The organism is Fusicatenibacter sp. (genome assembly GCF_977045365.1).
Window position 1 is genome coordinate 1 of sequence record NZ_CDRRUH010000006.1, and the last position, 57671, is coordinate 57671.

The 57671-nt window shown below is 50.0% G+C and carries 56 protein-coding genes, 1 other RNA gene and 1 riboswitch (1 of these 58 running past the window's edge); of the genes, 53 read left to right on the forward strand and 4 right to left on the reverse strand.

Annotated elements, in window-relative coordinates; genetic code table 11:
* The first annotated feature begins 200 nt into the window (after positions 1–200).
* Positions 201–1793, forward strand: coding sequence for a xylulokinase (locus tag ACY2VW_RS02500; RefSeq protein WP_461876920.1), 1593 nt, complete (start codon positions 201–203; stop codon positions 1791–1793).
* A gap of 34 nt (positions 1794–1827) precedes the next feature.
* Positions 1828–2523 (forward strand): L-ribulose-5-phosphate 4-epimerase, encoded by a 696-nt coding sequence (locus ACY2VW_RS02505; RefSeq protein WP_022461490.1) that lies wholly within the window; start codon positions 1828–1830, stop codon positions 2521–2523.
* Between the two features lie 81 nt (positions 2524–2604).
* On the opposite strand, the gene ACY2VW_RS02510 is transcribed toward ACY2VW_RS02505, so the two are convergent.
* On the reverse strand, positions 2605–3633 hold the full coding sequence (locus ACY2VW_RS02510; protein WP_461876877.1) for a LacI family DNA-binding transcriptional regulator: 1029 nt from the start codon (positions 3631–3633) through the stop codon (positions 2605–2607).
* Between the two features lie 313 nt (positions 3634–3946).
* Between ACY2VW_RS02510 and ACY2VW_RS02515 the strand changes: the two genes are divergently transcribed.
* The 25 genes from ACY2VW_RS02515 to pgeF all read left to right on the forward strand — a co-directional run bounded on the left by ACY2VW_RS02515 (position 3947) and on the right by pgeF (position 25407).
* The gene (locus ACY2VW_RS02515) at positions 3947–5320 is read left to right on the forward strand and encodes an ABC transporter substrate-binding protein (protein ID WP_461873167.1); all 1374 of its coding nucleotides are present in this window, start codon (positions 3947–3949) and stop codon (positions 5318–5320) included.
* Between the two features lie 27 nt (positions 5321–5347).
* Positions 5348–6220 (forward strand): carbohydrate ABC transporter permease, encoded by an 873-nt coding sequence (locus tag ACY2VW_RS02520; RefSeq protein WP_461873166.1) that lies wholly within the window; start codon positions 5348–5350, stop codon positions 6218–6220.
* On the forward strand, positions 6220–7080 hold the full coding sequence (locus tag ACY2VW_RS02525; RefSeq protein ID WP_461876878.1) for a carbohydrate ABC transporter permease: 861 nt from the start codon (positions 6220–6222) through the stop codon (positions 7078–7080). The genes ACY2VW_RS02520 and ACY2VW_RS02525 overlap by 1 nt, the downstream gene beginning before the upstream one ends.
* 117 nt (positions 7081–7197) lie before the next feature.
* Positions 7198–8517 carry a glycoside hydrolase family 32 protein gene (locus ACY2VW_RS02530; protein ID WP_461876879.1) on the forward strand — a complete coding sequence of 440 codons (1320 nt, stop codon included), beginning with the start codon at positions 7198–7200 and terminating at the stop codon, positions 8515–8517.
* 134 nt (positions 8518–8651) lie between these two features.
* Positions 8652–9971: an aspartate kinase gene (locus tag ACY2VW_RS02535; protein WP_461876880.1), complete on the forward strand. Its 1320-nt coding sequence runs from the start codon at positions 8652–8654 to the stop codon at positions 9969–9971.
* A gap of 54 nt (positions 9972–10025) precedes the next feature.
* Entirely contained in the window at positions 10026–10271 is a 246-nt protein-coding gene (locus tag ACY2VW_RS02540) for an AraC family transcriptional regulator (protein WP_461876881.1), read from the forward strand.
* 105 nt (positions 10272–10376) lie between these two features.
* Positions 10377–11075 carry a UMP kinase gene (gene pyrH / locus ACY2VW_RS02545; protein ID WP_022461497.1) on the forward strand — a complete coding sequence of 233 codons (699 nt, stop codon included), beginning with the start codon at positions 10377–10379 and terminating at the stop codon, positions 11073–11075.
* A gap of 70 nt (positions 11076–11145) precedes the next feature.
* Positions 11146–11664, forward strand: a complete 519-nt coding sequence (gene frr, locus ACY2VW_RS02550; RefSeq protein ID WP_373141022.1) for a ribosome recycling factor — start codon at positions 11146–11148, stop codon at positions 11662–11664.
* A 128-nt stretch (positions 11665–11792) separates the two neighbouring features.
* Positions 11793–12530: a polyprenyl diphosphate synthase gene (gene uppS / locus ACY2VW_RS02555; RefSeq protein ID WP_461876882.1), complete on the forward strand. Its 738-nt coding sequence runs from the start codon at positions 11793–11795 to the stop codon at positions 12528–12530.
* Positions 12531–12533: 3 nt separating this feature from the next.
* On the forward strand, positions 12534–13325 hold the full coding sequence (locus ACY2VW_RS02560; RefSeq protein WP_461876883.1) for a phosphatidate cytidylyltransferase: 792 nt from the start codon (positions 12534–12536) through the stop codon (positions 13323–13325).
* Between the two features lie 52 nt (positions 13326–13377).
* A complete protein-coding gene (locus ACY2VW_RS02565; protein ID WP_461876884.1) occupies positions 13378–14532 on the forward strand; it encodes a 1-deoxy-D-xylulose-5-phosphate reductoisomerase in 1155 nt (384 codons plus the stop codon).
* 6 nt (positions 14533–14538) lie between these two features.
* A complete protein-coding gene (rseP, locus tag ACY2VW_RS02570; RefSeq protein WP_461876885.1) occupies positions 14539–15831 on the forward strand; it encodes an RIP metalloprotease RseP in 1293 nt (430 codons plus the stop codon).
* 73 nt (positions 15832–15904) lie between these two features.
* On the forward strand, positions 15905–17158 hold the full coding sequence (locus ACY2VW_RS02575) for a peptidoglycan-binding protein (protein WP_461876886.1): 1254 nt from the start codon (positions 15905–15907) through the stop codon (positions 17156–17158).
* Positions 17159–17318: 160 nt separating this feature from the next.
* Entirely contained in the window at positions 17319–17663 is a 345-nt protein-coding gene (ylxM, locus tag ACY2VW_RS02580; RefSeq protein WP_330377042.1) for a YlxM family DNA-binding protein, read from the forward strand.
* 2 nt (positions 17664–17665) lie between these two features.
* On the forward strand, positions 17666–19015 hold the full coding sequence (gene ffh / locus ACY2VW_RS02585; RefSeq protein ID WP_461873156.1) for a signal recognition particle protein: 1350 nt from the start codon (positions 17666–17668) through the stop codon (positions 19013–19015).
* A 54-nt stretch (positions 19016–19069) separates the two neighbouring features.
* Entirely contained in the window at positions 19070–19315 is a 246-nt protein-coding gene (rpsP, locus tag ACY2VW_RS02590) for a 30S ribosomal protein S16 (RefSeq protein WP_022461506.1), read from the forward strand.
* A gap of 21 nt (positions 19316–19336) precedes the next feature.
* A complete protein-coding gene (locus ACY2VW_RS02595) occupies positions 19337–19567 on the forward strand; it encodes a KH domain-containing protein (protein WP_022461507.1) in 231 nt (76 codons plus the stop codon).
* Positions 19568–19743: 176 nt separating this feature from the next.
* Positions 19744–20250, forward strand: coding sequence for a ribosome maturation factor RimM (rimM, locus tag ACY2VW_RS02600; RefSeq protein WP_022461508.1), 507 nt, complete (start codon positions 19744–19746; stop codon positions 20248–20250).
* Positions 20251–20268: 18 nt separating this feature from the next.
* Positions 20269–21393 (forward strand): tRNA (guanosine(37)-N1)-methyltransferase TrmD, encoded by a 1125-nt coding sequence (gene trmD / locus ACY2VW_RS02605; RefSeq protein ID WP_461876887.1) that lies wholly within the window; start codon positions 20269–20271, stop codon positions 21391–21393.
* Between the two features lie 87 nt (positions 21394–21480).
* Positions 21481–21828: a 50S ribosomal protein L19 gene (gene rplS, locus ACY2VW_RS02610; RefSeq protein WP_022461510.1), complete on the forward strand. Its 348-nt coding sequence runs from the start codon at positions 21481–21483 to the stop codon at positions 21826–21828.
* 81 nt (positions 21829–21909) lie between these two features.
* Positions 21910–22470, forward strand: coding sequence for a signal peptidase I (gene lepB / locus ACY2VW_RS02615; RefSeq protein ID WP_461876888.1), 561 nt, complete (start codon positions 21910–21912; stop codon positions 22468–22470).
* Between the two features lie 24 nt (positions 22471–22494).
* Positions 22495–23337, forward strand: coding sequence for a ribosome biogenesis GTPase YlqF (gene ylqF, locus ACY2VW_RS02620; RefSeq protein WP_461873153.1), 843 nt, complete (start codon positions 22495–22497; stop codon positions 23335–23337).
* Between the two features lie 36 nt (positions 23338–23373).
* A complete protein-coding gene (locus ACY2VW_RS02625; RefSeq protein WP_461876889.1) occupies positions 23374–24141 on the forward strand; it encodes a ribonuclease HII in 768 nt (255 codons plus the stop codon).
* Positions 24142–24176: 35 nt separating this feature from the next.
* Positions 24177–24539 carry a YraN family protein gene (locus tag ACY2VW_RS02630; protein WP_461873151.1) on the forward strand — a complete coding sequence of 121 codons (363 nt, stop codon included), beginning with the start codon at positions 24177–24179 and terminating at the stop codon, positions 24537–24539.
* Positions 24540–24555: 16 nt separating this feature from the next.
* Positions 24556–25407, forward strand: coding sequence for a peptidoglycan editing factor PgeF (gene pgeF / locus ACY2VW_RS02635; RefSeq protein WP_461876921.1), 852 nt, complete (start codon positions 24556–24558; stop codon positions 25405–25407).
* Positions 25408–25503: 96 nt separating this feature from the next.
* On the opposite strand, the gene ACY2VW_RS02640 is transcribed toward pgeF, so the two are convergent.
* Entirely contained in the window at positions 25504–26667 is a 1164-nt protein-coding gene (locus tag ACY2VW_RS02640) for a ribose-phosphate pyrophosphokinase (RefSeq protein WP_117509055.1), read from the reverse strand.
* Between the two features lie 223 nt (positions 26668–26890).
* Between ACY2VW_RS02640 and ACY2VW_RS02645 the strand changes: the two genes are divergently transcribed.
* The 8 genes from ACY2VW_RS02645 to ACY2VW_RS02680 all read left to right on the forward strand — a co-directional run bounded on the left by ACY2VW_RS02645 (position 26891) and on the right by ACY2VW_RS02680 (position 35528).
* Entirely contained in the window at positions 26891–28285 is a 1395-nt protein-coding gene (locus ACY2VW_RS02645) for a DUF512 domain-containing protein (protein ID WP_461876890.1), read from the forward strand.
* Positions 28239–29567 (forward strand): ribosome biogenesis GTPase Der, encoded by a 1329-nt coding sequence (gene der, locus ACY2VW_RS02650; protein WP_022461518.1) that lies wholly within the window; start codon positions 28239–28241, stop codon positions 29565–29567. The genes ACY2VW_RS02645 and der overlap by 47 nt, the downstream gene beginning before the upstream one ends.
* Before the next feature lie 6 nt (positions 29568–29573).
* Complete coding sequence (gene plsY / locus ACY2VW_RS02655; protein WP_461876891.1) at positions 29574–30221, forward strand: glycerol-3-phosphate 1-O-acyltransferase PlsY; 648 nt, start codon at positions 29574–29576, stop codon at positions 30219–30221.
* 3 nt (positions 30222–30224) lie between these two features.
* Entirely contained in the window at positions 30225–31238 is a 1014-nt protein-coding gene (locus ACY2VW_RS02660; protein WP_461876892.1) for an NAD(P)H-dependent glycerol-3-phosphate dehydrogenase, read from the forward strand.
* A 232-nt stretch (positions 31239–31470) separates the two neighbouring features.
* Positions 31471–32994 carry a 4Fe-4S dicluster domain-containing protein gene (locus ACY2VW_RS02665; protein ID WP_461876893.1) on the forward strand — a complete coding sequence of 508 codons (1524 nt, stop codon included), beginning with the start codon at positions 31471–31473 and terminating at the stop codon, positions 32992–32994.
* 23 nt (positions 32995–33017) lie between these two features.
* Positions 33018–34115 (forward strand): ABC transporter substrate-binding protein, encoded by a 1098-nt coding sequence (locus ACY2VW_RS02670; protein ID WP_461876894.1) that lies wholly within the window; start codon positions 33018–33020, stop codon positions 34113–34115.
* Entirely contained in the window at positions 34093–34875 is a 783-nt protein-coding gene (locus tag ACY2VW_RS02675; RefSeq protein ID WP_461876895.1) for an ABC transporter permease, read from the forward strand. The genes ACY2VW_RS02670 and ACY2VW_RS02675 overlap by 23 nt, the downstream gene beginning before the upstream one ends.
* Positions 34872–35528, forward strand: coding sequence for an ATP-binding cassette domain-containing protein (locus ACY2VW_RS02680; protein WP_461876896.1), 657 nt, complete (start codon positions 34872–34874; stop codon positions 35526–35528). Before ACY2VW_RS02675 ends, ACY2VW_RS02680 begins: the two co-directional genes overlap by 4 nt.
* Positions 35529–35576: 48 nt before the next feature.
* On the opposite strand, the gene ACY2VW_RS02685 is transcribed toward ACY2VW_RS02680, so the two are convergent.
* Positions 35577–36398, reverse strand: a complete 822-nt coding sequence (locus ACY2VW_RS02685) for an aldo/keto reductase (protein WP_461876897.1) — start codon at positions 36396–36398, stop codon at positions 35577–35579.
* 364 nt (positions 36399–36762) lie between these two features.
* Here ACY2VW_RS02685 and ACY2VW_RS02690 point away from each other — a divergent pair, with 364 nt between their 5' ends.
* The 18 genes from ACY2VW_RS02690 to ACY2VW_RS02775 all read left to right on the forward strand — a co-directional run bounded on the left by ACY2VW_RS02690 (position 36763) and on the right by ACY2VW_RS02775 (position 57325).
* Positions 36763–37113: a hypothetical protein gene (locus ACY2VW_RS02690; RefSeq protein WP_055218122.1), complete on the forward strand. Its 351-nt coding sequence runs from the start codon at positions 36763–36765 to the stop codon at positions 37111–37113.
* A 14-nt stretch (positions 37114–37127) separates the two neighbouring features.
* A complete protein-coding gene (locus ACY2VW_RS02695) occupies positions 37128–37310 on the forward strand; it encodes a CooT family nickel-binding protein (protein ID WP_117509049.1) in 183 nt (60 codons plus the stop codon).
* A gap of 135 nt (positions 37311–37445) precedes the next feature.
* Entirely contained in the window at positions 37446–38378 is a 933-nt protein-coding gene (locus ACY2VW_RS02700; protein WP_022462431.1) for a methylenetetrahydrofolate reductase, read from the forward strand.
* 38 nt (positions 38379–38416) lie between these two features.
* A complete protein-coding gene (locus tag ACY2VW_RS02705) occupies positions 38417–39187 on the forward strand; it encodes an ATP-binding protein (protein WP_461873141.1) in 771 nt (256 codons plus the stop codon).
* Between the two features lie 126 nt (positions 39188–39313).
* Positions 39314–41206, forward strand: coding sequence for an anaerobic carbon-monoxide dehydrogenase catalytic subunit (cooS, locus tag ACY2VW_RS02710; RefSeq protein ID WP_461876898.1), 1893 nt, complete (start codon positions 39314–39316; stop codon positions 41204–41206).
* Between the two features lie 62 nt (positions 41207–41268).
* Positions 41269–42057: an ATP-binding protein gene (locus ACY2VW_RS02715; protein ID WP_022462428.1), complete on the forward strand. Its 789-nt coding sequence runs from the start codon at positions 41269–41271 to the stop codon at positions 42055–42057.
* 15 nt (positions 42058–42072) lie between these two features.
* Positions 42073–44202: an acetyl-CoA decarbonylase/synthase complex subunit alpha/beta gene (acsB, locus tag ACY2VW_RS02720; RefSeq protein WP_461873138.1), complete on the forward strand. Its 2130-nt coding sequence runs from the start codon at positions 42073–42075 to the stop codon at positions 44200–44202.
* A 297-nt stretch (positions 44203–44499) separates the two neighbouring features.
* Positions 44500–45441, forward strand: coding sequence for an acetyl-CoA decarbonylase/synthase complex subunit delta (gene acsD / locus ACY2VW_RS02725; RefSeq protein WP_461873137.1), 942 nt, complete (start codon positions 44500–44502; stop codon positions 45439–45441).
* Between the two features lie 37 nt (positions 45442–45478).
* Positions 45479–46834: an acetyl-CoA decarbonylase/synthase complex subunit gamma gene (gene acsC, locus ACY2VW_RS02730; RefSeq protein WP_461876899.1), complete on the forward strand. Its 1356-nt coding sequence runs from the start codon at positions 45479–45481 to the stop codon at positions 46832–46834.
* Between the two features lie 94 nt (positions 46835–46928).
* Complete coding sequence (acsE, locus tag ACY2VW_RS02735) at positions 46929–47714, forward strand: carbon monoxide dehydrogenase/acetyl-CoA synthase methytransferase subunit (protein ID WP_461873135.1); 786 nt, start codon at positions 46929–46931, stop codon at positions 47712–47714.
* Positions 47715–47843: 129 nt separating this feature from the next.
* Positions 47844–49769: a corrinoid activation/regeneration protein AcsV gene (acsV, locus tag ACY2VW_RS02740; protein WP_461876900.1), complete on the forward strand. Its 1926-nt coding sequence runs from the start codon at positions 47844–47846 to the stop codon at positions 49767–49769.
* Between the two features lie 42 nt (positions 49770–49811).
* A complete protein-coding gene (locus tag ACY2VW_RS02745) occupies positions 49812–50483 on the forward strand; it encodes a DUF3786 domain-containing protein (RefSeq protein ID WP_459919316.1) in 672 nt (223 codons plus the stop codon).
* Positions 50484–50517: 34 nt separating this feature from the next.
* Positions 50518–51150: a cyclodeaminase/cyclohydrolase family protein gene (locus tag ACY2VW_RS02750; protein ID WP_461876901.1), complete on the forward strand. Its 633-nt coding sequence runs from the start codon at positions 50518–50520 to the stop codon at positions 51148–51150.
* A gap of 42 nt (positions 51151–51192) precedes the next feature.
* Positions 51193–52044 carry a bifunctional 5,10-methylenetetrahydrofolate dehydrogenase/5,10-methenyltetrahydrofolate cyclohydrolase gene (locus tag ACY2VW_RS02755; protein WP_461876903.1) on the forward strand — a complete coding sequence of 284 codons (852 nt, stop codon included), beginning with the start codon at positions 51193–51195 and terminating at the stop codon, positions 52042–52044.
* A 170-nt stretch (positions 52045–52214) separates the two neighbouring features.
* Positions 52215–53684: a stage IV sporulation protein A gene (gene spoIVA, locus ACY2VW_RS02760; protein WP_461873127.1), complete on the forward strand. Its 1470-nt coding sequence runs from the start codon at positions 52215–52217 to the stop codon at positions 53682–53684.
* A gap of 104 nt (positions 53685–53788) precedes the next feature.
* A non-coding RNA gene (gene ssrS, locus ACY2VW_RS02765) (6S RNA) lies at positions 53789–53983 on the forward strand.
* Between the two features lie 70 nt (positions 53984–54053).
* Positions 54054–55097 carry an aldose epimerase family protein gene (locus ACY2VW_RS02770; protein ID WP_461876904.1) on the forward strand — a complete coding sequence of 348 codons (1044 nt, stop codon included), beginning with the start codon at positions 54054–54056 and terminating at the stop codon, positions 55095–55097.
* 486 nt (positions 55098–55583) lie between these two features.
* Positions 55584–55784: riboswitch (cobalamin riboswitch) on the reverse strand.
* A 122-nt stretch (positions 55785–55906) separates the two neighbouring features.
* The gene (locus ACY2VW_RS02775) at positions 55907–57325 is read left to right on the forward strand and encodes a SpoIID/LytB domain-containing protein (protein WP_461876905.1); all 1419 of its coding nucleotides are present in this window, start codon (positions 55907–55909) and stop codon (positions 57323–57325) included.
* A gap of 162 nt (positions 57326–57487) precedes the next feature.
* On the opposite strand, the gene ACY2VW_RS02780 is transcribed toward ACY2VW_RS02775, so the two are convergent.
* Positions 57488–57671 carry the 3' end of an electron transporter RnfD gene (locus ACY2VW_RS02780; RefSeq protein WP_461876906.1) on the reverse strand. The gene runs 863 nt beyond the window's last position, so only the last 184 of its 1047 coding nucleotides appear in the window; the start codon falls outside the window, past its right edge; the stop codon is at positions 57488–57490.

The window sequence follows — 57671 nt, forward strand, 5'->3', positions numbered from 1 at the left end:
TAACAGCACTATACCCGGAACAAAAAGCGATTAATTTTCAAAGCCCAACAAAACATTGTAAAAAAGTTAATGCGAGAAAGTGCAAATTACTATGGAAATATTCAAAAATCTATTGGTTTGAGAATGCAAGCTAAACACACTTGTCTATGATTGGATGTAATTAACCATATTATTTTAAGGAGGAAAAACAAACAATGGGAATGGATGCAAAAACAGCAATCCTCGAACAGAGAACAGCACTTGGTATTGAGTTCGGCTCAACCAGAATCAAAGCCGTCCTGATCGGCGCAGACAACGCCCCGATCGCATCCGGAGATCACGAGTGGGAAAACCGCTACGACAACGGCGTGTGGACCTACACCCTCGAGGACATCTGGACGGGCCTGCAGGATGCCTATACCAAAATGGCAGCTGATGTCAAAGAAAAATACGACATCACCCTGACCCGCGTCGGAGCCATCGGCTTCAGTGCCATGATGCACGGCTATATGGCATTTGACAAAGCAGGAAACCTCCTTGTGCCGTTCCGCACCTGGAGAAACAATATCACAGAAGAAGCAAGCGAGAAGCTGACCGATCTTTTCGGATTCCACATCCCGCAGAGATGGACTATCGCCCATCTGTATCAGGCAATCTTAAACGGTGAGCCGCATGTGGCAGATATCGACTACGTGACAACCCTTGCCGGATACATTCAGTGGAAAATGACCGGCGAGCGTGTCGTTGGTGTCGGCGAGGCATCTGGAATCTTTCCAATCGATTCTGAAACCAACACTTACTTTGCCGATAGGGTCGCCAAATTTGACGAGGCAGTCGCAGACAAAGCATATTCATGGAAAGCACTCGATGTTCTGCCGCACGTTCTGACTGCAGGTGACAATGCCGGTGTTCTGACAAAAGAAGGTGCCGCACTTCTCGACGTGTCCGGAAATCTGGAAGCAGGCATTCCGCTCTGCCCGCCGGAGGGCGATGCCGGAACAGGTATGGCAGCAACAAACAGCGTCCGCGTCAGAACCGGAAACGTGTCTGCCGGAACTTCCGTTTTTGCTATGATCGTTCTGGAGAAGAACCTCTCCAAAGTATACCCGGAGATCGATATGGTAACAACCCCGTCCGGTCATCCGGTTGCCATGGTGCACTGCCAGAACTGTACTTCTGATCTGAATGCATGGGTCAATCTCTTCCGTGAATTTGCGCAGACCTTCGGCATGGAAATCAGCACGAATGATCTGTTCGGCAAGCTGTACAACAAAGCCCTGGAGGGCGACGCAGACTGCGGCGGACTCCTTGCCTACAACTACTTCTCCGGCGAGCACGTAACCGGTTTCAACGAGGGTCGTCCTGTCTTCGCACGTACTCCGGATGCGAAATTCAATCTGGCAAACTTTATGAGAGTCAACCTGTTTACTTCCCTTGGCGCCCTGAAAGTCGGCCTTGACATCCTGATGAAAGAGGAGCATGTGCAGGTCGACCAGATTCTCGGCCACGGCGGTCTCTTCAAGACAAAAGGTGTCGGCCAGAAGATCCTCGCAGGTGCCATCGACGCACCGGTTTCCGTCATGGAGACAGCAGGAGAGGGCGGAGCCTGGGGCATCGCACTGCTGGCCTCTTATATGATCAACAAAGAAGAGAATGAAACACTCGAGGATTACCTCGATGCAAAAGTCTTCGCAGGAAATGCCGGAACCAAGATGGATCCGGACCCAGCAGACGTCGCTGGATTTGAAGTATTCACCGACCGCTACAAAAAAGGCCTGCCGATTGAGCGTGCAGCAGTAGAGAGCTTAAAATGAACCATCGTTTGGGAAAGACAGAAAGGACAACACAATGTTAGAAGAGCTGAAAAAAAGAGTATACGAAGCCAACATGCTTCTTCCAAAATACGGACTGGTTACCTTTACCTGGGGAAATGTCAGCGAGATTGACCGGGAAAGCGGTCTGTTCGTCATCAAACCAAGCGGCGTGGATTACGACCTGCTGACACCGGACGATATGGTTGTCATGGATCTGAACGGAAACAAAGTAGAAGGACGCTACCGTCCGTCTTCTGACACCCCGACCCATCTGGAGCTGTACAAAGCATTTCCGGAGATCGGCGGCATTGTTCACACCCATTCCTCCTATGCGACAAGCTGGGCACAGGCGGGAAGAAGCATTCCGTGCTACGGAACAACCCATGCAGACTACATCTACGGTGAAGTACCGTGCCTGCGCTGCCTGACAAAAGAAGAGATTGACGAGGCATACGAGGAAAACACCGGCCATCTGATCGTCAATGAGTTCAAACGGATGGGAAAAGATGTAAAAGCCGTTCCGGCTGTTCTCTGCAAGAACCACGGACCGTTCACCTGGGGCAAAGATGCGCATGAGGCTGTTCACAATGCTGTTGTCCTCGAAGAGGTTGCCAAAATGGCATACCGCGCTGAGACCATCAATCCGAGAATCCAGCCGGCACCGCAGGAGCTGCAGGATAAGCACTATTACCGCAAGCATGGCGCAAATGCTTATTACGGACAGAACTAAAAAGTAAGAAGATAAGAAAAGTGTCATCCACAAACTGCAGGGCACACAGTCCGCAGGTGGATGGCACTTTTTTCGATAAAATCAAGTGGTCGTCTGACGCCGGATCAGAAGCGGCGGAACGGTCTTGTGAACCGGCTCGGCAAGCGGCACCGGGTGGCGTTTTTTACGTTCCTGCATCTGGGAGACCAGAAGGGAAACAGCTTCGCCTGCAATCTGGTCAATCTGCTGGCCGACAGTGCTGATCGGATAGATAGCCTGCTCGGAAATCGGCGCACCGTCGAAGCCGATGAGTTCGTAATCGTCCGGCAGGGTATGGTATTTGCGGATCAGAAGATTTAAAAGAATATTGGCATGATCATCGTTGGAGAGGAAGATGCCCTTTTTATGACCGGCATATTTTTGTTCGATGTTGTCAAAGATTTCCTGCATCGGTGCTGCGGCTTCCTGATAGGAGAGTCCGAAATCCCGAATGATAACCTCGTGCGGTACACCGGCCTTTACACAGGCATCCTGGAAACCGGTGAGACGGCGGTAGGCAGGAACATTTTCTTTGGTCGGTGAGTTCAGATGAATCAGGACATCACAGTGGTTATGAATCAGAAGCGAAGTCGCTTCGTACGCGCCGAGGTAGTTGTCTGTATTGACACTGCTGACGAACTGGTCTTCGCGCTCAATTGCAACGACCGGGATCTGCAGATTGGAGAGTTCGCGGGAGGAGAGTGTATGGGAGAGGACGATGAGGCCCTCGATTTTGTACGACATCAGCTCCTGAATGTAGCGGCGCTCCGTCTCGCCGTGGCCGTTTCCGGCGAAGACGAGGAATTTATAGCCATATTTTTCATAAGAAGCAAGAATCTGATTCAGCATCTCGGAATAGTAGTTCATGGAGAGACTCGGGATCAGGACGCCGACAAATTCGGTCTGTCCGTTCGCGAGGATTTTTGCCACTTTGTTTTCTTTATAGTTCAGTTTATCCAGTGCATCGGAAATGATCTGCTGATTTTCCAGTGTCAGGGAATCCGGGTTGTTGAAATACCGGGAAATGGTTGTTTTGGAAAAATGCGTGTACTGTGCAATATCATTAAAGGTTACATTTTTTTTTCGTGCCATAAGTTCAAGTGTCCTTCCCTTCAAAAGTGTTGCGTGAATCGTGTAAGTTTTCAGAAAAAAAACAAATAGTATATGAATATAGTATAACATTTCTCGCCCGCCGGAACAAGCGGGAATCGGTTAAGTAACCGGTTTTGTAAAAGTTCCACAAAAGCCAAAAACAAAATTATGGAAAATCACGAAAAGTAAAGAAAATATTGACGAAACCCACTGTCAATGCTATGATAAAGACAACGAAAGTAACCGGTTACTTGACCGGTTACACAAAACGAAGGACAGGACCCGCTGTCCAGAGATAACAGGAGGAATTGTGATGAGAAAGAAATTTAGTGCCAGGGCGGCAGCTCTTGGAATGTCCGGCGTGCTTCTTACTTCTGCACTGACCGGATGCACCTTCGGCTTCGCAAGCGATCCGGATGACCCGAACGCAGTAAAAGAAGAAGTGCCGATCGACATGACCACCGATACCTTCCAGTACGATACGTCGCTTTCCGGAACGAGTATCGTCATCATGAACACAAAAGCAGAAATCCAGACAGCACTGGAAGAGATTGCAAAAGTGTTCGAGGAGAAAGCAGGCGTACATATTGAGATCATGCCGGTAACGGACGGCGATTCTCCTTATACCAAAGTAGTCAGCCTCTACAATTCCGGAAACCCGCCGACACTTTCCATTCTGGATACGACCGATGTCATTGCGCTGGCAGAGGAAAAAGCAGCCGACTTAAGCAATGAAGCATGGACCGGTGAGGCAGAAGAGTACCTGACCAAAATCAACGGAAAGGTTTACAGCTTCCCACTCTGTATCGAGGGCCGCGGTATTATCTACAACAAGAGCGTGATCGAAGATACCTTAGGTACCGAGTTCGATCCATCCGAGATCAAAACCCAGGACGACTTCGCAGCACTCCTCCAGAGCCTGCGGGACAACGGAATGAAAAATCCGATCTCCATGGCAAAAGAAGACTGGTCCCTTGGTGCACATCAGCTGCAGTACATCTACGAGACATACGACGGAACCTCCGACGGTGCAGCAGAAGTCATCAACGAGCTGAAAGACGGAACCTTATATCTGCCGGACTACAGCCGCATGAATGAGTTCCTGAATGCCTTTGATCTGTTAAAAGAGTACAACGTAGCAAAGGGCGACCCGCTCGGCGCAGATTACGATGAGATGGCAATTGACCTGGCAGACGGAAAAACCGCTTTCTGGTTTAACGGAAACTGGGCATGGCCGAACCTCGAGGAGGCAGGTGCTGAGACGACCGACGAGTACGGCTTCCTTCCATACTTTATGAACAACGATCCGGACGACTTCGTCAACAGCAAAATCCAGGCATCCCCGTCCAAACAGATCATGCTGGATGATATCGTGGCAACCGACGCGCAGAAAGCAGCAGCAAAAGAGTTCCTGAACTGGCTGGTTTACAGTGAGATCGGACAGCAGATGGTTGTAAAAACCTGCAGCCTGATCCCACCGTTTAAAAACAATCCGAACGAGCCAAGCGATCCGTTAAGCTGCGACATCTATGAAAAAGTACAGAACGGCGAAGCATTCAACGCATCCGCGATCGTGCCGAACGACCACTGGTCTGTCCTTGGTGCGGCAATGCAGAAATATCTGGCCGGAAGAAGTGACCGCGGGGAACTGATGGATTCCATCCAGGCATACTGGGATGAGCAGTAGGCCGGAGGATATGAAGGAGGAACGAAAATGAAATCAAGCAACAAGGGAAAAGATTTCTGTGTATTTGCGCTGCCGGGCCTGTTCTGCTTCCTGGCAGTCGTCATGGTACCGTTTGTCTACGGTATTTACCTGACCTTAACCGACTGGAACGGTGTTTCCAGTGTGAAAAACTTTGTAGGACTTTCCAACTTCGCAGCCGTTATGCGCGACGCGCAGTTCTGGAAATCCCTGCTGCTAACCTTTAAATATGTCATTGCGGTTGTTGTTCTCGTCAATGTGATCGCCTTTTTGCTGGCTTACATCCTGACCCGCGGCATCAAAGGCCAGAACTTCTTCCGTGCCGGATTTTTCACCCCGAACCTGATCGGCGGTATCGTTCTTGGATACATCTGGCAGTTCGTATTCTCCCGTGTTTTCGTCAGCATCGGCGAGACCACAGGATGGAGCCTGTTTGAAATCTCTTGGCTTTCCACTCCGAACAAAGCGTTTGCAGCTCTGGTACTCGTTTCGGTATGGCAGCTGGCAGGATACATGATCCTGATCTACGTTGCCGGCTTTATGGGACTTTCTGAGGACGTGCTCGAGGCTGCAAGCATCGACGGTGCATCCGGCTGGGTAAAGATGAAAAATATTATCCTCCCGCTGATGATGTCCTCCGTTACCATCTGCCTTTTCCTGACCCTGTCCCGTGCGTTCATGGTATACGATGTCAACCTTTCCTTAACCGGCGGTGCTCCGTACGGAACCACCGAGATGGCAGCGATGCACGTATATGAGAAAGCATTCACATCGAGACAGTTCGGTGTCGGCCAGGCAGAAGCCTTTATCCTGTTTATCATTGTAGCCTGCATCAGCGGTATTCAGGTATACACCACCAAGAAGAGGGAGGTTGAAGCATAATGAATCAGAAGAAAATTGGCGGAACAAAGAAAAAAGTAACCGACGCGCTGGCTATGCTCCTTATGATCATCGTTTTTTGTGCGTTCATGTTCCCGTTTGCCATGGTTATCATCAACTCCTTAAAACAGAAACGTGATATCATCAAGAGCCCGTTCTCCTGGCTGTTTACGATCAAAGGTCTTTCATTTGATAACTTTGTAAAAGCATTCAATCAGATGAATTTCCTGAATGCCTTTAAGAACTCTCTGGTTGTAACTGTAACAGCAACCGTACTGGTTACGGTACTTGCAGCTATGCTGGCTTACTACATCGTGCGTAATGTCAACGTATTTTCCAATATCATCTTTGCACTGATGGTTGCATCCATGATCATTCCGTTCCAGGCAATCATGATACCGCTTGTCAGTGTATACGGCGGAACCTTGAACATTCTGAACCACAGACTGACCCTGATCTTCATGCATACCGGATTTTCCATGGCGATGTCCGTGTTTATGTTCCACGGATTTATCCGCGGAAGTATCCCGCTGGCGCTGGAGGAAGCCGCTTACATCGACGGCTGTACCCACACCCAGACCTTCTTCCGCATCGTGTTCCCGCTGTTAAAGCCGATCATTTCCACCATGGTAATCATGAATGCGATGGCATTCTGGAATGACTTCCTGCTGCCGTCCCTGGTACTGACCGACAAAAAGCTGCTGACTCTGCCGCTTTCCACCTACAGCTTCTACGGAACCTACTCCGCAGATTACGGAACCATCATGGCAGGCCTTCTGCTCTGTGTCATCCCGATCCTGATTCTGTACGTCGTACTGCAGAAACAGATCATCAACGGTGTCGTAGCCGGAGCAGTGAAATAAAATAACAGAAATGACAGAACAGCCGGGCAAAGGAGGGCGGAACAAAAAAGCTTTCTTTTCCCGGCTTTTCTTAGTAAAACAACAGGAACGAGACAGAAAGGAAAGGAAACGAAACACATGAAAAACAGATTGCACGTAAAAGCGCCGGGCAACTGGGTGAATGACCCGAACGGCATGATTTATTACAAAGGACAGTATCATCTTTTCTACCAGCATTTTCCATATGCACCGCGGTGGGGTACGATGCACTGGGGCCATGCGGTGAGCCCGGATCTGATTCACTGGGAGCACGTCGGTGTTGCCCTGTTCCCGAGTCTTTCTGAGGATCAGAACGGCTGCTTTTCCGGAAGCGCGGTAGAAGAGGACGGCGTGATGCATCTCTTTTACACTGGTGTTCATTATAATCAGGTAGATCCGAAAGATATTCATGCGTGCCTGAATGGTGACTTTACCTCGTCGCAGCTTCACCTGACCTCGAAAGACGGCATGCATTTTGATGTGTTCGGGGATAAAGAGGTTGTTATCCCGGCACTCACCGATCCGGAAATCGGCGACAATACGCACACACGCGATCCAAAGGTATGGAAGGGAAGCGATGCGTGGTACATGGTGCTTGGAAGCACGACGAAGGATCACAAGGGCGAGGCATTATTCTATAAGAGTGAGGATCTTTCCCACTGGCATCTGGCCGGACAGGCGACGACGAAACAGAAACTTGGCTGGATGTGGGAGTGTCCGGATCTCTTTACCGTGAATGGACGCAGCGTCTTTGTATTCTCTCCGATGGAACTGATCGAGGATACCGACGGCTATGCAGATCAGGCGATCTGCATGCTGCCTGACTTTGATGAGAAAACCTGTACGATGGAGTTCCCGGAGAGCTGGCAGCTTCTGGACTGCGGCGGCGATCTCTATGCACCGCAGACCATGACAGATGCGGACGGAAACCGGATTTCCATCGCATGGCTTCGGATGCCGGAACCGGTAGATGGTACATGGAATGGTATGTTCTGTCTGCCGCGTGTGGTGGAGGTAGAAAACGATCACATCTATTTCCGCGTTCTTCCTGCTATCCGCGATGGATTCTGCAAAAAGACAGATTCCATTGTCTCTGCCTGCGGGGAGTGTGTCATGATCCGAGCTGAATTAAAAGAAGGTGAGAGTCTGGAAATCGGCGGCTATAAGATCTGGCGGCAGAGCGGCAAGGTCTGCGCAGACCGTACAAACGTCTATCCGTCCGGCGCAAAAGGATGGCTCTATGCGGAGACACCGCAGTTAAAAGAGGGCGATCTTCTCGAGATTTTCGTAGATCCGAATATGATCGAAATCTATGCAAACAACGGCGAGTACGTATTAAGCCAGGCGGTTTACGGGCTTGGAGAGACATTCTCCTATGAAATGGAGAAAAAACCGGAAATTTATCTGTGGAATGAATAAATCAGCCCAAAAAGTTCTTGACGCATACGAGATTTTGTTCTAATCTAGTACGTAACAGCTTTCTAACGTTAAAGTGACGGGCTGAAAAACGAGATTTCGAAAGATATCCGAAAAGAACGCAAGGAGAGATTATTATGAAGAAAGTAGTAAAATTCGGCGGCAGCTCCCTCGCGAGCGCAGAGCAGTTTAAGAAGGTCGGAGACATCATCCGCGCAGATGAGGGAAGAAGATACGTGGTACCTTCCGCTCCTGGAAAACGAAATTCTGCTGATACGAAAGTAACCGATATGCTGTATGACTGCTACCGCACTGCAGCTGCCGGAAGAGATTTCAAGAAGAAACTGCAGAATATCAAAGCGAGATATCAGGAGATCATCGATGGTCTGAACCTCAGCCTGGATCTTTCCCCGGAATTTGAAAAAATCGCAGAAAACTTTGCAGCAGCAGCCGGAGAGGACTACGCCGCATCCCGCGGAGAGTACCTGAACGGTATCGTGATGGCAAATTATCTGGGATATACGTATATTGATTCTGCAGAAGTGATCTGCTTCGACGAGAACGGAAACTTTCTTGCAGACAAGACTGACAAAGTGCTTTCCGAGCGTTTAAAAGATCTGGATAACGCAGTCGTTCCTGGATTCTACGGCGCAAAACCGGACGGAAGCGTAAAAACCTTCTCCCGCGGCGGTTCTGACATCACCGGTTCCATCGTGGCAAAGGCCGTACACGCTGACATCTACGAGAACTGGACCGACGTTTCCGGTTTCCTGGTAACCGATCCGCGTATCGTCAAAGATCCGGAAGTCATTTCCACCATTACCTACCGCGAGCTGCGTGAGCTTTCCTACATGGGAGCTACCGTACTTCATGAGGACTCCATCTTTCCGCTCCGCCAGGAGGGCATTCCGATCCACGTGCTGAACACCAACGCACCGCAGGATCCGGGAACCATGATTGTAGAGAATACCTGCAGCAAACCGAAATTCACCATCACCGGTATTGCAGGAAAGAAAGGTTTCGCTTCGATCACCGTAGAGAAGAGCATGATGAATACCGAGATCGGCTTTGGCAGAAAAATGCTCGGTGTCTTTGAAGATAATAATCTTTCCTTTGAACATATGCCGTCCGGTATTGATACGATGACCGTATTCGTTCATCAGAATGAGTTCGCAGAAAAAGAGCAGCAGATCATCGCAGGACTGCACCGCGCCGTACAGCCGGATTCCATCGAGCTTGAGTCCGATCTGGCACTGATCGCTGTGGTAGGCCGCGGCATGAGAAGAACGAGAGGCACAGCCGGAAGAATCTTCTCTGCACTGGCACACGCACATGTTAATGTCAAGATGATCGACCAGGGTTCCAGTGAACTCAACATCATCATCGGCGTGGAGAACCGCGATTTCGAGACTGCAATCAAAGCGATCTATGATATCTTTGTGGTAGCACAGATCTAAAATGAATCTATAAAAAATCTCTGTCAGGAGTCTGAACTTCCGACAGAGATTTTTTTGTGGCTTTTATGCCGCCGTATCGCGGAATTCTTTTCGAATGGTGAATGTAAAAATACAGATTACCACACAGCAGATGATCCAGGTCGTCGGTTCGCAGAAGCAGACAGCGCGGTAACCGATCTGCGGAATACAAATGAAGAGATTATGACGATTGCGCTGAACTATCAATTTTCCTCGCCGGGGTATTTTTCAAAGAGATTTAAAAGCTACACTGGCCTCACGCCGACCGAGTACCGCAGGTAAACAGAAACGAATTTTGCCCTTGTCGTTTTGGGGAACAGATGGTATAATCATTTCATAAATGCAAGACATTTGTGAAAAAATATCATAAAGGAACGAGGATGCAAGATGAAACGACGAGTATTACTGAAATTGAGCGGAGAAGCTCTTGCAGGAGAAAAACACACCGGTTTTGATGAGCCGACCGTCACAAAAGTGGCAAAACAGGTAAAAACTCTGGTAGACCAGGGAATTGAAGTCGGCATCGTAATCGGAGGAGGAAACTTCTGGAGAGGACGCAGTTCCGAAAATATCGACCGTACCAAAGCAGACCAGATCGGTATGCTGGCAACCGTTATGAACTGTATCTATGTATCAGAAATCTTCCGTTCCCAGGGAATGATGACCGCAGTTCTGACTCCATTCCCATGCGGAGAGTTCACAAAAGGATTTTCCAAAGACCGTGCAAACAAATATTTCCAGCACAACATGGTTGTATTCTTTGCCGGCGGTACAGGCCATCCGTATTTCTCAACCGATACGGCAACCGTACTTCGCGCCATTGAGATCGAGGCAGACGAAATTCTGCTTGCAAAAGCAGTAGACGGTGTCTACGACAGCGATCCGAAGACCAATCCGGATGCAAAGAAATTTGACGAGATCTCCATTCAGGAAGTCATTGAAAAGGATCTGAAAGTGGTAGATATGACCGCATCCATCCTTTGCAAGGAAAACAAAATGCCGATGCTGGTATTTGGTTTAAATGAAGAGAACAGCATTGTAAATGCTGCAAACGGAAAAATCAACGGCACAAGAGTGACCGTATAAGAGATAGCAGGAGGACAAAATTAATATGGCAAATCAGATCGACGAGAGAGTAAAACCGTTTGAGGTAAAAATGGGCAAATCCATTGCAAGCCTCGATTCCGAATTCGGAACCATCCGCGCAGGCCGTGCAAACCCGCACGTACTGGACCGCATTACTGTAGATTACTATGGAACACCGACTCCGCTGCAGCAGGTAGCAAACATCTCTGTTCCGGAAGCACGTATGATCCAGATCCAGCCATGGGAAGCATCCCTGGTAAAAGAGATCGAGAAAGCGATCATGATGTCCGATCTTGGCATCAACCCGTCCGATGACGGAAGAGTCATCCGTCTGGTATTCCCGGAGCTTACCGAGGACCGTCGTAAAGAGCTGGTAAAAGAGGTAAAGAAAAAAGCCGAGGGCGCAAAAGTAGCCATCCGCAACATCCGCCGCGATGCCAATGATGCGTTCAAGAAACTTGCCAAAGAGGACGTTTCCGAGGACGAAATCAAAGAACTCGAGGAGCAGACCCAGAAATTAACAGACAAATACATCAAAGAAGTAGATCAGATGGTGGACGTAAAATCCAAAGAAATTATGACCGTGTAATACCGGAGCGTAAATGCTCTGAGCGAGGGCTGCCTGTCATTTGCAGGCAGCCTGTTGTTTTGTATATCGAAAAGGAATCACTTTTTGAATCGTTCGTTTACGGGAAACAATTTACGGAGGAAAAGAACATGGAAAATGAGTTAAAAGTGCCGAATCACATCGCCATCATTCTCGATGGAAACGGGCGATGGGCGAAAAAACGGAATATGCCGCGCGGCTACGGCCATATTGTCGGGTGTGACAACCTGGAAAAAATGTGTGACGTGATCAAAGATATGGGTGTCAAATACCTGACCGTCTATGCATTCTCGACTGAGAACTGGAAACGATCCCGCGCCGAGGTGGAGGGACTCTTAAAGCTGTTCCGCCAGTATCTGAAACGGTGCATCAAGAAAGCACATAAAAACCAGATGCGTGTCAAAATTATCGGAGATCCGAGCGCATTCCCGCAGGATATCCAGGATAGCATTCGTGAGCTTGAGGAGTGCTCCAAAGACTATGATCACATGTACTTCCAGATTGCGATGAATTACGGTTCCAGAGACGAGATCCTGCGCGGTATGACCCGCATGATCGAGGACGTAAAAAACGGAACTCTCGCAGAAAATGCGTTTGATGAAGACGGAAAGCTGACAGAGCAGTGTTTTGAGAGCTATCTCGATACTGCCGGAATTCCGGATCCGGATCTTCTGATCCGCACAAGCGGTGAACAGCGCCTTTCCAACTATCTGATGTGGCAGCTTGCTTACACAGAGTTTTATTTTACCGATGTTCCATGGCCGGATTTTCATGAAGAGGAATTGAGAAAAGCCATAGTACAATATAATAACAGAGATCGGCGCTACGGCGGCGTGAAGGAGGAATAAAAGATGTTTAAGACAAGGCTGTTAAGCGGTATCGTGCTTGTACTTGTGGCACTGCTTACCATCTGCAGTGGCGGAACTGTGCTCTATATGACGGTGCTCTGTCTGTCGCTGATTGGCGCAGGAGAGCTGTTCCGTGTCATGAAAGTAAGAGAAGACAAGTGGAACCTGCTGGAAATCACAGGCTATGCGGGCGTTGTGATTTTCTATCTGTCCCTGCTGCTTCAGGATCCGATGTACCAGATGCTTGCACTGATCCTGGATCTCGTGCTTCTGATGGCAGTATACGTATTTACTTATCCAAAATACAACGCCAATCAGGTGATGCCAGCGTTCTTTGCAATTGTCTATGTCGGCGTAATGCTTTCCTATGTATACCAGACCCGTATGCTGGACGGCGGAAAATTCCATGTATGGCTGATTTTCCTGTGTTCCTGGGGCTGTGACACGTGTGCATACTGCGTGGGCGTGCTTTTTGGAAAACATAAAATGGCGCCGGTTTTAAGCCCGAAAAAATCCGTAGAAGGAGCTGTCGGCGGTATCGTCGGAGCAATTCTGCTCGGTATCATCTATGCGGCTGCAACAAAGGGCGGCATGATGGAATATGCGATTATCTGCGGTGTCGGCGCGCTGATCTCCATGGTCGGAGACCTTGCGGCATCCGCAATCAAACGAAATCAGGGCATCAAGGATTACGGAAAGCTGATTCCGGGCCACGGAGGCATTCTTGACCGCTTTGACAGCGTAATCTTTACCGCACCGATCATCTATTTCCTGTCGGTGCTTCTGATTCACTAGAAAAAAGCTTCCCACACAGCATAAACGGGAAGCAGATGGGAGAAACTGGAATATGAAGAAAATAGCAATTCTTGGTTCAACCGGTTCGATCGGAACCCAGACCCTCGATGTCGTGCGTGCCAACGGCGATCTTGAGGTGGTCGGCATCAGCGCCGGAAGCAATATTACCCTGCTCGAGCAGCAGATCCGGGAATTTCATCCAAAATTTGCGGCAGTCGGTGATGAGGCGAAAGCGGCAGAACTCCGTGACAGAGTGAAGGATCTTCCTGTAAAAATCGGCAGCGGCATGGACGGCATGCTCGAGCTTGCTACGATGCCGGAGAGTGAAATCCTTGTGACAGCGATCGTCGGCATGATCGGCATCCGCCCGACGGTTGCGGCGATGAAGGCAGGAAAAGACATTGCACTGGCAAACAAAGAGACACTGGTAACGGCGGGACACATTATTATGCCGCTGGCCAAAGAATGCGGCGTGCAGATTCTTCCGGTTGACAGTGAGCACTCGGCAATTTTCCAGTGCCTGCACGGGGAAAACAGAAAAGAAATCGATAAGCTTCTGATCACCGCATCCGGCGGTCCGTTCCGTGGAAAGACGAGAGCAGAGCTCGAAAACGTAACGGTAGAGCAGGCGCTCCGCCATCCAAACTGGTCGATGGGCCACAAGATTACCATCGATTCCGCGACACTCGTCAACAAAGGACTCGAGGTTATGGAAGCAAAATGGCTGTTCGGTGTCGACCTCGACCACATCCAGGTTGTGGTACAGCCAAAGAGCATCATTCATTCGATGGTAGAATTTAAAGACGGCGCCGTCATGGCACAGCTTGGCACGCCGGATATGAAACTGCCGATCCAGTATGCACTGTATTACCCGGAGCGCCGCTTCCTTGCAGGCGACCGCCTCGACTTTGCGGCGCTGACACAGATCACGTTTGAAAAACCGGATATGGAGACCTTCCTCGGCCTTCCGATGGCAATGCAGGCGTCCCGGACGGGCGGCTCCATGCCGACGGTCTTCAATGCGGCAAATGAACGCGCCGTTGCACTGTTCCTCGCGAAGAAGATCCGTTTCCTCGAGATTTACGACGTGATCGCCGGTGCAATGGAAGCACACAAAACGATTGCCGATCCGACGCTGGAGCAGATTCTCGCGACGGAGCAGGAGACGTATGAATGGATTGCAAGCAGATATAAGATGGGAGAATAAGACAGCATGATTGTAAAAATCCTGATAGCCGTACTCATTTTCGGAATTACCGTCATTATCCATGAGCTGGGGCACTTTCTTCTGGCGAAGGCGAATGGCATTACCGTGACGGAATTTTCGATCGGCTTTGGCCCGACTGTCGTGAAGACAGAAAAAGGAGGAACGATCTATTCCTTAAAACTTCTGCCTTTCGGCGGCGCGTGCCAGATGCTCGGCGAGGACGGTGAAGAGGAGGGGGAAGGAACCTTTAACAGCAAATCCGTGTGGGCAAGAATTTCCGTCGTTGCGGCGGGACCGGTGTTCAACATGATTCTGGCATTTTTCTGTGCGATCTTTGTGATCAGCTACGCGGGAAGCTCCCCGGCGCGCGTCACAGAAGTTGCGGACGGTTCGCCGGAGGCAGAGGCAGGCCTCGAAGCGGGAGATATTATCACATCCTACGAGGGAAGACATATTTCCATCGGAAAAGAGCTGAACTCCGTGATGACGGTACAGGGCGTGCCGACGGATGAGATTACGCTGGAGGTCAAAAAGGCCGATGGAGAAAAGAAAACGATCACATATGAACCGACGATGACGACGCGGTATATGATGGGCTTCAATTACGATGACTGCGACCGCGGCATGGAATTCACGTATGTGCAGCAGAATATGCCGCTTGCCGCTGCGGGTGTTGTTGCGGGCGACCTGCTCGTATCGATCAACGGAGCGCCGATCACCTGTGTGGCAGATTTTACTGCTTACCAGACAGAGCATCCTTTCGATGGAAGCGCTGTGACGCTGGAGTATGAGCACAGCCAAAAGACGAAAGAGATTACGGTGACACCGGTTGAAAACACGTATGCGAATGTACAGTTTTCGTATCAGCTCCGGGAGAAACAGTCCCCGATCGGCGTGCTGAAATACAGCGTGCTGGAGATCAAATACTGGGTGCGCACCGTCATTGACAGCGTCGGTATGCTGATTACCGGACAGTATTCCGTGAACGATCTTTCCGGCCCGGTCGGCGTGGTGGATGCGATCGGAACCGCCTATGATGATGTAAAATCGCAGGGCGTTCTGGTTACGGTGATGACGATGCTGAACATGGTGATTCTGCTGTCATCGAACCTTGGCGTCATGAACCTGCTGCCGCTCCCGGCACTCGATGGCGGACGGCTTGTCTTTCTGATCATAGAAGCCATACGCAGAAAACCGATCCGGCGTGATCTGGAAGGCATGGTTCACTTCGCGGGCCTGGTGCTGCTGATGGCGTTGATGGTCTACGTCATGATCCACGACGTCCAGCGGATCCTGTAAATCGAAAAGTGAAAAGCAACAAAGCCTCATATTCTGCATACCATAAAAGGAGTGCAGGATATGGGGCTTTTTTATGAAAAATTTGCGTATGCAGCAGGAAATGACTGACCGCGGGCGGCTGGAAATCCGGGTAAATGCAAGAATCCAGGCGCGGCCTGTTTCCGGGGCGCGGGTGACGGTTTCGTATACGGGAGATCCGCAGAATGTGATCGAGGAGCTGATTACCGACGGGGACGGCAGAACGGAGACGCTGGATCTGGCGACACCGCCGCTCGAGTACAGTCTGGAACCGAATGTGAACCAGCCGTATTCCGAATATACGGTGAAAGTGGAGGCGGAAGGGTATGAAACGGTTGAAGTGACGGGCTCCGAGCTTCTTTCAGGAGAACAGTCCGTCCAGCAGGTGGACCTCAAACTGGCAGAGGGCGCAGCGTTTGCGGATGTGACGATCCCGGATCATACGTTGTTCGGCGAATATCCGGAGAAAATTCCGGAAAGTGAGATCAAGCCGACGGGGGAGAGCGGCGAGATTGTGCTGTCCCGCGTCGTGATCCCGGAGTATATCATCGTCCACGACGGAGCGCCGACCGACAGCACGGCACGCGACTATTATGTGCGGTACCGCGACTACATCAAAAACGTGGCGTGCTCAGAAATCTATGCAACGTGGCCGGATGCGGCGATCCGTGCGAATATTCTTGCAATCATGTCGTTTACGCTGAACCGCGTCTACACGGAGTGGTATCGCAACAAAGGATACGATTTTACGATCACCTCGTCGACGGCCTACGATCACAAATGGATTTACGGCAGAAATATTTTCGACAGCATTTCCCTTGTGGTCGATGAGATCTTTGCCGATTACCTGTCGCGCCCGAATGTGAAACAGCCGATTCTGACACAGTACTGCGACGGAAACCGTGTGAGCTGCCCGAACTGGATGAGCCAGTGGGGTTCGAAAAAACTGGCGGACCAAGGGTATTCGACGATCCAGATTCTCCGCAATTATTATGGAGACAATATGTATATCAACACGGCAGAGGAGATCTCCGGCATCCCGTCCTCCTGGCCGGGGTATGACCTGACCATCGGCTCGTCCGGAAACAAGGTGCTGCAGATGCAGGAGCAGCTGAACGTGATTGCGGAGGTGTATTCATCGATTCCGACGGTCTATGAAAATGGCTATTTCGATGAAGAGACGCAGGACGCCGTCGAAGCATTTCAGCGGCTGTTCGGCCTGCCGGTCTCCGGCATTGTGGATTACCCGACGTGGTATAAAATCCAGTCGATTTATGTGGCGGTAACGAGGATTGCGGAGCTGCAGTAGGCTTACAAAAGTCTTTACAAGGGGCGTATTTTCTGCGGAAAAACGCGGAAAATGCGCCTTTTCTGCAGCTTCCGGTACATATCATAAAAATTTTAAAACTGTCAAGAAAAAATACTTGACACCCTGCATCTTTTCGTGTATGATAACCAAGGTGATCGCAATGGAAAAAATATTGGAACAGACATTACTGTATGATTTTTACGGCGAACTTCTGACCGAACATCAGCGTCAGGTATACGAGGACGTGGTGCTCAACGATTTTTCCCTGAGCGAGGTTGCGGCAGCGCGGGGCATTTCCCGCCAGGGAGTCCACGATCTGGTCAGACGCTGCAACAAGACACTGGAAGAGTATGAAGAAAAGCTTCATCTGGTACAACGCTTTGTGCAGATCCGGGAAAATGTGAACGAGATCCGAAAGCTGACAGACCCTTCTGGTGATACCCCGAAAGAAGATGTGATGCAGCGGATTGCAGCAATTGCATCGGATATATTAGAGGAGCTTTGAGCATGGCATTTGAAAGTTTAACCGAGAAACTCCAGAATGTTTTCAAAAATCTCAGAAGCAAGGGCCGTCTTACCGAGGCGGATGTAAAGACTGCGCTGAAGGAAGTTAAAATGGCACTTCTCGAGGCGGATGTCAGCTTCAAAGTAGTAAAACAGTTTATCAAATCCGTACAGGAGCAGGCAGTCGGACAGGACGTCATGAACGGACTGAATCCGGGCCAGATGGTCATTAAAATCGTAAATGACGAGCTGGTCAAGCTGATGGGTTCCGAGACAACGGAAATCGCACTGCGCCCGGCAAGCGAAGTTACCATCATCATGATGGCAGGTCTTCAGGGAGCCGGTAAAACAACCACAACCGCAAAGATTGCAGGAAAGTTAAAAGCAAAGGGAAGAAAACCTCTCCTTGCCGCCTGCGATGTCTATCGTCCGGCAGCGATCAAACAGCTGCAGGTCAACGGAGAAAAGCAGGGCGTGGAAGTGTTCGCCATGGGAGATAAAAACCGTCCGGTGGATATCGCAAAGGCAGCGCTGGTGCATGCAAAGACAAACGGCTTCAACGTATTGATTCTGGATACCGCAGGCCGTCTGCACATCGATGAAGAGATGATGCAGGAGTTACAGGATATCAAAGCGGCTGTTCCTGTGGATCAGACCCTTTTGGTAGTAGACGCTATGACCGGTCAGGATGCAGTCAATGTGTCCGAGATGTTCAACAATAAAGTCGGCATCGACGGCGTAGTGCTTACAAAATTAGATGGTGACACCAGAGGTGGTGCGGCACTTTCGATCCGCGCAGTTTCCGGCAAACCGATTCTTTATGTCGGCATGGGCGAAAAGCTTTCGGATCTGGAGCAGTTCTATCCGGACCGTATGGCGTCCCGTATCCTCGGCATGGGCGATGTCATGAGCCTGATTGAAAAAGCACAGGCAAACATCGACGAAGAGAAAGCAAAAGCCATGGAACAGAAGATGAAGAAGGCACAGTTCGACTTCAACGATTACCTGGATTCCATGGAGCAGATGCGCAATATGGGCGGCATCTCCAGCATCCTGAATATGCTTCCGGGCGTCGGCACAAAGATGAAGGGCCAGGACCTCGAGAGTATGGTGGATGAAAAAGATATGGCGAGAAAGGAAGCCATCGTGCTTTCCATGACGCCGAAGGAAAGAGAAAATCCGGATCTTATCAACCCGTCGAGAAAGCAGAGAATCGCAAAAGGTGCCGGTGTTGATATCGCGGAGGTAAACCGTTTCATCAAACAGTTTGAACAGTCAAGAAAAATGATGAAACAGATGACCGGAATGGTCGGTAAGGGTGGTAAAAGAGGAGGATTCAAACTTCCCTTTTAGCATAAAAGAAAAAATATAAATAAATACATGAATTTACAATGGAGGTAAAGAAAAATGGCAGTAAAAATGAGATTAAGAAGAATGGGACAGAAGAAAGCTCCTTTTTATAGAATCGTTGTAGCAGATTCCAGATCCCCAAGAGACGGACGTTTCATCGAGGAGATCGGAACTTACGATCCGAACCGCGAGCCGAGCGCAATCAGCTTCAACGAGGAGGCTGCTAAAAAATGGCTGGCTAACGGCGCACAGCCGACCGAAATCGTTGCCAAACTCTTAAAACAGGCTGGTATCGAGAAATAATTCATACGGGGGTATCTTGTAATGAAAGAACTTATCGAAGTAATTGCAAAATCTCTGGTTGATCATCCATCTGAGGTAGTTGTGACAGAAACCGTCAGCGGTGATGACCTTCTGCTGGAACTCAAAGTAGATCCGTCAGATATGGGAAAAGTCATCGGACGTCAGGGACGCATTGCGAAAGCAATCCGTACGGTTGTAAAAGCAGCTTCCTCAAAGAGCGACAGAAAAGTTGTCGTAGAAATTTTACAGTAAGTAAAAGATAGGAAAAGGAACCGACAGTTGCTGCCGGTTCCTTTCTTTACGCGGGCAACGAGCCAAAGTCCGTGCTTGCACGGGACCTTGGCGACTGCCGCGATAACCTGAGAAACTCGCAAAGCGTGTTTCTCAAGTCGCAATACACAGTAGAACTGGTTGGAAAGGGTTTTTGAATGGAAGAATATTTGCAGATTGGCGTAATTACCACAACCCACGGCGTACGCGGTGAGGTAAAGGTATACCCGACGACAGATCCGGAGCGTTTTCTTTCTCTGGACCGCGTTTTTCTCGATACAGGAAAAGAAAAAAAAGAACTCCATGTAACTGGTGTGCGTTTTTTCAAACAGCTTGCCATTGTAAAATTCAAAGGAATTGACAACATCAACGATATCGAACGGTATAAAGGCTGCAGCCTCTATGTGACGAGAGAGGATGCCATTCCGCTGGAAGAGGACGAATACTATATCGCAGACCTGCAGGGAATGCAGATGTACACCGAGGACGGCGAACTGTTCGGCACGCTCCGCGATGTGATGGAGACCGGTGCGAACGACGTTTATATTGTAGATTCGAAAGAGCACGGAGAAGTTCTGATTCCGGCGATCCATGACTGTATTCTGGATGTGGACCTGGATGAGCAGAAGATGACGATTCACCTTCTTCCGGGCCTGATTGACTGATAAAGAGAGTAAAGAACGATGAAATATCATATTCTGACGCTGTTTCCGGAGATGATCGAGCAGGGGCTGCACACCAGCATCCTCGGAAGAGCCATCAACAACGGCTATATTTCCCTCGAGACGACGAATATCCGGGATTTTTCAGCAAATAAATTCAACCGCGTGGACGATTACCCGTACGGCGGCGGTGCGGGCATGGTCATGGAGGCGGAGCCGGTGTTCCGCGCCTACCAGTCGGTAGCCGAAAAGATCGGGAAAAAGCCGCGCACGGTCTATCTGACACCGCAGGGAAAAGTACTGAACCAGACGATGGTGGAAGAGCTGGCGCTTGAGGACGATCTTGTGCTGCTCTGCGGCCACTATGAGGGCATTGATGACCGCGTACTGCAGGAAGTGGTAACGGACTATATCTCGATCGGGGATTATGTTTTAACCGGCGGAGAACTCGGTGCAATGGTGCTGGTGGATGCGGTATCGCGGTTTGTGCCGGGTGTCTTAAGCAACGAGGAATCTTCGCAGTTTGAGTCACTGCAGGACAACTTGCTTGAGTATCCGCATTACACAAGACCGGAGACATGGCACGAGAAAAAAGTTCCGGAGGTGCTTCTTTCCGGTGACCACAAAAAGATCGAAGCATGGCGTCATGAGGCATCCCTGGTGCGGACAGCCGAGCGGCGGCCGGACCTTCTGGAAAATGCATTCCAGATTTCCTGCGCATGCAATGAAAAAGAGGAATCGTCTGCCTGGGCGCACGATCTTTTGGCAGGCATGACACGCTATGGTGTAAGCCTTGATCTCGGACGAAAGAAGATCCGGAAACAGAAAAATCTGTTTGATGACCATGATCTGCTGATTCTGCAGCTTCCGGGAACGCTTGAGGAGGGCATGAAAGCAAAGAGCGAATATATCCGCAGCTTTGCCGGAAAAGAAACACCGCTGGTGTTTTTGTGCCCGGCCGGATTCTCGGAAGAGGAAGAAAAACTCGAAGAGCAGCTTGAAAAAAACGGTTTCCGTCTGGTCGCACGGCTTATTGGAATACCGTCCGCGGACGGCCTGCAGCGGTTTTCCTTCGCGCTTCGCAGTCTGCTGTACAGCGGCGAATGGAAAGTGAAAAAAATACTTGCATCTGCGGATGCATTATAGTATAATGTAACTTGTTGTGAGTAAAGAGATGGTCCGCTGTTGCAAAAAGGCATTAAGAACATCCAGGGTAAAAAAGGAGATAAAGAAATGAACGACATTATTAAGAAAATCGAAGATGCACAGTTAAAAGCAGAAGCACCGGAGTTTCGCGTTGGTGATACCGTTAAAGTTTACGGTAAAATCAAAGAGGGTAACCGCGAGCGTATCCAGGTATTCGAAGGCGTTGTCCTGAAAAGACAGGGCGGCGGAAGCAAAGAGACCTTCACTGTTCGTAAGAGCTCTAACGGCGTAGGCGTTGAGAAAACATGGCCGGTACACTCTCCGAACGTTGAGAAAGTAGAAGTTATCAGACGTGGTAAAGTAAGACGTGCGAAACTGAACTACTTAAGAGACCGTGTTGGTAAAGCAGCGAAAGTGAAAGAGCTGGTAAAATAATAAGTCGTTAAAAGGATGGCCGGAGGAACATGAGCAATTGTGTTTCTCCGGTTTTGTCTTACGGAGAATTACACTATGGGTATGAATACCAGATATGTAAAAGAATATTTCTACAAGAAAAAGATCCGTTCCATGTTTGTATGGATTCTGGAGATCATCGCAGCGATTCTTCTCGCGGCGGCATTTTCCTGGTTTTTCTGCAGAAGTGTCGTGGTGCAGGAGGGCTCGATGGAGCCGACTCTCGTGCCGGGGGAGCGTGTGCTGATGGACTCCGCCTGGTACCGCTTAAGTTCTCCGAAACGCGGGGATATCATCGCGTTCCGGACGAGTGAGGACAAGAAGGCGAGCATCCACATCAAGCGTGTGATTGCGCTGCCGGGCGAGACGGTACAGATCAAAGACGGACAGATCCTGATCAACGGGGAAGTCTACAACGAAAAAGATGAATTTCCGGCCATCACAAATGCGGGACTGGCTTCGGAACCGATTACCGTCGGGAAGGGACAGTACTTTGTGCTCGGTGACAACCGGAACAACAGCGAGGACAGCCGTCACAACGGCATGGGGCTTGTGGATTCGGACCGCATCGTCGGAAAACTCTGGTTTACGATTTCACCGTGGAAGAAAATCGGTTTCGTGTAAACGCAGCATAGAAGGAGAAAAAGCATGAATTATCAGTGGTACCCGGGTCATATGACGAAGGCCCGCAGACAGATGCAGGAAGACTTAAAGCTCATCGATCTGATGATTGAGCTGGTCGATGCGAGAGTTCCTGCAGCGAGCCGCAACCCGGATATAGATGAACTTGGAAAGAACAAAGCACGGCTGATCCTGCTGAACAAATCGGACCTTGCCGATGAGCGTGGAAACGACGCCTGGATGGAATATTTCAAGGGAAAAGGCTATTCCGTTGTGAAGGTCAATTCCCGTTCCGGAGCCGGCATGAAAGCGATCAACAGCGCCGTACAGGAGGCCTGCAAAGAGAAAATCGAGCGCGACCGCAAACGCGGCATCCTGAACCGCCCGGTCCGCGCGATGGTTGTCGGTATTCCGAACGTCGGAAAATCGACATTTATCAATGCGTATGCGGGCAGAGCCTGTGCGAAAACCGGAAACAAACCGGGCGTCACGAAGGGAAAACAGTGGATCCGTTTAAGCAAACAGCTCGAGCTTCTGGATACACCTGGTATCCTGTGGCCGAAGTTTGAGGACCAGCAGGTGGGACTTCACCTTGCGATGATTGGTTCCATCAATGATGAGATCCTGAACGTGGAGGAGCTGGCGCTGTCCGTCATTGATTATCTGACGGCAGAGTATCCGGGAACGCTGGAGAAACGCTTTGGCTTTGAAGGTGTGACGGATCGTGTGGAAATCTTAGGCGGGATTGCTCGTGTGCGCGGCTGCCTGAAAAAGGGAAATGAGTTCGATTACGAGAAAGCAGCACGGCTTCTGATGGATGATTTCCGGAGCGGAAAGCTCGGCAGAATCACGCTGGAAAAACCGGAATAAATGGATTTATCAAAATAAAAAATGCGGAGAACAACGATGACAGAGAAAAAACAATCGATATCCGCCATACGGGAAATTTTTGCGGCAGCTTCGGAGACGGAGCTGCCCGCCCTTTATCTGGAATATGAAGAGGATTCCCGTGCCGGCGTACAAAATCTGATTCAAAAATACCAGAAACAGGAAGAGGCCTTAAAAAAAGAGCGCGGGCGCACGGAACAGATGAAGATCTACGAGCACAAATATGAGGATCTTGGCTGGATCTGCGGCATCGACGAGGTCGGAAGAGGCCCTCTGGCGGGCCCTGTGGTCGCAGGAGCGGTCATTTTACCGCGCGACAGTAAAATCCTGTATCTGAACGATTCCAAGCAGCTGACGGCCAAAAAACGCGACGAGCTGTACGACGTGATCATGCGCGAGGCAGTGGCCGTCGGCATCGGCTATGCCTCCCCGGCGCGGATCGACGAGATCAATATTTTACAGGCAACGTACGAGGCGATGCGGGAGGCGATCAGCAAGCTTTCCGTGAAGCCGGATGTGCTCTTAAACGATGCGGTGAAAATCCCGCAGGTGGACATCCGCCAGGTGCCGATCATCAAGGGAGATGCCAAGAGTGTTTCGATTGCGGCGGCAAGTATTGTTGCGAAGGTGACAAGGGACCGCCTGATGGAAGAGTACGACAAGGTGCTTCCGGGCTACGGTTTTGCATCGAACAAGGGCTACGGTTCGGCAGAGCATATTGCTGCTTTAAAAGAAATCGGCCCGTCACCGATCCACCGGCAGTCGTTTATCGGCCATTTCGTGTAAAGGCACCGCATCAAAAAAAGGAGAGGGTATCGCATTTGAACCAGCGGGAAGTAGGAACGAGACAGGAGAGCCGTGCGGCAGAATATCTGGAAAGCCTGGGATATCACATCCTGGAGCGGAATTTCCGGTGCCGCTTCGGTGAGATCGACCTGATCGCAGAACAGGACGACACATACGTCTTTATCGAAGTAAAATACCGCACCGGCCGTACCGCCGGAGACCCGGCAAGCGCCGTGGATGGAAAGAAACAGAAGAAAATTTCAAAAACAGCAGATTACTACCGCATGCTCCACCAGATCCCGATGGATGTGCCCTGCCGCTTCGACGTCGTGGCAGAGACACCGGAGGAGATCCGCGTCTATGCGAACGCGTTTTATTATCAGGGGAGCGGCTGGTAGGAAGGGAGTTTTTATGATGCCAATTCAATGGAAACAAAACGATAAAAAAACGATGCATGTCAACGAGGCGGAAAACGGCGTGGTCTATCTGACCTGGCCGGCGATTGAGAAAATTGAGGGCATCCGCCATGCATTTTCCACACGGATCGGCGGGGTGAGTAAGGAACATCTCTCCAGCATGAATCTCAGCTTTTCGCGCGGCGACGATCCGGCAAATGTGCGGGAGAATTACAGAAGATTCTGCGAGGCGGCGGGATTTAAAGCGGAAAACATTGTTACCTCCGACCAGACTCACACGACGAATGTCCGTTACGTGACAAAGGCGGACTGCGGCAGCGGCGTGACAAGAGACCGCGATTTCCACGATATCGACGGCATGATCACCGACGAGCCAGGCGTCGTGCTTGCAACGTTTTATGCGGACTGTGTGCCGCTCTATTTTGTCGACCCGGTGCACCGTGCAATCGGACTTTCCCATTCCGGCTGGCGCGGAACGGTCCACAAAATGGGACAGGCAACGCTCGATGCGATGCACGAACGGTTTGGAACAGAAGCAAAAGATGTGATCGCAGCCGTCGGCCCGTCGATCTGCCAGGACTGCTACGAGGTGAGCGGTGACGTGATCGAAGAGTTCCGGGCAGCATTCCCGGAAACACTGCATGAGAAACTGTTCTACGGAAAACCAGATGGAAAATACCAGTTAAATCTCTGGGAGGCGAATCATCAGATTCTTCTTGCGGCAGGAGTGCCGGAGAAGCAGATTCATCTGCCGAACCTCTGCACCTGCTGCAACCCGGATTTCCTGTATTCCCACCGTGCATCGAAGGGAAAAAGAGGAAACCTCGCGGCATTCCTTTCCCTGGTCTGAAAACAGGATCGAAAACAGAATAGAAAGCATCAAAAAACGGACCTGGAAAAAACAGATCCGTTTTTTGATGTATGCATCCGGCGGACACAAAATCGATTATCTGTGTTTTGCCAGCAGTTTATTGATTTTCTCTGTCGTAGACTGTACTTTTGCAACGGATACGTCGTGGTTCAGCGTATCGATGATGCTTGCCATATATTTGCTCATCTCAGCCGGCTCATACCAAGGACGGGAAACGAGTTCCGGTGTACGGTAGGTCAGGTCGGTGGTGATGACTTTGCTGATATAGCCTTTCTCATAGTAAGCATCGAATTTCTCCAGACCGTCGGTGAAGAGGCCGAAGGTGGTGCAGACAAAGACGTGGTCAGCGCCGCGCTCTTTGACCTGTTTTGCAACGTCGAGCATACTCTCACCGGAGGAGATCATATCGTCGATGATGACAACGTCTTTTCCTGCTACGGAATCGCCGAGGAACTCATGTGCCACGATCGGGTTCTTTCCGTTTACGATGGTGGAGTAATCTCTTCTCTTATAGAACATACCCATATCGACGCCGAGCACGTTGGAGAAGTATACGGCACGCGCCATCGCTCCCTCGTCCGGGCTGATGATCATCAGATGATCGTTGTCGATCGTCAGATCCGGAACGGAACGGAGAAGGGCTTTTAAAAACTGGTAGGTTGGCATGAAGTTGTCAAAGCCGCCGAGCGGAATTGCGTTCATGACACGAGGATCGTGTGCGTCGAAGGTGATAAAGTTGGAAACACCCATGTTCATCAGCTCCTGCAGAGCAAGTGCGCAGTCGAGAGACTCACGTTTGGTGCGCTTATGCTGTCTTCCTTCATAAATGAAAGGCATGATTACGTTGATCCGGTGTGCTTTTCCCGTTGCAGCAGCGATGATACGTTTCAGATCCTGATAATGGTCATCCGGTGACATGTGGTTCTCGTAGCCGCAGACCTTGTAGGTGATGCTGTAGTTGCAGACATCAACCAGGATGTAAAGATCGGCACCGCGGACGGATTCGTTGATCTTTCCTTTTGCTTCGCCGGAGCCGAAACGCGGGCACTCGCAGTCAATCAGAAAAGAATCCTCGGAATATCCGGAAAAGGAAACCCCGTTGCGGCGCTCGGCGAGCTCTTTACGGAACTGAACCAGATACGCATCGACTTTTTTTGCCATTTCCATGCTGCCCGGCAGAGCGGCGAGCTTTAACGGGGCAACCGGAATGGAATTTTCAAGTAAATCTAAATTAGCCATACAAACCTCCAGTAATCGACATTTTTTACAAACCATTTACTTCCTATTTATATCATCTTGGGAAAGGGCGCGTCAAGCAAAAAACGAAAGAATCCTTGCTTTTTGTGCAGGTTGTTGTTATTATAATGAATGAATGCCCGGAAGGTATGCAAAAAAAGCACGCTTTTTACTGGGCAAAGAGAAGTTATAAAGAAGTAAATGGAAAGGCCAAAACGTAAGATCTGTGAAAAACAAGACGAAACACATTATCAAGACAATAGAACCGGGCAGTATTGCTGAAGAACTGGAACTCGAACCGGGAGATGAACTGCTCCGCGTGAACGGGGAAATCATCGAGGACGTCTTCGATTACCACTTCCAGACCAACGATACGTATCTGGAACTCACGATCCGGAAAAAGGACGGCGAGGAATGGGACCTGGAAATCGAAAAAGAGTATGACGAGGAAATCGGCATCACATTCGAGAACGAGTTCATGGATCAGTACCGTTCCTGCAGCAACAACTGCATTTTCTGCTTCATCGATCAGATGCCGCCGGGAATGCGTCCCACCTTGTATTTTAAGGATGACGATTCACGTCTGTCCTTCCTGCAGGGAAACTATATTACACTGACCAACATGAGCGACCACGATATCGACCGGATTATCCGCTACCATCTGGCACCGATCAATATCTCGTTTCAGACAACGAACCCGGAACTCCGCTGCAAAATGCTGCACAACCGTTTTGCAGGAAATATCTTTCCGAAGGTCCAGCGCCTTTACGAGGCGGGAATCGAGATGAACGGACAGATTGTGCTCTGCAAGGGATACAACGACGGCGCAGAGCTGGAGCGCAGTATTTCGGATCTGTCAAAATATCTGCCGCATCTGAAAAGTGTTTCGGTTGTCCCGGTCGGACTTTCGAAGTACCGCGACGGACTGGCGCCTCTGGAACCGTTTACCAGGGAGGATGCAAAAGAAGTTCTTGCCACGATTCACAAATGGCAGAAAAAGCTGTATGAACAGTGGGGACTTCACTTTATCCATGCCGGTGATGAATGGTATCTGCTGGCAGGAGAGCCGATCCCGGAGGAGGAAAATTACGATGGCTATATCCAGCTGGAAAACGGAGTGGGAATGCTCCGGCTTCTGGAGGACGAGGTTGCGGAAGAACTTTCGAAACGAGAAGGGGACGGCCGTCACCGCCATGTAACGATTGCGACCGGAAAAGCTGCGGCGCCGTCGTTGGAAAAACACATGCAGAAAATTCGTGAAAAATATCCGAATGTACAGGCGGATGTTGTCACGATTATCAACTATTTCTTTGGAGAATCCATTACCGTATCCGGTCTGATTACCGGAAAGGATCTGATGGAGCAGTTAGAGGGAAGAGATCTTGGCGACTGCCTGCTGCTTCCGTGCAACATGCTCCGTTCGGGAAAAAACGTCTTTCTTGACGATGTAACGGTGGAAGAGGTGGAAGAGCGCCTGAAAACACCGGTACAGATTGTCGATGAGCCGGGCAGCGACCTGGTGAAAGCCGTTGTGGAGGAAAACCAGGAGACGATACACAGAAGGAGAACAATGTATGAGCAAGCCGATTGTAGCAATTGTGGGCCGGCCGAACGTGGGTAAATCCACCCTGTTTAATGTATTAGCCGGAGACAATATTTCGATTGTAAAAGACACACCGGGTGTAACCCGTGACCGTATTTATGCCGACGTAGAGTGGCTGAACCACAAATTTACGCTGGTAGACACCGGCGGTATTGAGCCGGAATCCAAAGATATCATTCTCTCCCAGATGAGAGACCAGGCGCAGATCGCCATTGACACCGCAAACGTTATTATTTTCATCACCGACGTCCGTCAGGGCCTTGTAGATGCCGATGCAAAAGTAGCTGATATGCTCAGAAGAAGCCGCAAGCCGGTTGTGCTGGTGGTCAACAAAGTCGACAACTTCGACCGTCAGATGATGGATGTTTATGAATTCTATAACCTCGGCATCGGAGAGCCGCACGCCATTTCCGCATCCGGAAAGCTCGGCATCGGCGATATGCTCGATGAGGTGACAGGATACTTTGATCCGGAGATGGAAAACGAGGAGGAGAGCGAGATTCCGCGCATCGCCATTGTCGGAAAACCGAACGTCGGAAAATCCTCCCTGGTCAACAAACTGCTGGGTTCGAACCGTGTTATCGTATCCGATATCGCCGGAACGACGCGCGATGCGATCGATACCACGATCATGCACAATGGAAATGAATATATTTTCATCGATACCGCAGGCCTTCGAAAGAAAAACAAGATCAAAGAGGAGCTGGAGCGGTACAGCATCATCCGTACAGTATCTGCCGTAGAGCGCGCAGATGTCGTCGTTCTTCTGATCGATGCAACCGAGGGTGTCACCGAGCAGGATGCCAAAATTGCCGGTATCGCCCATGAACGTGGAAAAGGTATGATCATTGCGGTAAATAAATGGGATGCCTTGGAAAAAGATGACAAGACGATCTACCGCTTTACCGAAAAAGTAAGAAATACACTGGCTTACATGCCGTACGCAGAGCTTCTTTTCATCTCTGCGAAGACAGGACAGCGCCTTCCGAAGCTGTTCGAGACGATCGACATGGTTCTGCAGTACCAGAACCTGCGTGTACAGACCGGTGTTCTGAACGAGATCCTGACCGAGGCGATGGCAATGCAGCAGCCGCCGTCAGACCGTGGAAAACGACTGAAAATCTACTACATGACGCAGGTTTCGGTCAAACCGCCGACATTCGTTATTTTCGTCAACGACAAAGAACTGATGCATTTCTCCTACGTTCGATATCTGGAGAATAAAATCAGAGAGTCGTTCGGCTTCCGCGGCACACCGCTGAAATTCATTATCAGAGAACGAAAAGAGAAGGAGCAGTAAAGAGTTATGGTACGGATCATATGCCTTTTGATCGGATACGCATTTGGCCTTTTTCAGACCTCATATATTTATGGAAGGACGAAGGGAATTGATATCCGGGAACACGGCAGCGGAAACGCAGGAACGACCAACGCGCTCCGGACTTTAGGAAAAAAAGCAGGCGCCATTACGCTTGCCGGCGACTGCATCAAATGTATTCTGGCGGTCCTGACGGTACGCCTGATCTTCGGGGCATCGCATCCGGAAATGCTGAAACTGCTGACGGTATATGCTGCGGCCGGAACGATTCTCGGCCACAACTTCCCGTTTTACTTAGGCTTCCGCGGCGGAAAAGGAATCGCTGCGACCGCGGGTCTGATTATCTCGTTTGACTGGAGAATCACTCTGGTCTGTGCAGCGCTGTTTTTCCTGAATCTTGCAGTAACCCACTATGTTTCCCTCGGTTCCATGATGGTTTACGTTGTCTTTTTTACAATGGCAGTCATCATGGGACAGGCGGGCTGCTTTGCGCTGGAACCGCCGTATCTCTATGAGATGTACGTGGTGATCGCGCTTCTTGCCGTGCTTGCCTTCTGGGAGCACCGTGCAAACATCAAGCGTCTCATCGCGGGAACAGAACGGAAAACGTATTTATCCAAAAAGTCGGAGAAATAAAATATGGCAAAGATTAGCATCATCGGAGCAGGAAGCTGGGGAACCGCCCTCGGCCTTCTGCTCTGCAACAACGGGCATGACGTGACGATCTGCTCGGAAAATGAAAAGGAAATTGAGAGCTTAAAGGAACACAGAGAGCATCTGACGAAGCTTCCGGGCGTAAAACTGCCGGATGAAATGAAGTTCACCTGCGATGTGCGCGGCTCCCTTTCTGAACAGGACATCCTTGTGATGGCAAAAGCATCCCCGTACGTGCGAACCACATGTAAAAAGTATGCGGCGGATATTCCGGACGGTCAGCTCATCGTCAATGTGGCAAAAGGCGTGGAAGCCGATACCCTGATGACGATGTCTCAGATCATCGAGGAGGAAGTGCCGGGAGCGAATGTCGTTGTTCTCTCCGGACCGAGCCACGCAGAGGAAGTCGGCCGCGGCCTGCCGACCACGATCGTTGTCGGCGCGCATGACCGTGAGAGTGCACTTTATGTACAGAATGTTTTCATGAGCCCGGTCTTCCGCGTCTACACAAGCCCGGACATCATAGGAATTGAACTCGGCGGAGCGCTCAAAAACGTTATTGCCCTGGCAGCCGGAACGGCAGACGGCCTCGGCTATGGCGACAATACGAAAGCGGCTCTCATTACCCGCGGCATCGCAGAAATCGCACGGCTCGGCACGGCGATGGGGGCCCATGCGGAAACCTTCTACGGTCTTTCCGGCATCGGTGACCTGATTGTAACGTGTGCGTCCGTACACAGCCGGAACCGGAAAGCCGGATACCTGATCGGCCAGGGCAGAACAATGCAGCAGGCGATGGATGAGGTTCAGATGATTGTCGAGGGTGTCTATTCCGCAAAAGCGGGTCTTACCCTGTCGAAAAAATTTGGAATCGAAACGCCGATCATCCAGGCAGTCAACCAGGTTCTGTTTGAAAACAAAAACCCGAAACAGGCTGTGGATGAACTGATGCAGCGTATGAAAAAAGACGAACTCGCCCCGGATCTCTGGGAGCGGTAAAAAACAGAGAATCTGTCACTTCTGTGAAATGATTGCGGAAGCGGCAGATTTTTTCTTTGCAAAAAAACGGGAACAACAGTCCTGCGGAACGACGTTGACGAAAAAAGATTGAAAAAAATTTAACAAAATTGCCGGAAAAAGATGACAAGATCTCCAAAATCAAGTATAGTGTTAAGAAGCGGAAAGATTGACAGAACAATTGCGGAGGAAAATACGACAGGAGGAAGAAAGAATGAGAGGAGTAGAAACAAGAATTCAGGAAATCCGTCATGCCATTTTTACGGAAGTTGCAAAAATGGCGTATGACGTGGACTCCCCGGTAGAAAAGACGATCGAGGAAATTCCTTACCGTGTAATTCCCGGTGAGGTCGGAAATTTTAGAAATGATGTGTTCCTGGAGCGGGCGATTGTAGGAGAGCGGCTTCGCCTTGCAATGGGACTTCCGTGCAGAAGCGCGGCAGAGCACGCCCCGATCTCGGACAATATTAAACTGGCAGACCAGGCGGAAACGTATTATACACCGCCGCTCATTAATGTCATCAAATTTGCATGCAACGCCTGTCATGAAAAACGGGTTCTGATCACGGAGGGATGTCAGGGGTGTCTGGCACATCCGTGCGTGGAAGTCTGTCCGAAAAAGGCCATTACGCTGGACCGCACCAATGGACGTTCCTATATTGATCAGGATAAATGCGTCAAATGCGGTCAGTGTGCCAAGGTATGCGGATACCAGGCTATTATCATTCAGGAGCGCCCGTGTGCGAGAGCCTGCGGCATGGATGCCATCGGCTCGGATGAGAACGGAAAAGCGGATATCGATTACGAGAAATGTGTATCCTGCGGCCAGTGCCTCGTCAACTGTCCGTTCGGCGCTATTTCGGACAAATCCCAGATTTTCCAGGTAATCCGTGCGATCCAGTCGGGAGAGCGCGTCTATGCAGCGCTGGCACCGGCCTTTGTCGGCCAGTTCGGACCGAAAGTAACGCCTGGAAAACTGCGTGCGGCGATGAAAAAGCTCGGTTTTGCGGATGTCTTTGAAGTTGCGATCGGAGCGGATCTCTGTGCGGCACAGGAGGCAGAGGATTTTGTGAACGAAGTTCCGGAGAAACTGCCGTTTATGGCGACATCCTGCTGTCCGGCCTGGTCTGTAATGGCGAAGAAGCTGTTCCCGGATTACGCAAACTGTATCTCGATGGCACTGACCCCGATGACGCTGACGGCGCGTCTGATCAAGAAACACAATCCGAATGCGAAGGTTGTCTTTGTCGGACCGTGTGCGGCGAAAAAACTGGAGGCCATGCGCCGGTCTGTCCGCAGTGAGGTGGACTTCGTTCTGACGTTTGAAGAGATGGCGGGCATTTTCGATGCGCGCCAGGTAGATGTGAGCGCACTCGAGGAAGATCCGGACGGCGTCAGCGATGCATCCGTGGACGGACGTAACTTTGCTGTATCGGGCGGCGTTGCAAAATCCGTGGAGAATGTGATCCGTGAAAAATATCCGGACCGCGAGATCAAGATGGCAAATGCAGAAGGCTTAAAGGAATGCCGGAAACTGCTGACGATGGCAAAAGCCGGAAAGTACAACGGTTATCTTCTCGAAGGCATGGCCTGTCCTGGCGGATGTGTGGCGGGAGCCGGTACGATGCAGTCGATCAAGAAGTCGCAGGCGGCAGTCAACAAATATGCGGCGCAGGCAAAACACAAGATTTCCAGCCAGACGGAATATGTAAAAGAGCTGGATAAACTGGTAGACTAAAAAACAACAAGGTGGAGACAAAAGTGAAAAAGAAAAGAAGCATGGGCTTTGCGGCGGTCATTCTTGCAATGGCACTTCTGTTTGCGGGATGCGGTCAGACAGAGATAAAGACGGAGAGCACCGGAACAGAAAGTGCAGCATCAGAAAGCGCAAAGACAGAAAGTACGGAATCCAAGAGTACACAGGCAGAAAGCAGCACAGCAGCATCGGAAGCAGAAGATGAGACACCAGTTCATGTACTTGCATTAAAGGGACCGACTGCCATGGGAATGGTAAAAATGATGAGCGATAACGACAGCAAAGAGTCACCTGCGGACACGTTTGAACTTGCCGCTGCCCCGGATGAGGTCAGCGCAAAACTGGTACAGGGTGAGGTGGATATCGCCGCAGTTCCGGCGAACCTTGCAAGTGTACTCTACAACAAGACGAACGGCGGTGTACAGGTGCTCGCAGTCAATACGCTCGGTGTCCTTTATATCGTCGAGGACGGCGATACCGTACATTCCATTGCGGATCTGAAAGGCAGAACCATTTATGCGAGCGGCAAAGGTGCAACTCCGGAGTATGCTTTGAATTATATCCTCGAAAAGAACGGCCTCGTACCGGGTGAGGACGTAATGATCGAGTGGAAGAGCGAACACGCCGAGTGCGTGGCGGCACTTGCAGAAGATGCCGATGGAATCGCCATGCTGCCGCAGCCGTTTGTAACGACGGCACAGGCGAAAAAAGAAACGCTGCGCACTGCACTTGATCTGACCGAAGAATGGAACAAAATCCAGGAGTCCGAAGGAGCAGCGAGCACACTGGTGACGGGCGTTACCGTTGTACGCACTGCCTTTGCCAAGGAGCACCCAAAAGCAGTTGCAGAGTTCATGGAAGCCTATCAGGCATCCGTATCCTACGTAACCGAAAACACCGATGAGGCGGCAAAACTGATCGGGGATTATGACATTGTTCCGGAGGCGGTCGCAAAGAAAGCGCTTCCGGCATGCAACATTGTCTGCATCACCGATGATGAGATGAAAGAGAAGCTTTCCGGTTATCTCGGTGTGCTCAAAGACCAGAATCCGGAGGCAGTCGGAGGAGAACTTCCAGGAGATGACTTCTATTATTCCGAATAAAAACAAAAAAGAGAAACAGAGAAAAACAAAGCTCTGGCCGATCGTGTTCTGGCTTATGATCTGGCAGGCAGCAAGCGTTTTTGTCGGGCAGGAGATCCTTCTGGCATCTCCTGCTGCTGTTTTGAAACGCCTTTTTACGCTTGTGACAGAACCGGTCTTCTGGCAGTCCCTGCTGTTTTCCGGAGCACGCATCGGAGCCGGATTTCTTCTCGGCGCGGCGGCGGGAATTACAGGAGCTGCACTTGCCGGCAGGTTTTCCATTGCAGAAGAACTCCTGACGCCGCTGGTTGCAGCAGTAAAAGCAGTTCCGGTCGCTTCGTTCGTGATTCTGATCCTGATCTGGGTTTCATCGAAGAATCTTTCTGTTGTGATTTCGTTTCTGATGGTATTTCCGATCCTGTATACGAACACGCGGAACGGCCTGCGGGAACTGGACACAGCGCTTTTGGAGATGACAGACGTTTTTCAGGTTCCGTGGCCGGTGCGGCTGCGCTGGGTGATCCTTCCGCAGCTGTACCCGTATATCCGGACGGGATGCTCGCTTTCCCTCGGCCTCTGCTGGAAGGCCGGAACGGCCGCGGAAGTAATCGGCATTCCGAACCGATCCATCGGAGAGCATCTGTATCAGGCGAAAATATATCTCGACACACCGGGACTCTTTGCCTGGACGGCAGCGATCGTGTGCGTCAGCTTCTGTCTCGAAAAAGCTGTTTTAAAAGGAATGGATCTTGCAGAAAAAAGGATGCTGGTGATGAAATGAGAGAAGATACGATTGAAATCTGTCATCTGAAAAAAGCGTATGGAGAACATGTTATTTTTTCGGATCTTACGATGGAACTGAAAAAAGGAGCAGTGACCTGTCTGATGGCTCCTTCCGGGGCGGGAAAGACAACCCTGCTGCGGATTCTGGCAGGCCTGGAGCAGGCGGACGGCGGAAAAATCGGGGGACTGGAAGCCTTAAGAAAAAGTATGGTTTTTCAGGAACCGCGGCTGGCAGAAGAACTGACAGCCGCAGCCAATATCCAGCTCGCGGTAAGACGCCGCATGTTTGGAAAAGAAAAAAGAAGTTCCCGTTATCTTGTGGAGGAACTGGAGGAACTTGGTCTTTCGGGCTGTGAAAACCAGGCTGTATCGGAACTGTCAGGCGGCATGCGCCAGCGGGTGGCGGTTCTGCGGGCCATGCGCATGGACGCGGATTTCATCCTTCTGGATGAGCCGTTCCGGGGACTGGATGCGGAGACGAAAAAGAAAACGATAGACTATATCCGCAGAAAGGGAAAAGAAAAAACAATGCTTCTGGTCACACATGATTTAGAAGAAGCCGGAGCAATGGGGGACTGGATCTGCACCTGCAGCAGGCTGGATGGTACCCTCGAAATAAAGAAAAACAGAAAAAGCAGCACAGAAATCTGAAACGGAAAGAAACAGATTTTCTATGCTGCTTTTTCTGTGAATCCGCAGCTACAGCAGGTCATCCGGTATGGAAGCAGAGCGGAGCTGTTCGTCCATCGTGTCGATGAGCGCCATGTCGGCTTCAGAAAGTTCGAAGTCGAAGACATCCGCGTTGGCAAAGATGCGGTCCGGCTGTGTCGATTTCGGGATGACACTGATGCCCTGCTGGACGAGGTAGCGGAGGCCGATCTGCGCTTCAGTGCGTACATACTTTTCTGCCAGCTGCTGCATAATCTCACGGTTCAGATAAAGACCTCTTGCGAGCGGCGCATACGCCTGAACGGCGATTCCATGTGAACGGCAGAAAGCGATGAGCGGTTTCCGGTTCCAGAGCGGATGGCATTCGATCTGGTTGACGGCCGGGATGACGCCGGAAAATTCAAAGAGGGCAGTAAGGTGCGATTCCCCGAAGTTGCTGACGCCGATTGATTTTGCCCGTCCGGATTCGCGGATTTTTTCGAGCGCACGCCACGTCTCCGGGTAGCAGCCCGGCACCGGCCAGTGGATCAGGTAAAGATCAACGTAGTCGAGACGGAGCCGGTCGAGGCTGCGGTTGAAGGCGCCTTCGATATCGCCGACCCGCTGCGCCGTATTCCAGACCTTTGTGGTAATAAAAAAATCTTCCCGCGGAATCCCGCTTGCGCGGATCCCGCGGCCGATGCTGTCCTCGTTTTTATAGGAGGAGGCGGTATCAATCAGACGGTAACCGTATTTTGCCGCAGTGACAATTGCTTTTTCTGCCTCTTTTTCTGTCGACTTGTAAGTGCCAAGCCCCAGAAGCGGCATCGCTCTGCCGTCGTTCAATGTGATGGTTGGAATAGAAAGTGCCATAAAAACCCTCCGTATCTTGAATAAAAAAAGATTCTGCCGTATTTCTCTCATAAATATCGTAAGTATAACATGAAATTTTAAAGAAATCAGACCAAATATATTAAAAAAGTTTAACACAATTGAAAAATGAGAAAAAAATAACAAGCCCTGTAAGAAAAAAGGAGGACGCCAGGGCAGACTGTACGGCGAATTGTACAGAAATTTTGTGAGGGCTGTATTGATTTTGTGCATGAAATAGAGTATAATAAGTTCGAATTGATATTTATTTATCATTCCCTGTACAATCTGCAGGACGTTTCAGGAAAACAAAAAGCGGACGAAACGGACGGCAGAGGAGAAAAACGGGGACAGAGGAGGCCATATTATGCATTTATTATATGACGAGAATGGAAATCCCATTCCGCACGGCGCTCACGACGAGCACCATCATCACCATGACCATCATCACGAGGGAGAAGACTGCGGACATGCCTGCAATGCATGCGGTTCCGAAGAAAAATGCAAGGACGAGAATCTTGCACTTTTAACCTATATGCTGCAGCACAATGAACATCACGCAGCAGAACTCGACGAGATGGCCGACAAACTGGAAAAAGCCGGAATGGCGGACGCCGCAAAACAGATCCGGGAGGGAGTATCCGATTTTCAGAAAGGCAATATGCGCCTGTCTCTGGCACTGACGCTTGTAAAAGAGCATTTGAAAGAAGTTAAGTAGAGGAGGCGTAAGCTATGTGCCTTGCAACGGTATACAAAAATCCGGAAAACACAGTTGTCTGTAAAAATGTGAGCCGCATCGATGTCGATGGAGAATACGTTCTGATCCGCGACATCCTGGGCGAAGAGATCAGACTGCAGGGTAAGATCAAAATGGTTGATCTTGCAAACAGCATCGTAGAGCTGGACTGTGAATGATAATTGGCAGACGGAGCCAGTTATTTGTAAAAGCGGTTTTAAGAACCCGGGTTCTGCGAATCGGAACGAAACAGAACAAGCGAACCGGGACTTAGAATAGGAATACATCATAAAAAAGCGGAGGTAAATTGAATTATGAAACTTTCAGAAGAGATGAAAAACAAGACTCTTCTGTCTTTTGAGCTGTTCCCGCCAAAGACAGAGAAAGGACTGCAGAATCTGCCGGGTACCATCGACCACCTGATGAAGTACAACCCGTCTTACATTTCCTGTACATACGGAGCAGGCGGCGGAAACGTCGGAGCAAACCGTGAAGTATGTCAGATGATCAAAAATGCCGGAACTACACCGGTTACTCATTTCACCGTTATCAAAAACACAAAAGAAGGAATCAAAGAGCAGCTGGATCAGTATTTAGCTGACGGCGTAGACCACATGCTGGCACTGCGCGGCGATATCCCGCTTGGCGAGACCACAACCTGCGGCGACTTTGACTACGCTACCGATCTTGTAAAATTCGTACGCGATACCTACGGCGACAAATTCGAAATCGCTGTTGCAGGATCTCCGGAAGGCCACATCTCCTGCAGAAGCCTGGAGTCTGATATCGCAGTCCTGAAACAGAAACAGGACAACGGCGCAGACTACATCATGACTCAGCTCTGCTGGGATATGGAGCAGTTCAAATACTGGCTCGATGCAATCCGCAAAGCCGGAATCACCATGCCGGTAGACGTTGGAGTTATGCCGATCCTGGATCAGGCAGCTACCATCAACATGGCACTTTCCAGAAACGGCTGTGTTATGGACAGAGAGCTTTCCAGAATGATCTCCAGACACTGGCTGTTCCCGAACCCATTTGCAGCAAAAGACGCAGAGGGCAAACCGTTCGACGTATTCTACGACAAGAAAGTTGCAGAGTTCAAAGAAGAGGGTATCGAGTATACCGTAAAACAGATCGATGCTTACCGTGCACTCGGTGTCAACGGAATCCATCTGTATGCACTGAACAAATGGAAAGACGTATCCGAAATCATCGACAGATCCGGTCTTTGCACACTGGTTTAATGAATTAATTACTTGAATTTGGGAGGCATCCGATTTTTATGGCACATGTAATAGCTGTCGCCGGAAAAGGCGGCGTTGGAAAAACAACATTATGCGGCTTGCTGATCCAGTATCTCTGCGAGTCAGGAAAAGGTCCTGTTCTTGCGGTTGATGCGGACGCAAACTCAAACCTGAATGAGGTACTCGGTGTAGAAGTAGAAGCTACCCTTGGAGATATCCGGGAGGAGATTGCCCGTGCAGAGATGGCATCCAAAAACCCGATTCCGGCAGGCATGAGCAAGGCAGATTATGCGGAATTTAAATTTGCAGGCGCTCTGACTGAGGAAGATGATTTTGACCTGCTTGTGATGGGAAGAACACAGGGAAAAGGCTGTTACTGCTTCGTCAATGGACTTCTGCAGAATCAGCTTGCCAAGCTGTATCCGAATTACCCCTTCATGGTTGTGGATAACGAGGCAGGCATGGAGCATATCAGCCGTGGTATACTTCCGGGCATGGATACAGCTATTCTGGTCAGTGACTGCTCAAGAAGAGGAGTACAGGCCGCTGCGAGAATCGCGGAGCTGATCAAAGAATGCGATATGAAGCCGAAGCAGGTAGGACTGATCATAAATCGCGCGCCGAATGGCGTGTTAAATGAGGGAACCCGTGAGGAAATTGAAAAACAGGGATTAACTCTCCTTGGCGTTGTTCCGCACGATGATCAGGTTTATGAATATGATTGCGACGGAAAACCAACCGTACGTCTGCCAGAAGACTCTCCGGTACGCGCGGCATTAAAGAAAATCGTAGAAAACCTTGATTTATAAAAACAGAGAATCTGCCCTCCGCTTTGTACACGCTGCAGACGGAGGGATATTTCAAAAGTAAAATATCCCCCATGGGAGGATGTTTTTACCATAAAAATATTAAAATACAATCTTGAGGAGGACAAGATGAGCGAATTCAAATTAACAAGCGTAGAAGAATTCGAGCAGGCCACGAATGAGCTCCTGGAAAATGGTGCAAAAGTTGGCGCTGACGCATGGCAGTTTCGTGTAAAAAACCAGACCCCGCACTGTAAATTCGGTGAGCAGGGAACCTGCTGCCGTATCTGTACAATGGGACCTTGCCGTATTACACCAAAGGCACCGAGAGGAATCTGCGGATGCGATGTACACGGTATTGTGGGACGTAACTTCCTGCGCTTTACAGCAGGCGGTTCCGCAACACATTCCGATCACGGCCGTGAAATCTGCCATACTCTGCATGAGGCAGATCCAAACGGAAGCTATAAAGTAAAAGATCCTGAGAAACTGATCCGCCTGGCAAAAGAGTGGGGCGTAGAGTACGAAGGAAAAGATATCTACGATCTGGCACATGAAATGTCCGAACTGGCTCTTTTAGAGTATGGTAAACCGTTCGGAACACAGAGATTCCTGAAACGTGCTCCGCAGCATACGCAGGATATCTGGGAGAGAGAAGAAATCGCACCGCGTGCGATTGACCGTGAGGTTGCATGTTCTCTTCATATGACCCATATGGGATGTTCTTCCCTTCCGGAAGCACTCGTTCGCCAGTCCCTTCGTTCCGGACTTTCCGATGGATGGGGCGGCTCCATGATGGGTACCGAGTTCTCCGACGTACTGTTCGGAACTCCAAAGCCGGTTGAAACAGAGGCAAACCTTGGCGTTATGAAAGAAGATGAAGTAAATATCATCGTTCATGGCCATGACCCGTCACTTTCCGAGATGATCTGTGAATACGCAGACGATCCGGAGATGATCGCATATGCAAAAGAAATGGGAGCAAAGGGAATCAACGTAGCAGGTGTCTGCTGTACTTCCAACGAAGTAGCAATGCGCCGCGGTGTGCCGATGGCAGGTAACTTCCTGCAGCAGGAAAACGTGGTACTGACCGGTGCCTGCGAGGCCATCGTTGTTGACGTACAGTGTATTTTCCCGGCACTTGGACCTTTAAGCAAATGCTTCCATACCAAATTCGTTACCACCAGCCCGATTGCGCAGATGCCGGATGCAGAATACATTCGTTTCAATGCAAAAACAGCAGGTGAGAATGCAAAAGCCATCGTAAAAATGGCAATTGAAAACTTTAAAAACCGGAAACCGGAGCTGGTACATATCCCGCATATGAAGCAGAAAGCAACCGTTGGATACTCTGTTGAGTCCATCATCAAGACTCTGGATAAAGTAACCAATTCCCAGGTTGACAAGACCGGAACTCTGATGCCGCTGTGGCAGTGTGTGGCATCCGGCGTTATCCGCGGTGCAGTTGCCATGGTAGGATGCAACAACCCGAAAGTCCGTCCGGACACCGCTCACATCGAGCTGATGAAGAAGCTGATTGCGCACGACGTTATCATCGTTGCTTCCGGATGCTCTGCACAGGCAGCAGCAAGAGCAGGTCTGATGGACAAACGTGCCAAAGATCTCTGTGGTGCAGGTCTGAAACGTGTCTGCGAGCTGGCTGATATCCCGCCGGTACTCCACATGGGATCCTGCGTTGATATCTCCCGTATGATGGTTCTTGTAGCAGAACTTGCTAAAATCGGTAATGTCAATATTTCCCAGCTTCCGGTTGTCGGATGTGCTCCGGAGTGGATGTCTGAGAAAGCAGTTTCCATCGGAAACTATGTTGTAGCAACCGGTATCGATACTTACCTTGGCGTAGAGCCGTACGTATCCGGATCCACTGAGGTAACAGGACTTCTGACCAACGGTGTCCGCGACTGGGTTGAGGCAGCTTACACAGTAGAAAAAGACATCGACAAGCTGGGCGATGCAATGCTCGCACGAATCGAAGAGAAACGTGCCGCACTCGGCGTATAAAAAGGACAGGGCGGTCCCTGACGTAAAAAGAGACCGCCCTTTTTGAAGTGAAAAGGTGTAAAATGAAAATAGCAGTAACTGGAAAGGGTGGCGTAGGAAAAACAACCATCGCAGCGACCCTTGCAAGACTTTATGCAGAAGAAGGCCATCCGGTTCTGGCTGCAGATGTCGATCCGGATGCCAATCTGGGCCTTGCGCTTGGATTTCCGGAAGAAATCCTCGATTCGATCGTTCCGATTACCAAAATGAGAAAACTGATCGAAGAGCGCACCGAGGCAAGTGCAGACAACCGGTTTTACAAGATAAATCCGAGAGTAAGTGATATCCCCGATAAATACAGCAAAGAGTACAATGGAGTCAAACTCCTGACGCTTGGCACCGTGGAGACGGCCGGAAGCGGCTGTGTCTGCCCGGAGCATGTGATGCTGCGGAGAATCATCAACAGCCTGGTCCTTCACCGAGGGGATGTTGTCATCCTTGATATGGAAGCAGGCCTTGAGCATCTGGGAAGAGGAACGACTGAGGGCATGGATATGTTCATCGTAGTTATCGAGCCGGGTGCAAGAAGTATTCAGACCTATAAGAATGTCAAACGTCTGGCCGAAGAGCTTGGCGTTCATCAGGTTCATGTCGTGGCAAACAAAGTACGCGACGAAAAAGATGAGGCATTCATACAGGACCGTATCCCCCCGGAGGATCTTCTGGGCATGGTCCACTACAACCCGGAAATTATGGAAGCGGACAGGGAAGGTTCGTCTCCATATGATTACAGCGCGGCTGCAGTAGAAGAGATACGGAAAATAAAAACAAAAATCGATAAGTCAAACATGCCTGGCATGGAAAAAGTGTGATAGGAGGAAAAACACATGACATTATTCGAGAGAGTATTTGGCGGAAATGATGCAGTATACGGTCTTACCGAAGCTGCCGTTGATGCCGCAATCGCAGCAAACGGAGAGGAAAAAGCAGTCAGCTTCCCGGACACTGCTTACGCACTTCCGTGTTATTATGCTGTAACAGGAGTAAAGGTTACCAATTTAAAAGAGATGAAAGAGGCTCTTGGCGTGGTAAAATCTCTGATGACAAGAGAAAATCAGCTGAATGATGTATTTATGTCCGGTGTTGCAACTGCACTCTGCGCAGAGTTCATCGAGGCAATTAAATACATCGACGGTGCAAAACCATATGATGAGCCGTGCTACGGCCATTTAAGCGATGCCATCATCCGTGAGCTTGGTGTGCCGCTTGTAACAGGCGATATCCCAGGCGTAGCTGTTATCCTTGGAAGCGCTCCGACCGCACAGGAAGGCGTGGATCTGGTTAAGAGCTATCAGGCACAGGGTATTCTTGTAACACTGGTTGGCGGAATCATCGATCAGTGTCAGGAATTAGGATACAAGACCGGTGCAAACGTACGTGTTATTCCGCTTGGAAAAGACGTAACATCTGTTATCCATGTTGTATCCGTAGCAATCCGTGCAGCCCTGATCTTCGGTAACGTAACCGCAGGCGATGCAGGCGCACTGATGACCTACACCAAAGACCGTGTACCGGCATTCGTAAATGCTTTTGCTCCTCTGGATGATGTGATTGTTGCATGCGGCGCTGGTGCAATTGCACTTGGCTTCCCGGTTATCACAAACGATGACAAAGACGTTCCGGCTATTCCGAAGAGCCTTATTATCCAGAAGGACGTTTCCAAATTCAACGCTACTTCCCTGGAAGCACGCGACATCAAGATCAAAATTACCAACATTGATATCCCGGTTGCATTCGCATCTGCATTCGAGGGTGAGATCATCCGCCGCGGTGATATGCAGGTTGAGTTTGACGGTTCCCGCGTAGACTGCTGCGAGCTGGTTCAGACAAAAGACGCTTCCGAAGTAGAAGATCACAAGATCGAGCTGATCGGACCGGATCTTGACGAGTTTGAGGTTGGCTCCAAACACAGCATCGCATACGTTGTTGAGGTTGCCGGAAAGAGCATGCAGCCAGACTTTGAGCCTGTATTCGAGCGTAAGTTCCACAGCTACCTGAACTGCATCGAAGGTGTGATGCATACCGGACAGCGTGATATGATCCGTATCCGTGTCAGCAAAGAAGCTTTCAACGCTGGCTTCCGTGCAAAACACTTCGGAGAAGTTCTGTACGCACAGGTTAAAAACGAGTTCGAGGCTGTTGTTGACAAATGTCAGGTTAAGATCTACACCAATCCGGAAGACTGCACTAAGATCCGTCACGAAGTTGCTATCCCGGTATTTGACAAACGTGACGAGCGTCTGTCTACCATGACGGACGAATCCGTACCGGTATACTACAGCTGCATCATGTGCCAGGCATTCTCCCCGAGTCACGTATGCGTTGTTACCCCAGAGCGTCTTGGCCTTTGCGGTGCCGTTTCATGGCTGGATGCAAAAGCTACCAACGAGCTGGATCCGAACGGACCTTGCCAGGTTATCACAAAAGAAAAAGTAATCGATGAGAGAATCGGTGAGTACGAGGATGTTAACGAGGCTGTTCGTAAACTTTCCCAGGGTGCTCTTGATGATGTATCTCTGTACTCCATCATGGAAAAACCAATGACATCCTGCGGATGCTTCGAGTGTATCTGTGGTATCGAGCCGTTCTCCAACGGTGTCTGCATCGCAAACCGTGAGTACGCAGGCATGACTCCTCTGGGAATGACCTTCTCCGAGCTGGCTTCCATGACAGGCGGCGGTGTTCAGACTCCAGGATTCATGGGACACGGCAAACACTTTATCGCTTCCAAGAAGTTTATGAAAGCAGAAGGCGGTGTTGCCCGTATCGTATGGATGCCGAAAGAGCTGAAAGAGCAGGTTGCAGAGAAACTGAATGAGACAGCAAAAGAGCTGTACGGTATCGACAACTTTACCGATATGATCGGTGATGAGACCATCGCAGAAGATCCGGAGACACTGGTTGCATTCCTGACCGAGAAAGGCCATCCGGCACTTGGTATGGATCCAATGATGTAATTCGTATTTTACAGGCTTATCCTGTGAAAGAATAAGCAGACCGGTATGGCTTGGGAGGGGATTCCAAAGCGGAGGAGGAAGCCCTTTCCGGCACATGCCGGCAGCTGTAAAGTGATTTTCTGGAAAAAAACGGCTGACGAAGAGAAAACGGATACTTTTTGTCAGAAAATCTTGGAAAATATCCTGGTAAATCTTGCATTCTCCGGGAAAAAACGTTAAAATAATAACAGGTGTGTCCATGAAGCGGAATCATGGAGATATGCCTGTATGGAATTTATTTTTAAGGAGGCTTTTTTTATGCCGTTTAATCGCAAACCACAAAAGTTTAATGCAGCAATTAAATCCGTTGTAATCGGCAGCGGAGACAAAACCGTAACTCTTGGCGGAGAAAACGTATTACCATTCTATGCTTTCGATGGTGAAATCAAAAACGGACCGAAGGTCGGCGTTGAAATCACAGACCTTGGTATGGAAGGAGAACCGGAAAGCGTAAAAGCATACTATGAAGGTGCAGCTACCATGGGCGAGATTGCAAAAAAAGCAGCAGCTATGGAAGGTGCAGATTTCCTTTGCCTTCGTCTGGCAGGCGGAGACCCGAACGGTCTGAACAAATCGGTAGAAGAACTCATTGAGACAGTCAAAGAGGTTGCTGATGCCGTTGACGTGCCGCTTGTTGTAGAAGGATGCAAAAACGTTGAGAAAGATTCCGAGCTGCTCACAAAAGTAGCAGAGGTTCTTCAGGGAAGAAACGTTCTTGTTATGTCCGCAAGAGAAGAAGATTACAAGGCAGTTGGTGCAGCCGCAGGTCTGGCATACAGCCAGAAAGTCGGCGCTGAGTCCGCTGTAGATATCAACCTTGCAAAACAGCTGAATGTTGTTATGACCCAGCTTGGTGTCAGCGCAGACAGCATTGTTATGAACGTAGGTTCTGCAGCAGTCGGATACGGATATGAGTACGTAGTATCTACACTGGACCGTATCAAAGCAGCAGCATTATCCCAGGACGATAAAATGCTGCAGATGCCAATTATTACTCCAATCGCTTCTGAGACATGGACTGTAAAAGAGGCAATGGCAACAGAAGAGGAATCTCCGGAATGGGGAAGTCAGGAAGTACGAGGAGTCTCTATGGAGATTCAGACAGCAGCCGCATCTCTGGCTTCTGGTTCTGATGCAGTTATCCTCAAACATCCACAGTCTGTTGCAACCATTTCCAAAATGATTCAGGAACTGATGTAATCAGTACGTAAGGAAGAGATTAGGAGGATAAAGAATTATGGCATTATCAGGTATTCAGATTTTTAAAATGACCCCAAAGAAAAACTGTAAGGAGTGCGGATGTCCGACCTGTATGGCATTCTCCATGAAGGTTGCACAGGGTGCTATGGATATTTCAGCGTGCCCATATATGTCTGACGACGCTATGGCACAGCTTTCCGAAGCTACCGCACCGCCAATGAAGACGATCAAAGTCGGAACCGGCGACAGTGAGTACACTCTTGGCGGAGAGACGGTTCTCTATCGTCATGAGAAAACATTTGTAAGCAAAACCCGTTATGCGGTATCTCTCTGCAGCTGCATGTCTGACGAAGAGATCGATGCAAAACTGGAAGAAGACAAAAAAGTTGATTACGACCGTATCGGCGAGCGTATGTGCGCAGAGATGCTGTATGTAAACTATGCTGGAAACGGTGTAGACAAATACGTATCCCTCGTAACAAAAGCTGCAGCTACCGGAAAAGTTCTGGTACTTGGCTGTGAGGACGCAGAGGCTGCAAAAGCTGCTCTGGAAGTATGCAAAGCAGGCAAACCGATCCTGAACGGTGCAAACGCATCCAACTATGAAGAGATGAGCAAAATTGCCACAGAGGCAGGCGTTGTTCTCGGTGTTAGCGGCGCAAATATCGATGAGCTTCACGATACCGTAGAAGCAATCGAGAAACTCGGCAACAAGAACCTGGTTCTTGATACCACAGAAGCTACCATCAAAGAGACCTTCGCTACTACCGTGCAGGTAAGACGCGCATCCTTAAAAGACACAGACCGTACCTTCGGTTATCCGTCTATCGTAAATCTGGCAAAAATCGCACAGGGCGACAGATATATGCAGCAGGCACTGCTTTCCCTGTTCACCATGAAATACGGTTCCATCATCGTTCTTGAGGAGATGGGATACGCAGAGGCACTTCCGGTATTCGGACTGCGCCAGAACGTATTTACCGATCCGCAGAAACCGATGAAAGTAGAGCCGGGTATCTACCCGCTGAACGGCGCAGACGAGAATTCCATCTGCCTGACCACCGTAGACTTCGCTCTGACCTATTTCCTGGTATCCGGAGAGCTCGAGAGATCCGGAGTTCCGGTAAACCTTGTAATCAACGACGCCGGCGGACTTTCCGTACTGACATCCTGGGCAGCAGGTAAATTCTCCGGTAACTCCATCTCCAAATTCTTCAAAGAGAATGTAGAAGATAAAGTAAAATCCAGAAAAGTCATCATTCCTGGTAAAGTAGCCGTATTAAAAGGCGACATCGAGTCCAAACTTCCAGGATGGGAAGTTATCGTTGCTCCGCTTGAGGCAGTTCAGCTTGTAAAATTCATGAAAGATCTGCAGGCAAACGGCGAACTGTAATACATAAAAATTCCGGGCCGGAGCTTCTGTAAAAAGGAGTTCCGCCCGTGAAAAAATAATTATGGGGGATTCCCAAAAGAAAAGGAGAAGAGATATGGCAAAATTTGTAACAATCGGCGAAAGACTTTCCGTTACAGCTCCTACTGTAAACAAAGCATTCGCATCAAGAGATGAAGAGCCAATTTTAAAGAGAGCAAAACAGCAGCTGGATGCTGGTGCAGTTTACCTTGACGTAAACATCGGACCGGCTGAGAATGATGGAGAGGACATCATGAAATGGGCTGTTCAGCTTCTGCAGAGCAACTTTGACAATGTTCCGCTGGCTCTGGATACATCCAACAAAAAAGCAATTGAGGCTGGTATCTCTGTATACAACCGTTCCAAAGGAAAACCGATCGTAAACTCTGCAGATGCAGCAGGAAGAATCGAGTATATTGACCTTGCAGCAGCAAACGATGCAATCGTTATCGCACTGTGCAACGGCGAAGGTATTGCAAAAGACAACGACGAGCGTATGATGTACTGCCAGACCCTTCTGGAAAGAGGTATGGAGCATGGCATGGAGCCGACCGATCTGTGGTTTGATCCGCTGTTCCTGGTTGTAAAAGGAATGCAGGACAAACAGATGGAAGTTCTTGAGTGCATCAAGATGTTCAGCGATATGGGACTGAACTCTACCGGCGGACTTTCCAACAACTCCAACGGTATGCCGAAAAACATCCGTCCGATCATGGATTCCGCACTCGTAGCTATGGCTATGATGCAGGGTCTGACCAGCGCCATCGTTAACCCGAATGACCTGAGACTGATGGAGACCATCAAATCCTGTGACGTATTCAAAGGCAACACTCTGTACGCAGATTCTTATCTGGAACTGTAATTCTCGCAGGTTTTCCCCTGATGGTGCCGCAGCGTTTGCGAAAACCTGCGGCCCATCAGGGGTTTTTTTATCTACAAGCGGAAAAGAAAAACAGCGGAGAAATACATACGACTGGGGGATTTACAAGTTATGGCAAAAGTAACCTTTCGATTTGAAGAGGGAGAACCGGTAGTCACCTATGCAACCGAGGGAGAGCGTCTTCTTGAGGTAGCGCAGAAGAGCAACGTGCCGATCGATGCACCATGTTCTGGAAACGCGTCCTGCGGAAAATGCCGTGTCCGCCTCGTGAGCGGTGAGCTGGACTCCAAAATGACCCGCCATATTTCAGAAGAAGAATACCAGAACGGCTGGAGACTGGCATGCGTCAGCACCGTGAAAGGTGATGTCGAGGTGGAAGTACCAGACATTGCATCTGCATACCGGAGCCGCATGAAGGTCGCAGACCTTAGTTCACCGAGTGAAATTGCAATTTTTGAAGATACAAAACAGAAAATTACAGACGCCGGCCTGGAGCTGAAAAACAGCATGCAGGTGATCACGATCTCGATGGAAGAGCCGACACTTGACGATACGATGCCGGACAACGAGAGAGTCACCTGGGCCGTACAGGCAGCAACCGGACTGGATCGGGTGCGGATTCCGTACTCTGTGCTGAAAAAAATGCCGGATGTCCTTCGGGAGTCTCATTTCCAGGTGCAGTGTGTGGTCCGTACAACGGCAAACGACGTCTTTTTATACGATATGCTTCCGATGGAAGAAAAAGCAGTTGTCGGCGGCCTTGTGGTCGATATCGGAACGACAACCGTATCTGCGCTGATCGTGGATATGCTGAGCGGCGAAATCCTGGCGAAAGCATCTTCCGGAAACGGACAGATCCGCTACGGTGCCGATGTCATCAACCGAATCATCGAGTCCCAGAAACCGGGCGGCTATGAGAGACTGCAGAATGCAATTATCAAAGAAACCTTAAATCCGATGATTTCCAATATGTGCCGTGCGGCAAAAATCAACAGTAAGCAGATTTACCGTGCAGCGATCGCCGGAAACACCACGATGGAGCATCTGATGATGGGCATTAATGCGGATCCGCTTCGGATGGAGCCGTACATTCCGGCCTTCTTTAAGACGAACTCCCTGTTCGCATCAGATGTCAACCTTGCGATTCATCCGGATGCGCATATCATTCTGGCACCAAATATCGGAAGCTATGTCGGCGGAGATATTACCGCCGGTACTCTGGTCAGCATGATCTGGAACCGGCCGGAGATGAGTCTCTTTATCGACCTTGGTACCAACGGAGAGCTTGCATTTGGAAACTCTGACTTTATGGTAAGCTGTGCATGTTCGGCAGGACCGGCCTTTGAGGGCGGTGATATCAGCTGTGGTATGCGTGCAACCGACGGTGCGATCGAGAAATGTACGATTGATCCGGAGACGATGGAGCCATCCTATCATGTTATCGGAGATGAAGGCACGAAGCCGATCGGCCTTTGCGGTTCCGGTATCATCGATGTAATTGCGGCTCTGTTCCGCGCGAAGATGGTCAATCCGAAGGGGAAATTTATCCGTGAGGGAAAACGGATCCGTCACGACAAATATGGCATGGGAAGCTATGTCATTGCGTTCGAGGAGGAAGCCGGAAGCGTGCGTGATGTCGAGATCACAGAAGTCGATATCGACAACTTTATCCGTGCCAAGGGCGCGATTTTCTCTGCGATCCGCACGATGCTGAACTATCTGGACATGGACGTTTCCATGATCGAGGAAGTTTACGTAGCGGGCGGTATCGGAAGCGGCATCAATATGAAAAATGCCGTTACCATCGGTATGTTCCCGGACATCCCGTTGGAAAAATTCCATTACATCGGCAACTCTTCCCTGACCGGCGCGTATTCGATGCTCTTATCGACAGCGGCAGAGAAGAAGACGTACGAGGTTGCCCGGAACATGACGTATCTGGAGCTCTCGACCGTACCGACGTATATGGACGAATTTGTAGCGGCCTGCTTCCTGCCGCACACGGACACAGCGATGTTCCCGTCTGTAGAAGTATAAAAACGGAAGTGAGAACCTTTTTTTGAGAGGAATTGGATTCACATGGCAGTAGACTTGAATTACGAAAAAGACAGCAAAGAACGGATTCCCTATGAACATTACCTGGAAGTATACCAGAACGCGGATCCGGCGGAAATTTCCAGCCGGTGTAATGTACCGTATGACGCCGAAAAACACGAGTTTACGGTATCCCTGATGGGTGTTTCCTACCGGATTTCCTGGCCGGAGTACCGCGTGCAGCATCTTGGAGATGACGGCACAGACGGTCCGGTGATCGGCTGGTATCCGCTCGAGGAGAAGCCGAATGCAAAAATTCTGGTGCTGCGCTATCTGACCGAGGGCGGAGCTGCCCCATCCACCGGAAAATTCCTGACATACCGGGAGATTCCGTGGGGAGAGGTTTATTTTAAGCAGTTCCAGGGAAGATGTCTGTTCCGTCTGGCCTTTGGCTTTGGCGGAAAGCTCGACAAATTCCGTGAGATCATGGAGCGCGTCGGTGCACAGGCGATTTCATCCGGAGATGTCGGATATGAGCTGGAGTTTATGAAGGGTCTTTTTGTCCGCCTGATTTTATGGGCGGGAGATGATGAATTTCCGCCGTCCGCACAGATTCTCTTTTCGGACAATTTCCCGGCTGCATTTACGCAGGGAGAGGATATGGCGGTGGTCGGCGATGTCACGATTGATATGCTGAAGGCACTTGCTGCAAAATAGGTTTACCAAATAAAAACAAGCGGAGGAAAATAACATGGGATTTTCAACAGTACCTTGCAATGAATTTGTAGAAGTACTCGGTTCCAAAGCGCCGGTTCCAGGAGGCGGCGGAGCATCTGCACTGGTCGGCGCTGTCGGCACAGCACTTGGCAACATGGTCGGCGCACTGACTGTCGGCAAAAAGAAATACGCGGATGTCGAAGAAGAAATGAAAGAGCTGATGGCGAAGGCAACGACTCTCCAGGGCGAGCTGCTTCACCTGATCGAGCGCGATGCGGAAGTGTTCGAGCCGCTCTCCAAAGCATACGGCATGCCGCGTGAGACGGAAGAGGAGAAGGCAGAGAAAGCAAGAGTCATGGAAATCGTGCTGAAGGATGCCTGCTCCGTGCCGATGGAAATCATGGAAAAATGCTGTGAAGCGATCGATCTGATCGTGGAATTTGCAGCAAAAGGTTCCGCACTCGCAATCAGCGATGCGGGCGTTGGCGCAGCGTTCTGCAAGGCTGCCTTAGAGGGCGCTTCCCTGAACGTATACATCAACACCAAATCCATGAAAAACCGTGAATACGCAGAAGAGCTGAACAAAAAATGCGATGAGATGCTTGCGGTTTATACCGTAAAAGCAGACGAAATTTTCCAGAGCGTACTGGGAGGACTGAAAGCCTGAAACGCGGCAGAAGATGCCGCAGAAAAAGCGGAGGATAAGAAAATGGCAAAACAGTTATTAGGAAAAGAAGTAACAGCAGCATTAAATAAGAAAATCAAAGCAAACGTAGCAGAACTGGAAGCAAAAGGAGTAAAACCAACCCTCGGAATCATCCGTGTCGGAGAGAGAGAGGATGACCTTTCCTACGAAAGAGGAGCAACAAAACGCTGTGAGACCTTAGGCGTTGCATACGAGAAATTCCTTCTCCCGGCAGATGTTACCCAGGAAGAGCTGATGGCTGCCATCGACAAAGTAAATAAAGATGATTCCATCCACGGCGTTCTGATTTTCCGCCCGCTCCCGAAACATCTCGATGAGGCGGCTGTCATCAAAGCGCTTTCCCCGGAGAAAGATGTAGACGGTATCACAGACGGTTCCATGGTAGGCGTATTCGCCGGAACAAAACAGGGCTTCCCGCCATGTACTCCGCAGGCCTGCATGGAGATCCTCGACCACTACGGCATCGACTGCACCGGTAAAAAAGCCGTTGTCGTAGGCCGCAGCCTCGTTGTAGGAAAACCGGCAGCCATGATGCTGTTAAAGAAAAACGCAACCGTAACCATCTGCCATACCAGAACGAAAGACATGCCGTCTGTAGTCAAAGAGGCAGATATCGTGATCGTAGCAGCAGGCCGTGCAGGTGTTGTGGATGATACTTACCTGCGTGCAGGCCAGACCGTTATCGATGTCGGAATCAACGTAAACGAAGAAGGAAAACTCTGCGGAGACGTTGCATACGCAAAAGCTGAGCCGATCGTTGAGGCAATCACACCGGTTCCAGGCGGCGTAGGATCCGTTACCACATCTGTTCTGGTCGGCCATGTGGTAGAGGCTGCCATGAGAAAAAACAGCTGATCATAGGCTGAAGATAAGAATGTGACAGAAAAAGGCACTGTGCGTCCGAAAAAAGGGCGGCGGTGCCTTTTTTGCGTGCGTGGCAGTGCAGTTTTGGTGATAGGAGAGGGGGCCGGCTCATAGAATATAACAGTACATAGCAACAAAGATCAAAAGGGGGACAACAGCGCATGGATGCATATTCAGTATACCGCGATATTCAGAAACGAACGAAGGGCCAGTTCCTGATCGGAGTGGTGGGGCCTGTACGGACGGGAAAGTCCACCCTGATCCGCCGTTTCCTGGAGGTGCTGGCACTGCCGCATCTTTCGGAAAAGGAACAGGCGGAGGTACGGGATGCCCTGCCTTTAAGCGGGGAGGGAAAGACGATCACAACGGTGGAGCCGAAATTTGTGCCGAAAGACGCCGTGGAGCTGCAGCTTGGGGAGGGCGATCCGATCCGGCTGCGACTGATCGACTGCGTTGGCTTTCTGGTGCCGGATGCGGCGGGAAATCTGGAAAATGAGAAGGAGCGGATGGTAAAAACACCGTGGTCCGAGCAGGCGATTCCGTTCCGGGAGGCAGCGGAGATCGGTACGAAGAAGGTGATCGCAGAACATTCCACGATCGGTCTTATGGTGACGTGCGACGGATCGTTCGGCGAGCTGCCGCGGGAGAATTTTCTGCAGGCGGAGGAACGGACCGTTGCGGAGCTCAAAAAGCAGGGAAAGCCCTTCCTGATTCTTGTGAACGCGAAAAAACCGTACCGGGAGGAGACACAGCGGCAGGTAAAGGAGCTTGAAACAAAATTCGGCGTGGCAGCGATGGCGGTGAACTGCGACCAGCTCCGCAAAGAAGATATTCTGCATATGCTCGAAAAGGTGCTGTATGAGTTCCCGCTTCAGCAGATGGAATTTTATATTCCCAAATGGGTGGAGCTTCTTGCCGATGACCATCCGCTGAAGGCGGAGCTGCTGCAGAAGATCCGTGAGATGTGCAGGGAAAAGACGCGCCTGAAGGACGCAGTAGGCGGAAAAACAGCGATTGCCAGCCAGTATGTCAGCCAGACACTGCTGCAGTCGATGGATCTTGCGAGCGGCACGGTGAAGGTGCGGATTGAGGTGAAAGAGCAGTATTATTATGAAATGCTGAGTGCACTTGCCGGCGTGGAGATCAAAGGCGAGTATGATCTGGTGCAGACGATCCGCGAGCTGTCGGCACAGCGGGAAGAGTACCGCAAGGTAGAGGACGCGATTCATGCGGTGCGCGGATGCGGCTACGGCGTCGTGATTCCGGGGAGGGAGGAGATTCAGCTGGAGGAGCCGGCCGTGATCCATCAGGGAAACAAATACGGCGTGAAAATTAAATCGGTGAGCCCGTCGATTCATATGATCAAGGCCAACATCGAGACGGAGATTGCGCCGATCGTCGGAAGTGAGCAGCAGGCGGAGGATCTGATCGCCTATATCAAAGAGAGCGCAAAGAGCCCGGAGGGAATCTGGAATACCAATATTTTCGGCAAATCCGTTGAGCAGCTCGTCGACGACGGCATCCGCAGCAAAATCGCCCAGATCACCGAGGACGGCCAGGCAAAACTCCAGGATTCCATGCAGAAAATTGTCAACGACAGCCGGGGCGGAATGGTGTGTATTATCATTTAATACAAAAGCTGTTCGAATATTTTTGAGTAATTGTGCAATAATACTTGAAAAGCGAACCAAAATAGCGTATAATCCGAATTGTGAAAAGAAAAGAAGAAAAATGTAACTTCCTGGAATGTTCGATGATCTCATTATTTTGAACCTACATTTACTTTAAACGGGAGGCTTATTATTGTCATGTGGATGTCAGGCCACCCTGGAAACAGACGTCAGTGGAAGGCAGAAATGATGACTGCGGCTACCCACCTAGCTTGCGTTGCTAGGAGTCAAAGTATGGGAAACGGCATTCCGGGGTTACAAAAGAGAAAAAAGAGAATCATGAAAGTGATTCTCTTTTATACGTTACATACAAACAAAAGGAGAAGGAACATGAAAAAACAGGGTTTTGGAACAACAAAAGACGGAAAAGAAGCAGCACTCTACACACTCTCCAATAAAAACGGAATGGAAATCAGCGTAACCGATTACGGCGCACATCTGGTATCGGTTCTCGTACCGGACAAGGATGGAAAGAAGAGAGACGTTGTCCTTGGATTTGACTCCGTAACCGGCTATGAGACAGACGGAAGCCATTTCGGAGCTACCATCGGAAGAAACGGAAACCGTATCGCGGGAGCAGCATTTGAACTGCACGGAAAAACATATCAGATGGCAAAAAATGAGAACGGCAACAACCTGCACAGCGGCCCGGACGGATATGAGTACCGCATCTGGAACGTAGAAGAGGCGGATGACAGCGCCGTTACCTTCGTTCTGATGAGCCCGGACGGAGACCAGGGGTTCCCGGGAAACTTTGAAGTGTCCGTTACGTATACCCTGACCGATGAGAACGCCGTAGAAATCCACTACGAGGGAAGCTGCGATCAGGATACCGTTGTCAACATGACAAACCACAGCTACTTCAACCTGGCAGGCCACGATGCCGGATCCATCGAGAACCAGACACTTATCTTAAAAGCGGAGCAGTTCAGCCCGGTGATCGATTCTGCATCTATCCCAACCGGAGAGCATGCATCCGTAAAGGGAACTCCGATGGATTTTACCAGCGAGAAAGCAATCGGAGCAGAGATCGAAGCAGATTTCGAGCAGCTTAAACTGACCGGCGGCTACGACCACAACTTTATTCTGGATAAGGCAGTAGAGGGAAGCATCGAGCTGATGGCTGTCGCATCCTGCAAAGAGAGCGGCATTACCATGGAAGCCTTCACGGATCTGCCATGTGTTCAGTTCTATGCCGGAAACTTCATCGCTCCGGTTACCGGAAAGAATGGAGTATCCTACGGCAAACGCAACGGCTTCTGCCTGGAATCCCAGTATGTACCGAATGCCATCAATCAGGAGGGTGAGGAGAAACCGATCCTCGAGGCAGGCGATACCTACGACACCACAACCGTATACAAATTCATTTTCTAAGATCCTATTTTATAGCAATCCCCGAAAATAATGCAAAAAATTCAGCACCGCAGAGCGTGAATTATTTTCGGGTCTTGCTATAGAAACAGCATAAAAAAGCTCCCTTCCTGCAGCATCCTGTGAAAACAGGAGCGCAGGCGGGGAGCCTTTTTATGGGAAAGTATGCAGAAAACAAACTCTGAAAAACAGAAAAAGAAAAGACCCTGTTTTCGAATCCAACAGAATCTTACCAGTCATATCATATTCTTTTCAGAGGTGGGTAACCGCTTCGCCATCTGAATCAACCTGCAAGCGGAATAGCAGACACCTTTAAGCGGAGGATGGCGCCTGACTAAGAACAGGCGAAACCAGAATCTGAAACGGTTTACCCGGCCGTTTAATGCAATGCATAAATCTCGCTCGAAGGTTTCTAAAAATCTAATCGAAAATTTTCAGACATTCCATATCCCATAATAGTCTTTGAATGGAAGCTTTCATCGGAAGCATCAACCCTATGCATACAGAGCAGGTTTCCTGACTTACAGATCATCGTTCCACATTCCTTCTCATATGTTGCGGACATACAATGGATTTGTTATGCTTCACTCCCTGATTACAGTGACCGGATCGCCCAGGAATCTCACCTGAATTCCCTCTCTCACCAAAAGACGGATCTTCTTTTGATGCACTCTGGATGTTGATATGAAATTTATACACAACCGTACTATATACCATAGGGCGGTATTTGTCAAGGAAAAATCGCAAAAAGAAAAGGAATCGGACAAAAAGCCGTGTGCATAGAATGAGATATGAAGAGAAAAAATGATACATTGGAACTGATACTGTTAGGAGTGGGGATTCTCCTGCTGCTGTTATTGTTTGTTGTGAAGCGCCGTCTGGATGCGCCGGAAGAGACAGCGACAGCAGAAAGCAGGACGGAGACGATGGAAGGCAAAAAGCAGGAGGAGACGATACAGAACATAGAACGGGAAAACACGGCTTTTCTGAACAGTAAAAAGGAAGAACAAAAAGAAACAACGGCAGCCGGACCGGTGCAGATCCGTGTCCTTCTGACGGACTGCGGAAAGCTGGGATACGCACAGAAACAGGTGTCCCTGCGTGGAAACGCAAGCCTTTCCATGAACGACGGCGCATACATAGCTTCCCCGCAGGAGACGATCTGTGTGACGGAACAGGAATGCGGGGAAGTTGTGCATGTGGTGCCGGCCGATGAGACGGCGGGAACAGCGGTTTCCCTGACGGGAAAGCCGGAGGACGAGACGGTTTATCCGGGAAGTTTTGTCATCTATAAAAGCGAAGAGGGACTTCTTGTTGTAAATGAACTTAATCTGGAAATGTATCTTCGGTATGTCGTGCCGAGTGAGATGCCGTCCTCCTATGAAAAGGAGGCATTAAAAGCACAGGCGGTCTGTGCGAGAACGTATGCGTGTGCCAGGATTCGTGAAAAAACGTGGGAGAACTACCACGCGGATGTAGACGACAGCGTGGAAAGTCAGGTCTACCACAATATGGAAGCGCAGCCAGAGACAGACGCTGCGGTGGCGGAGACAGAAGGAAAAATCATCACCTGCGGCGGGGAACCAATTCAGGCGTATTTTTTCTCAACCTCCTGCGGGAAGACGAGTACGGATGAAGTGTGGAATACGGCGGAGACGGCAGAATATCTGAAGAGCGTGACGGTAGGCGGGGAGAAGCAGGGACCGGAGACGGAGGAGGCGTTTGCATCGTTTATCACCAAAAGGGACAGCACAAGTCTGGAAGTGGAGGACGGCTGGTACCGCTGGCAGGTGACGATTCCAGCGGATGTGCTGTCAGAACGGGCGGCGGATCAGAAAATCGGGGAGATCACGGGGATTGAGGTGCTGCGGCGGTCAGAGGGAGGTGCGGCAGAAGCGGTCCGGATTGAGGGGACAAAGGGATCCATGGAAATCGCAGGAGAGTATCAGATCCGAAAATTTCTCTCGGCGAAAGGATATCCGATTCAGAAAAACGACGGAACCGTAAGCGGCGAGATGGATCTGCTTCCGAGCGCCTGCTTTACGGCAGTTCCGGAAAAAGAAGGGGAAACGATTGCCTCCTTTACGTTTTACGGCGGCGGCTACGGCCACGGTGTCGGTATGTCGCAGAACGGCGCGCAGCATCTGGCGGAACAGGGAAAAACGTATGAGGAGATTCTTGCCTATTTTTACCAGAACATTGAAATCAGCGACTGCCGGTCTCTTTTTTGAAAAGAATACAGACAGCCGCTGCAGGACAGAAGAAGGCTACGCTACAATCAGCGCTATGAGATAAAACGGAGCCGCCAAGAAATCCGATGGTAAGTTCCTTTCCTTCTTCTGCTTTTTTTTATACATTCCTTTAATCGTGCCCAATTGCTGCGTTCCATTACTTTACGTCCACTCTTCGATGGAAAGGCTCTCAATATAAGCGGCCAGTTCTTCCGCCATTTCCTCAGCTTCTGGAATTCTGAGATGTCCAGGGGTTCCGGTGCCGTTTCTTTTGAAGGTATATTTTGTGATTTTATCATCGTTCTGCGCTTCTGCTGCCTCGCAGATTGCCTGATCCCAGGAAGGA

Excerpts from the sequence above, each read along its gene's own strand:
- ACY2VW_RS02500 (WP_461876920.1), top strand. The coding sequence starts at position 201 with ATGGATGCAAAAACAGCAATCCTCGAACAGAGAACAGCACTTGGTATT.
- ACY2VW_RS02505 (WP_022461490.1), top strand. The coding sequence starts at position 1,828 with ATGTTAGAAGAGCTGAAAAAAAGAGTATACGAAGCCAACATGCTTCTT.
- ACY2VW_RS02510 (WP_461876877.1), bottom strand. The coding sequence starts at position 3,633 with ATGGCACGAAAAAAAAATGTAACCTTTAATGATATTGCACAGTACACG.
- ACY2VW_RS02515 (WP_461873167.1), top strand. The coding sequence starts at position 3,947 with ATGAGAAAGAAATTTAGTGCCAGGGCGGCAGCTCTTGGAATGTCCGGC.
- ACY2VW_RS02520 (WP_461873166.1), top strand. The coding sequence starts at position 5,348 with ATGAAATCAAGCAACAAGGGAAAAGATTTCTGTGTATTTGCGCTGCCG.
- ACY2VW_RS02525 (WP_461876878.1), top strand. The coding sequence starts at position 6,220 with ATGAATCAGAAGAAAATTGGCGGAACAAAGAAAAAAGTAACCGACGCG.
- ACY2VW_RS02530 (WP_461876879.1), top strand. The coding sequence starts at position 7,198 with ATGAAAAACAGATTGCACGTAAAAGCGCCGGGCAACTGGGTGAATGAC.
- ACY2VW_RS02535 (WP_461876880.1), top strand. The coding sequence starts at position 8,652 with ATGAAGAAAGTAGTAAAATTCGGCGGCAGCTCCCTCGCGAGCGCAGAG.
- pyrH (WP_022461497.1), top strand. The coding sequence starts at position 10,377 with ATGAAACGACGAGTATTACTGAAATTGAGCGGAGAAGCTCTTGCAGGA.
- frr (WP_373141022.1), top strand. The coding sequence starts at position 11,146 with ATGGGCAAATCCATTGCAAGCCTCGATTCCGAATTCGGAACCATCCGC.
- uppS (WP_461876882.1), top strand. The coding sequence starts at position 11,793 with ATGGAAAATGAGTTAAAAGTGCCGAATCACATCGCCATCATTCTCGAT.
- ACY2VW_RS02560 (WP_461876883.1), top strand. The coding sequence starts at position 12,534 with ATGTTTAAGACAAGGCTGTTAAGCGGTATCGTGCTTGTACTTGTGGCA.
- ACY2VW_RS02565 (WP_461876884.1), top strand. The coding sequence starts at position 13,378 with ATGAAGAAAATAGCAATTCTTGGTTCAACCGGTTCGATCGGAACCCAG.
- rseP (WP_461876885.1), top strand. The coding sequence starts at position 14,539 with ATGATTGTAAAAATCCTGATAGCCGTACTCATTTTCGGAATTACCGTC.
- ACY2VW_RS02575 (WP_461876886.1), top strand. The coding sequence starts at position 15,905 with ATGAAAAATTTGCGTATGCAGCAGGAAATGACTGACCGCGGGCGGCTG.
- ylxM (WP_330377042.1), top strand. The coding sequence starts at position 17,319 with ATGGAAAAAATATTGGAACAGACATTACTGTATGATTTTTACGGCGAA.
- ffh (WP_461873156.1), top strand. The coding sequence starts at position 17,666 with ATGGCATTTGAAAGTTTAACCGAGAAACTCCAGAATGTTTTCAAAAAT.
- rpsP (WP_022461506.1), top strand. The coding sequence starts at position 19,070 with ATGGCAGTAAAAATGAGATTAAGAAGAATGGGACAGAAGAAAGCTCCT.
- ACY2VW_RS02595 (WP_022461507.1), top strand. The coding sequence starts at position 19,337 with ATGAAAGAACTTATCGAAGTAATTGCAAAATCTCTGGTTGATCATCCA.
- rimM (WP_022461508.1), top strand. The coding sequence starts at position 19,744 with ATGGAAGAATATTTGCAGATTGGCGTAATTACCACAACCCACGGCGTA.
- trmD (WP_461876887.1), top strand. The coding sequence starts at position 20,269 with ATGAAATATCATATTCTGACGCTGTTTCCGGAGATGATCGAGCAGGGG.
- rplS (WP_022461510.1), top strand. The coding sequence starts at position 21,481 with ATGAACGACATTATTAAGAAAATCGAAGATGCACAGTTAAAAGCAGAA.
- lepB (WP_461876888.1), top strand. The coding sequence starts at position 21,910 with ATGAATACCAGATATGTAAAAGAATATTTCTACAAGAAAAAGATCCGT.
- ylqF (WP_461873153.1), top strand. The coding sequence starts at position 22,495 with ATGAATTATCAGTGGTACCCGGGTCATATGACGAAGGCCCGCAGACAG.
- ACY2VW_RS02625 (WP_461876889.1), top strand. The coding sequence starts at position 23,374 with ATGACAGAGAAAAAACAATCGATATCCGCCATACGGGAAATTTTTGCG.
- pgeF (WP_461876921.1), top strand. The coding sequence starts at position 24,556 with ATGCCAATTCAATGGAAACAAAACGATAAAAAAACGATGCATGTCAAC.
- ACY2VW_RS02640 (WP_117509055.1), bottom strand. The coding sequence starts at position 26,667 with ATGGCTAATTTAGATTTACTTGAAAATTCCATTCCGGTTGCCCCGTTA.
- der (WP_022461518.1), top strand. The coding sequence starts at position 28,239 with ATGAGCAAGCCGATTGTAGCAATTGTGGGCCGGCCGAACGTGGGTAAA.
- plsY (WP_461876891.1), top strand. The coding sequence starts at position 29,574 with ATGGTACGGATCATATGCCTTTTGATCGGATACGCATTTGGCCTTTTT.
- ACY2VW_RS02660 (WP_461876892.1), top strand. The coding sequence starts at position 30,225 with ATGGCAAAGATTAGCATCATCGGAGCAGGAAGCTGGGGAACCGCCCTC.
- ACY2VW_RS02665 (WP_461876893.1), top strand. The coding sequence starts at position 31,471 with ATGAGAGGAGTAGAAACAAGAATTCAGGAAATCCGTCATGCCATTTTT.
- ACY2VW_RS02675 (WP_461876895.1), top strand. The coding sequence starts at position 34,093 with ATGACTTCTATTATTCCGAATAAAAACAAAAAAGAGAAACAGAGAAAA.
- ACY2VW_RS02680 (WP_461876896.1), top strand. The coding sequence starts at position 34,872 with ATGAGAGAAGATACGATTGAAATCTGTCATCTGAAAAAAGCGTATGGA.
- ACY2VW_RS02685 (WP_461876897.1), bottom strand. The coding sequence starts at position 36,398 with ATGGCACTTTCTATTCCAACCATCACATTGAACGACGGCAGAGCGATG.
- ACY2VW_RS02690 (WP_055218122.1), top strand. The coding sequence starts at position 36,763 with ATGCATTTATTATATGACGAGAATGGAAATCCCATTCCGCACGGCGCT.
- ACY2VW_RS02695 (WP_117509049.1), top strand. The coding sequence starts at position 37,128 with ATGTGCCTTGCAACGGTATACAAAAATCCGGAAAACACAGTTGTCTGT.
- ACY2VW_RS02700 (WP_022462431.1), top strand. The coding sequence starts at position 37,446 with ATGAAACTTTCAGAAGAGATGAAAAACAAGACTCTTCTGTCTTTTGAG.
- ACY2VW_RS02705 (WP_461873141.1), top strand. The coding sequence starts at position 38,417 with ATGGCACATGTAATAGCTGTCGCCGGAAAAGGCGGCGTTGGAAAAACA.
- cooS (WP_461876898.1), top strand. The coding sequence starts at position 39,314 with ATGAGCGAATTCAAATTAACAAGCGTAGAAGAATTCGAGCAGGCCACG.
- ACY2VW_RS02715 (WP_022462428.1), top strand. The coding sequence starts at position 41,269 with ATGAAAATAGCAGTAACTGGAAAGGGTGGCGTAGGAAAAACAACCATC.
- acsB (WP_461873138.1), top strand. The coding sequence starts at position 42,073 with ATGACATTATTCGAGAGAGTATTTGGCGGAAATGATGCAGTATACGGT.
- acsD (WP_461873137.1), top strand. The coding sequence starts at position 44,500 with ATGCCGTTTAATCGCAAACCACAAAAGTTTAATGCAGCAATTAAATCC.
- acsC (WP_461876899.1), top strand. The coding sequence starts at position 45,479 with ATGGCATTATCAGGTATTCAGATTTTTAAAATGACCCCAAAGAAAAAC.
- acsE (WP_461873135.1), top strand. The coding sequence starts at position 46,929 with ATGGCAAAATTTGTAACAATCGGCGAAAGACTTTCCGTTACAGCTCCT.
- acsV (WP_461876900.1), top strand. The coding sequence starts at position 47,844 with ATGGCAAAAGTAACCTTTCGATTTGAAGAGGGAGAACCGGTAGTCACC.
- ACY2VW_RS02745 (WP_459919316.1), top strand. The coding sequence starts at position 49,812 with ATGGCAGTAGACTTGAATTACGAAAAAGACAGCAAAGAACGGATTCCC.
- ACY2VW_RS02750 (WP_461876901.1), top strand. The coding sequence starts at position 50,518 with ATGGGATTTTCAACAGTACCTTGCAATGAATTTGTAGAAGTACTCGGT.
- ACY2VW_RS02755 (WP_461876903.1), top strand. The coding sequence starts at position 51,193 with ATGGCAAAACAGTTATTAGGAAAAGAAGTAACAGCAGCATTAAATAAG.
- spoIVA (WP_461873127.1), top strand. The coding sequence starts at position 52,215 with ATGGATGCATATTCAGTATACCGCGATATTCAGAAACGAACGAAGGGC.
- ACY2VW_RS02770 (WP_461876904.1), top strand. The coding sequence starts at position 54,054 with ATGAAAAAACAGGGTTTTGGAACAACAAAAGACGGAAAAGAAGCAGCA.